A 43,164-nucleotide genomic window follows, 5' to 3' on the forward strand; every position below is an offset into this window, starting at 1 on the left:
CCGAGGAGTCGACCCATCGGGGTACGAGCTCCCGCAACAATCACAGTGGTCGTGTTCAACGCGTTCTCCAGTCTTTTGCGACGGTCTCGGGGGTCGATTGCCGAGACCGCGTCGGTGAAATGGCCTGTTATCGGATGTTGTCGTGCGTCTGTTCAGGCAGTGAGGATGTAGAACACTGCGGTCATCGCCAGCACCACAGCGGCAGCGGATGCCATCGCCGCGGTCAGGGAGGGAAGGGGCGGATTCATCGGATCATTCGCCGTCAACGGCCGCGCTGTCATGGGCGGTAGCGGGATTCGTAGGCCTGCTTTTCCTCGTCCATTTTCTTTTTCTCGTGCACGTCGAGGAGCGCGGGGCTCAATCCGTGGCTGACCAGACGGTGCCGCAGGTAGATCTTTTTCAAGGCGAGAAGGAAATAGACGAAGGGCAGGAAGAGCAGGAGCACCATGCTGATCCGGATGATCCAGGGGCCGGGGATCAGCAACAGCCCCAGCAGGATCGGCAGCAAGGGGACGATGCACCGTGTCGCGTAGCGGCGGGCGGCGCCGGGGCCGGTGATGTCCTCGATCACCCACGGAATGAACTCGTCCGGCAGGGTGCGTCCGGCGAGGTACTTGAGGTGCTGGGCGAAGGTGGGATGTGCGATGGTTCCGTTCTGGGACATGGTGTTTCATTCCTCGATGTTCATCGATAGGTACTGGTTCCTCGGAAGCACCAGCATGCGGGCGTATTCGATGGCGCGTGGTGTGTCGGAGAAGATGTGTCGGCGTTCGCTGTCGGAGGTGGTGAAGACACCGAGGGCTTTCAGTGGCCGGAGGTGGTCCGGTTTCATACCGGAAATCAAGACGGTGATATGGCGGTGTTCGAGTTTGTCGATGGCGTCCTTGAGGACGATGGCGCCGGTGGCATCGATCGCGGTCACCCGTGACATGCGCAAGATGACGACCTTGACGTCGGAGACGTCCGCCAATTCGAGCAGGAAGCGGTGAGCGGCGGCGAAGAACAAGGCGCCGTCGATGCGGTAGGCGACGATGTGTTCACGGAGCAGTTCGTGTTCTTCGCTCTGGTGCCCGTCGTCATCGAGTGGGACTTGTTCGATCTTGGCCGATTTCGCCACTGCGCGCAGTGCCAGGATCGCGGCGAATGCGACACCGACCGCGACCGCGGTGACGAGGTCGAGTGCGACGGTGACCAGGAACGTTGCGCCCATGACCGCGGTGTCGGCTCGGGTGGCGCGCGCGATGGCGATGATCGAGGCTGTTTCGACCATGCGCACGGTGGTGGCCAGCAGTACCCCGGCGAGAGCGGCCAGGGGTATCTCGGCGACCATGGTCGATGCCAGGTAGACGATCGCGGCCAAGATGACGGCATGGGTGAGTGCGGCGAGGCGACTGCGCGCGCCGGAGCGAACGTTGACGGCCGTGCGAGCGATGGCGCCGGTGGCCGGGACGCCGCCGAACAGGGGTGCGGCGATGTTCGCCAACCCCTGTCCGAACAATTCCCGGTCGGGATTGTGGCGGGTCCCGACTCCCATCGAATCCGCCGCGGTCGCCGACAGAAGTGATTCGAGGGCGGCCAGCGCGGCCACTGCCAGGGCCGGGGCCACCAGCGAGGTCAGATCCCCTAGATGCAGAAAGTTCAGTGTGGGTGCGGCGATGCCGGAGGGGATTTCACCGATGCGGGCGATGTCGAGGTGCAGCAGTTGCGCGGCCAACGTCGCGACAGCCACGGCGACGAGCGAGAACGGAACCTTGGGGAAGTAGCGTCCGCCGACGAGGATGGCGACGGCCACCGCGAGCGCTGTTGCCGGGGTGAGAATCGAGGGGTGCGCGACGAATTTGGCGACCGCGTCCGCTGCGCTGCGCCACACCTTGTCCCCTTCGGCGTCGGTGATACCCAGAGCGGCCGGGATCTGTTGGAGGGCGATGACCACGGCGATACCAGCGGTGAACCCTTCGATGACCGGTGCCGGCATGAAACGCACGGCCCGCCCCACTCCGGCGAACGCCAACACCACCAGCACGATGCCGGCGATCAACCCGACCGCCAGGACACCGGATCCGCCGTATTCGTGAACGATGGGAACCAGGACCACGGTCATGGCCCCGGTCGGCCCGGACACCTGGAACCGGGAGCCGCCGAAGACAGCGGCGACGGCGCCGGCGACGACAGCTGTGGTCAGCCCGGCCGCCGCCCCGAGCCCGGTGGAGATGCCGAATCCCAAGGCCAGCGGAAGAGCGACCAGTGCCACGATCAGGCCGGCCAGCAGATCCGCGCCGGGTGCGCGCAGCGACGAACTCCATTCGCTCCATCGCGGCAACAGGTCCCGTACGGCCTGGGCAGCGCGGCCGAGCGAGTTCTGCGGGGACGGAGTGGAATTCGGTGCGGGCGTAGCGGTCATAAGGTTCCTCGGTACTGCGAGAAGAAAGTGGAAGCCTGTCTGGTTACTTGCTAATATTAGCAAGTAACCAGATGAAGGGAGCGGTGATGCGTGTAACACCACTGCGCGGACTGCTGAGCGCGCCGTTGCTGCAGTGCCGCGAATGTGCCAGGTTGTGCCGTCGGTCCGCGGTGACGCCGGGCGGAAACGTGTGCCCATGGTGTGGGGAGCGGGCGTTGTCGACGGCTGTCCTGGGCTCCCCGCTGCGCTCGTCGAGTTGACGGCGCTCTGGGTGGGAGATCACCACGTTCGGTCTCACGTCAGAAGATCCCGATCCGGGAGGTTGAGGGGCAACTTGACCGGATCGGGACCTTCGGTGAGGGCCTCCAGCGCGAGAGACTCGACGTGAGATGCGCTGGCAGCCCTGCTCGGGGGTCAGCAGTCGTCGGCGCGGGTGCGCACACGCCGGAAATGCGTGTCGCGGGACGGGGCCTCGTCGGTGAGTTCGTAATCGAATGTCGACAGTCGTTGACGCAAGGCACGCAACTCTTCACGCAGCGCGTCGGGGAGTCTGTTGCCGCCGATCGTGGCGTACCACTGATCGATGAGGGGAAGTTCGGCCGCCCACTCCGCCGGGTCGACCTTCAACGCAGCGGCAATGGTGGGGCGATGAAGGTCGAGTCCGGTCAGATCCAAGGCATCGAGGGTCGGAACGTGACCGATCGGGGTCGCCTCGGAGTCACCGGTTCCGTCGACGCGTTCGAGCGCCCACTTGAGAATCCGCGAGTTTTCTCCGAAGCCGGGCCACAGGAACTCGTCGTGGTCGCCGCGGCGAAACCAGTTCACGTAGAAGATCTTCGGCAACTTCGAGGAATCGGTGCGCGCGCCGATATCGAGCCAGTGCTGGAAATAGTCCCCGACGTGGTAGCCCAGGAACGGCAACATTGCCATCGGGTCGCGGCGTACCACCCCGACGGCGCCGGCTGCGGCGGCCGTGGTCTCCGAGGAGAGTGTCGAACCGAGGAAGACGCCGTGCTGCCAGTCGAAGGATTCGGTGATCAACGGCATGGTGGTGGCGCGCCGGCCTCCGAAGAAGATCGCCGAGATCGGAACCCCTGCCGGGTCGTTCCATTCCGGCGCCACTGTCGGGCACTGTGCGATCGGGGTGCAATAACGTGAATTCGGGTGTGCGGCCGGTGTTCCCGATTTCGGAGTCCACTCGCGCTGTTGCCAATCGAGGAGATGCGCCGGGGGCTGTTTGGTCATCCCTTCCCACCACACGTCGCCGTCGTCGGTCAGGGCGACGTTGGTGAAGATGGAGTTCCCTTTCTCGATCGTCGCCATGGCATGTGGGTTCGTCGCGGTGCTGGTACCGGGGGCGACACCGAAGAAACCGGCTTCGGGATTGACGGCGTAGAGTCGGCCGTCGTCACCGAACCGCATCCAGGCGATGTCGTCACCGATCGTTTCCGCGGTCCACCCCTCGAGCGTGGGATCGAGCATCGCCATGTTCGTCTTACCGCACGAGGACGGGAATGCCGCGGCGATGTAGTGCACCACCTCGTCCGGGGAGGTGAGCTTGAGGATGAGCATGTGCTCTGCCAGCCAACCCTCGTCTTTGGCCATTTTCGACGCGATCCGCAAGGAGTAGCACTTTTTCCCCAGCAGCGCGTTGCCACCGTAGCCCGAACCGTAGCTCCAGATGATGCGTTCTTCGGGGAAGTGGGAAATGTACTTGGTGTGATCGCACGGCCACGGGACGTCGACCTGCCCGTCGTAGAGGGGTGCGCCGACCGAGTGCAGGCATTTGACGTACTCGACATCTGCGGCCAGCGCTTCCCAGGCCGGTGTCCCGGATCGGGTCATGATCTGCATCGACACGGCGACGTATTCGGAGTCCGTGATCTGGATCCCGAATTTCGGTTCCGGGGCATCGAGGGGCCCCATACAGAACGCGATGACATACATCGTGCGCCCCGACATCGCGCCGCGGTAGTGCTCGGTCATGACCGTTTTCATGTCGAGCGGGTCCATCCAATTGTTCGTCGGACCGGCAGCCTCGCGTGACTGGGAACAGATGAACGTCCTGTCCTCGACCCGGGCGACGTCCTCGGGATCGGAGACACACCGGAACGAGTTCGGCTTGCGGTCCAGGCGCACGAACGTGCCTTTGTCGACGAGCAGATCGGTCAGGCGATCCCATTCGGCGCCGGACCCGTCACACCAGACCACCTCTCGCGGTGAGGTCAGGTCCTCGACCTCGGCCACCCAGGCCGCGATGTCGGCACGAAGCGCGCCGAGACGAATCGGGTCGGAGTCGATATGGGTTGTCACTGTGTTCTCCTGACATGTGTTCGGTGCGCGGTACGCACCTGTCCGAGCGGGATAGACGGGAAATACGATCAGTGCAGGTGGGTGCTGTATGGAGGGGCGTGGCCGAGAGATTTGGTGACCTGCCTGGCGATGGAGGAGAGCAGCATCCGCTCGTCCGCGGACGGGAGAGTGCACCCCACAGGGGTGATCAACGCCAGTGAGCGCGCGCAGGCAGCGATCATCTCGGCGGTCAGAACCGTGACGCCATGGCCGCAGAGGACACCGAGCAATCCGGGAAGAACGACCGCGCCGTGATCGAAAGTGTCACCAGGCATGCTCACCACTTGCCGCGCGGGCACCGAATCGCCCACGCAGCCATCGAGATCGACGAGAACATCGTTGTGTTCCATCAGTCGGCGCAGCGGAAACTGGTGCGCATCACTCGCACGCCAGCTGCTGATACCGGCGACACCGGACATCAACAACGTCGGCCCGAGCATCGGAGCTCGATGGGCCCCGGTGATCATCACTTGCCCTACCCGCGGCCCCACGACGAGGTTCCGCAGCGCCGAAATCGTCATCGCGGTCAATGTTGCTGTCACGACGTCGATCTCGGTGACGACCAGCGGGCCGCCACGCTCGGCGACCCCGTGCTGCACGGCTGTGGCAGCATTCGCGTCCAGTCCGCCGACGAAGGCAGCGGAGATCCGCGGTCGCAGGCTCAGTACACGGGCGATCACGGTGTTGACGTCCGCCGTCGCCAAGGGCAACCGAACTGCGTGCAGTGCAGTCCGGTCGCAGATCATGGCGGCGTAGTCCTCCATCGCCTCCCACGGTGACCGCGTCCTGACCGCGGCGCGATGCGATCGGGCCGCCGCAACTCCCACCACCGCGACATCGCCGCGGCTCAAGACTGCACTGTTCGGATGGACGTCGTTGGTCGTCACCGCACGCCACCTCTTTCGAATCGATCAACCGGTCGTCCGGTTACCAGTTCTACAATGTACGTACTTTAGCAATTTCGCAACTGGTGGATAAGTGCAGGAACTAGTCCTGCATGATGTGCGCCCTACCGTGCCTTACCGGCCAGAGCGGGCGGCTCCGGAATCTCCTCGACCAGCATTTCGGCCTGGCCGGCGACCATCCCGGTCAAGATGGCGCGCGCCGTGGTCAACAAATCGGCGACACGCGGCGACGTCAGAGCGTATGAGACGGACAACCCTTCCCGCCGCGCAGTCACCAGACCTGCTCGACGCAGAATGGACAGTTGCTGCGACAGATTGGCCGGCTCGATCCCTACCTCGGGAAGCATCTCCGAGACGGCATGCTCACGCTCGCTCAAGAGCTCGAGGACGCGAATACGTGCGGGGTGTCCCAGCGTCTTGAAGAAATCGGCCTTCATCTGATAAAGCGGCTGGCGCGAGTTCACAACCACGACGCCTCCTGTCACTCGAGTCGGATCGGCGGCATGCGCGTAGGTGTGGCGCGCCGCTGTCCTGCCCCTGCGAATCGAGCGCAGAAGCTCCCACCGGTTGTGGTACTTGCGAATCTTAGCAATTTGCGTGGGTATTCGTCGGCGCAGAGCGGGAAGTGTCGGCCATGGCGAAGACTCAAAGCACAACATGTTTCAGAAAAGGGGCGTCAGTGATTTGAAACATGTTGTGGTATAGCTTTATTCGTCGCCCTGAAAAGGACAAACACGTTCTAATAATTTTTGCTACTCGAGGAGGTACGACAACACATGGGAAATCCTGTGATCGTGGAAGCGGTACGCACTCCCATCGGAAAGCGCGGAGGATGGCTCTCGGGTCTGCACGCCGCCGAACTGCTGGGAGCCGCTCAACGAGGGCTACTCGATCGTGCGGGACTCGATCCGATGCTCGTCGAACAAGTCATCGGGGGGTGCGTCACGCAGGCTGGCGAACAGTCCAACAACGTGACGCGGACCGCATGGCTGCATGCCGGTCTTCCCTGGCAGACCGGGTGTACCACCATCGACTGCCAATGCGGTTCCGCCCAACAGTCGACCCATCTGATCGCCGGTCTGATCGCCACCGATGCGCTCGACGTCGGGATCGGCTGTGGCGTCGAAGCGATGAGCCGGGTGCCCCTCGGCGCCAATGTCGGTGTGCATGCCGGACCTCGTCGTCCTGCCTCCTGGAACATCGACATGCCCGATCAATTCGAGGCCGCCGAACGCATCGCCCGTCGTCGCAATCTGACCCGGGCCGACATCGAAGCCTTCGGTGTGCACTCGCAGGTGAAAGCGCACCGCGCGTGGGCGGAGCACCGTTTCGACACCGAAGTGCTGCCTGTTGGATTCGAGTTTTTTAGGCCTTTCGCTAAACGGGCTTCTGCGAGTGATTTGCGTAGCCGGTCTTGGCGTTCTCATGGGAGTCGAAGGTGAGCTGATCGGTCGACCGATACAGGTGATGTCTGCGCCCTATCGAGCAGTGCCGAGATGCTCGGAAATATCCGAACCCAGCGATGACGAATCGATTTGCACTTGGGGGGTTCGCTGGGTTGAGTTTCGAAAAGTATTTGGCCACTGCATGTGTGGGGGATCACTGCATGTGTGGGTAATGACGCTAAGGGTGCATGCAGGGGAGTCGACCGCACAAGGTCCTGGAGGGATTCAGGACCTTTCGGCCTAGGGACTGGTGCTACCAACTAGAGTGTTCTTTACTCCGAGCTTCTCTGCGAAGAGGTGTCGCTGGACGATCCATCCGGCGACGCTGAGCGCGATCCACGCGGCCGTGGCGAAGATCTGTTGCCAGCCTGGCTGTGGGCTTCGGAGGAATTCGAGCGCGTCCGTGGTCCGTCCCAGCCCGTTGAGGATCATGCTTGCACCTCCGATGGAGGTGAGCCACAGTAGTGCTCGGGCGCGGTATTTGTCTGCCAGGAAGGCTGCGGCGACCGCGACGGCGAGTATGACGATCGCACTCAAAGCCCAGTCGTTGTCTCCGGGTTGAAGCACGTCGGCGGTGCGGGCGCCGGCCATCGCGCCGGCGAGCCCGCCGATGAAGTAGGCGGAGAACTTGAAGACGAGAGTGGTCACGATCCAGGCGCTGACAGCGCCGATGAGTCCGAACAGCAGCAGCGCAGTCAGTGAGGCGTGGAAGAGGTCCGCCATCATCCAGCCGAGCCCGAAACCGATGGCCAACACACCCAGGTGCAGGGAGCGGATGCCGTAGAAGCAGAGCAGGAGCCCGACCAGTAGGACCGCGATTCCGTTCATGTTCACTCCTTGATCGGTGCAGGTCTGCGGATGGTGGCGACAGGACCGGGTCAGACCAAGTTCAGCGAGGTGACCGGTGTCGATTGGTCATTCACGAACCCCTCGCCCGGGAGTCTTCGCCGTTACGCAGAATCCCGGGTGAGGAGTGCGGGTTAGCTCGGCCGTTCCGGGGTGACGATCGCGAAGTTCTTGTCACCTGGTTCGAGCACCGCTGCCAGGCGGCCGAGAACAGAGGCGTCGCCGCTGATTTCGATGCCCGCGTCCGCGAGTCCATCGGCAGAGAGTCCTCCGAGTGCCAAGGCAGGTAGGGCTCGTTTGGTCGTGGTCAGTGTGGCGTCGGCGGAGCCCTTCTGATTGTGAGCGGTGTAGGTGAGCACGCCGTTGGCAAGTCGTAGTCGGTAGCGTTCGTCCACGTCGGTGAGCACGATGTCGATGGATAGTCGCTCGTCCCACGCCTCGGGGCCGTTGACTTGAATGGCGATGGCGTCGAAGAGCATCGCCGGGGTCAGTTGGCCGACGACGTCGGGCGCGGCGGTTTCGGTCGGGGTGCCGAACTGGCCGTCACGCAGTTCTGTGGTACCGGAGAGATACCAGTTGCGCCAGGTACCGTTTTCGGCACCGTAGCCGAGTTGCTCGTAGGCGTCGGCCAGCAGCGCTTTTGCTCCGGCGTGGTCAGGTTCCGCGAACACAACGTGATTGAGTACCTGTGCGACCCAACGGTAATCGCCGGCGTCGAACGAGTCGCGGGCTTTCGTGACGACCGCGTCGACACCACCCATGAATTCGACGTATCGAATGGATTGTTCGACCGGTGTGTGTTCCCACAGACTGGCCGGATTACCGTCGAACCAGCCGATGTAGCGCTGATAGATCGCTTTGACGTTATGGCTGATCGAACCGTAGTAACCTTTTGCGCTCCAGGCATTCTCGAGCGAGGGTGGCAACTGGATCCGCTCGGCGATTTCAGGTCCGGTGAGGCCCTGGTTGATCATGCGCAGCGTCTGATCGTGCACATAGGCGTACAGATCGCGCTGGGTAGACAGGAAGTCGACGACACGTTCCTTGCCCCAGGTCGGCCAGTGGTGCGAGGCGAAGACGACTTCGACGTCGTCACCGAACATGTCGATGGTTTCAGTGAGGTACTGCGACCAGCCGTGGGGATCACGCACGACGGCGCCTCTCAAGGTCAGCAGATTGTGGAAGGTGTGGGTCGCGTCTTCGGCGGCGCACAGCGCCTTGAAATCGGGGAGGTAGATCAACATCTCCGAGGGCGCTTCGGTATCCGGCGCCATTTGGTAGACGAGGCGCACGCCGTCGATGGTGTCCTCGTGTCCGGTGGTGGTGACGATGTCGGTGGGAGCGATGAGCGTGACGGTTCCGATGGACACGGTCTGTCCCAATCCGCCGCCAACCTGTCCCTGTGGGCCGCGGGCCAGTGCAGCGCCGTACATGTAGCCGGCGCGTCGCCCCATCGCGGTTCCCGCGTAGACGTTCTCGGAGACGGCGTGTTCGACGAATCCTTCCGGTGCAATGATTTTCACCGCCCCGGAGTCAACTTCCTCTTGCGAGACGAAACCTTTGACACCCCCGAAATGGTCGACGTGCGAGTGGGTGTAGATGATCGCTTTGATCGGCCGGTCGCCGCGATGTTCTCGATAGAGTTCGAGGGCAGCTTTACCTGTTTCGGCGCAGAGCAAGGTGTCGATGACGATGACCCCCTCGTCACCTTCGATGAAGGAGGTATTCGACAAGTCCATTCCGCGGACCTGATAGATGCCCGGGACTACTTCGAACAATCCGGCGATGGCAACGAGTTGGGATTGCCGCCACAGACTCGGATTGACGGTGTCGGGTGCGTCGCCTTGCAGGAACGAATAGGTGTCGTTGTCCCAGAGGACGGTTCCGTCCTCGGCGGTGACCGCGTTCGGTTGGCGGCGGCCGACAAGGCCGCGGTGTGCGTCGTCGAAATCCTGCGTATCGGAGAACGGCAGACTCTCGAGGAGTGCCTTCTGCTGGCGGATGATTGACTCGGATGCCGCATTCGATGTCGTAGCCATACCGACAGTGTGGAGCGCGGTGGGCATGTTTCACTTCACCTGTTAGGGGTGATTGACGGCCGACGAAGTCTCGAACGGTGAAGTCGTGCAACAGCGTGACGCGCCCGTGCGCCGGCACGGCGCGGGTGTATCGGCGGATAGATCAAGCTCAGGGTCGACCTCAAGGTGAAGTAGCTACGCAGTAGTCGAAAGCACAGGTAGCCAGGCACGTATTTCACCGAGCTCGGTTGCCAGATCAAGCAATCCGTCCGGGGTAGGTTCCGGCGGCCTCGTCGACGGCGGCGATGGTGTCGCCGCCATCGTGCGGTCGAGTCGGCGACACTCGATGAGTTGGCCGTTGAGCTGAACATCGAGGATCCAGGTGAGATCGTCCGGGGGCGAGGGAATCTGCATGACGACCCGAATCGATTGCGGAATACAGTGACCTTGGCAGATCAGCGAGGGAGTATCCGATCCGCCAGCGATGCTGTCGGTGATCTGCACGGGCCGTGGTGTCGGCGCCGAGCGAGTCCACGGGAACTTCGTTGCCGACGGCAGGTACCGTGCGTAGCGCCTGTGGGTCGCTGCGATCGGAATCGGACGTGGACACCACCGGTCTGGTCAGAAACCGGAGATGAGATCACCGTTTGGTTGGGTGATCGTCACAACCGGCGAGCCCTCGAATCTTCCGAGGGCTATGGCCTCGTCCGGGCCTTCGGGTGCGGACCATCCGAGCCCGGTCACCGCATCGCCGGGACCGACGATCACGGTATTCTCTGCGCCGGCGTCCGGCAGGACATTCGAGTACGTCACCAGATAGCCCGCTCGCGTCAGTGCGCCATTCGTCTCCCGCGTCGGCGAGCACGATGGTCAGGTGTTACTACCCCTGAGTTTTACATTGCGAGGTCGACGTTGAAGAAAGGTGACGGTCTCGTCTGGTCTCCTGCATCGGTTCCAGGAGGCGAGTATGTCAGCGCGGACATGGCGCAGACGGGCGTGGAATGCCGAAACAGTCAGTCACGTAAAGCAATATGGGCGGAGGGCGGCGATAGGCCCGCCATCCCGATAGAAGTCACGAACTCCGGGCTCGGCGGTCGTAAACACTAGTGAGACGGAAGTCGTCGAGCGCAGCGAGTGTCGTGTGGTGTGGGCGATTCGCCGGCTGCTGGTGGTGGCAGCCGACGAATCGGGTGTATCCCTTGCTCGCGTGTGGGGATGCCGCAGGCCGTTTTCCGGTTGGTGCTCACCTGGGGAAGGCCCTGGTCGGCGACTCGTTGCGTGTGCAGCTCTCCGCCGTGAAGTTGGCTACCCGTCGAGGGTTGCGGTGAAACGGAACTGTCAGCTTGCACCCTTGGGCGTAGCCGGAGCAGGCGGACAGTGAGCGGCTAGCTGAGTTGCCTCGCCGCGTGCTGCGCGAGGGTGTGACGTGAAGCCGGGGCGCGCGCGGTCAGTGGGGCTCGGCCGAGGTGGCTCCGACGAGGCTGAGCAGTGGTCGTAGCGGGTGACGTTGCTCAGCACTGCTGGTGCAGGTTGTTCGGTGGTCGTGATGGATGTGGTGGCGCCGCTGGGGTGGGATCCAGGGTCCTTCGTAGACGAGGTTGCCACAGTGGCGGCATTGTGTGCGGAAGTATCCCTTGTCCATCGACGGTTATGGGCCTTTCGGTGATGTGCATCTGAATCGAATCGTATTGTACTGCAGGCTGTCCCGCATTTTATGCGCTTGGCGGGTGGTGTAAATCCAATTTGATGCTTCGAGGAAGCGGGTGTCGGTTCGGTAACCTGTCGTCATCAGGGGGGAGGTGATCATCGCACGCAGCTTGAAGAGGAGTAGGGCGCTCACTGTTTCGATGGGGTGAGAAGGACTGCGAGGAGGTCAGGTGCTGGTTGCGCAGCGAGAACGTCACCAGGTCGGTGGTCGGTCAGATCGGCGGGCGAGGTGTAGAAGCTGTCGGACAACGCGGCCGGGTAGAGATCGGCGACGCACTCGCTGGCGGGTCGACGGCAACGACCGCAGCGGTGCCTGCCGCACAAGCGGCCAGGAGCGCAGCGATAGTTTCCGGCGTGTGATCTCGATGGTGTGAGGCGCATTCCTCAGTTTTCGTCAAAGTCCGAGCGCAGCGCATCGCTCACGAAGTCGCACTCGCCGCTACGACGAGCATCACCCAGTTTCTGTCCGTTCGAGCAAGTACAGATCCAATGCCCGCATCACCAGGAAATTCAGCGGAACCACCCGCGAGTTCCGCGGTTTCGCCCACACCGCCATTGGAATTCTCTCGACGCACCCACACGCACCACGTTTCCGGCCGTGATGCACCGCATTGTCCGGCAGTAGATGCAGATCACTTGATTTTGCATGAGGATCGCAGCCGGGGTGCGCACGTGCAGCAAACCAGTAGCCGCCTCGAAACTCGCCGACATGACCGAAATCGCGGCTATCGGCTTCACCGGCCGTGTGCACATGCGCAACGGAGACAGGCATAGGTTAGGGAATGCTCCAATCATGAACGTCGATGGCTCCGAGTTCTTCTGTAGCGGAATCGAAGTCGCTGTAGATCTGGTGTTCCTCGAAACTTTCTTGGATGGCGATCTGTGCACTCTCAGGCAGGGTGTGCATGATCTGGCGGACACGTTCCTGACGGCGACCGACGGCCTGACGCTCCGGGTTACCGGGCGTTGCCTTCATCTGCGGAACGATGCCCTCGACATCGTCGACACCACCGGCGTGGTGACCGGCGTCGACGAGCGCCTGCTCGTGCGCCATCTGAGCCTCGTCCTTCTCCTCCGACATACCGATCGGACCGATCATGGTGCCGTTGAGGAACTGTTTGACGACGGGCTCGTCCGACGTGAGGAGTACCTCACGCGGGCCGAACATGACAAGTTGGCGACGGAAAAGCATGCCGATGTTGTCCGGCACGGTTCGTGCGAGGTTGATGTTGTGCGACACGATTAGAATCGTGGCGTCGCTCTGCGCGTTGATGTCGATGAGCGTCTGGCTGATGTAGGTGGTGCGAACCGGGTCGAGGCCGGAGTCCGGCTCGTCGACGAGGATGATTTCGGGATCGAGAACGAGCGCCCGCGCCAAACCTGCACGTTTACGCATACCACCGGAGATCTCGCCGGGGAGCTTTTCCTCGGCGCCGACGAGACCCGTCAGATCGAGCTTCTCCATCACGATCTTGCGGATGTCCGACTCGGACTTCTTGGTGTGTTCGCGCAATGGGAAAGCGATGTTGTCGTACAAGTTCATGGAACCGAAAAGTGCGCCGTCCTGGAAGAGCACACCGAACAACTTGCGAATCTCATAGAGTTCCTTGGACGAGCACTGGAGGATGTCCGTGCCGTCGATCAGGATGGAGCCCTGTTCCGGGCGGAGTAGTCCGATCAGGGACTTCAAAAATACCGACTTACCGGTGCCCGACGGTCCCAGAAGAGCACTGACCTCTCCGGCAGGGAGCGTCAACGACACATCCTGCCAAATCCTTTGCGAGCCGAAAGACTTGGTCAGGTCGCTGACTGAAACTTCGACACCCATCGCGTGACTTCCTTACATCGATTCGTGAACGGGGGAATTCGGGTAGTTGATGCCGGGGCTCAGATCGGGGTCATTTCGGTGATCTGCCAACCGTTGTCGTCGAGGTGCAGCGAAACCTGGATACGGCTGCCGTCCAGCTTGGGGGCGGGACTGTCAGTGCTGGTGGTCGACTGGTTGACGAACATCAGCACGGTGGCGGCATCGGTGTCGGACGAGACTACAGAAGATTCCACGACAGTGGCCGAGGTGACTACCTGTCGCTTCTTCGCGGACGGGATGATGATGTCTTTGCTTACGCTCTCGAACTGAGTGCGGAAGTCGCCCCCGAGATGCGCGAGTGCGCTGGTGAAGTGGTCGTCGACGGTGTTGAAGTCGTAGGACAGGATGTCGGGGACCATTTGCGTGGCCTGCGTGAGGGCTTGCTGCCGGGTGTCTTCCTGGCTGCGGCCTTCGTAGGCGAGGATTGTCAGCGTCGCACTGGCGATTGTCACCGCGACCGTCAGGACGCCGAGGCCGGCGACCACCAGGGTGCGTTTGCGGCTGCTCCACGTGTTGAGGAACGAGGTGATGCGAGAGATGTAGGTAATCATGCGACGAACTCCACGTTGGATACCAGCCAGCGACCGTCGACCTGGTCGAGTGTCATTTTCATGCGGTAGACCCGCAGCTCACCGTCGGGTGCCTCGGTGTTCTTGACCGTCGATGTGACTGCCGCGAGGACGGTGGCGTGATCGTCTGTCGCGTCGATGATTCCGACGGACTTCACTTCCCCGGTGGACTCGACCTGTCCCTCGTTCAGCACATCACCGAAACCACCTGAGGAGGTGGTGAACTGGTCGTGGAATGTTCCGGTAGTGCCGTCGGAGACCCTCTGGATATCCTCCTTGAGGCTCTGGTGGCGGAGGGTTACCAGATTGGTGGCCATCTGTGTGGCGGTATCGAGGATGGTGATGTCGCGGGATGCGGCTGTTTCCGTAGTCCGCCAGTCGTTCCACGAGTTTATCCCCAAAACAGTGCCCGCCAGCACGAGAGCACCGGCGAACACGATTGCAGCGAGGGTAATACGGCCGGTCTGTCGGCTTGCGGAGTCGCCGGAATCGGTGGTGTGAGTGTGTGTTTCGGGTTGGTCGAGGACGTTTTCGTCGTCGATCGTCTCGGTGGCTAACGCAGTAGCAGACTTTGCCATGTCAGTTCCTCCTTGGACCGGGTGGGGGTTGTGGCGTCGATGGAGTACAGGGTGCCGTCTGGGGCTCGGAACGTGCCGGTGATCGGGTCGTAGGGTGAAGTGGTGATCGCCGGCGTTTTGCTGATGTCCCAGGAGGCTGGGGTTGCCGTGACGGGCGTCGGCTGAGAGCTGTCGGACTGTTCGGGCGTCGTGGGCGGTTCCCCCGGCGCCGGGGTGTAGGGCTGCCCTGGCCGAGCCAGCATCTGCGGCCAGTTCGACGGCAGGCCGCCTGGGCATTCCCCGACCTCGGCCGTGCGCACAGCAGGGTCGGTGGCGCAGGGGAGGTTGCGAGCACCACGGACCACACGGGGCTCGTTCGGGGGCAACTTGCAGTACGGGTCGATGGCCGGTTCGGCAGGGGACAGATCGCCGGGGTCCCGGCGCTGGGTCTGTCCGTATCCTTCGGTGCAGGGCAGGGGATTAGCGGTGTTGCCCAGCTTGATATCGAGAGGTCCCTGGCCGTAGGTGCGGTCTGCGCCCTGCACGCCCAGATGTGAGTAGTTGATCGCGGCCGACAACGCCGGATAGACCACCAAAATCTGGCGCAGACCGGGTAAGTTGACCCGCAACACTTCACCTGTGCTCTGCAGGTTCGCCAACAGCAGCGGCAGCGACGGTTGGAGATCGGTCATAGTTCCGCCGAATGCGTCGAAGAATGCGGGGCCGCTGTCCAATGCTCCGCGAATCTGTGTGTCATTCATGGTCAGCTGCTCGGTGAACGAGGCCAGATCGGTGGCGAAGCTGGTGATGTCCGAGCCGGCCTCGTTGGCTGCAGCGAGGACAGGCTCGGCGTCGTCGATCAAGGTGGTGGTCGGTGTCAGGTTCGCTTGCGCGAGCGCGATGAGTGGGCGGGTGGAGTCGATCAGCTGGGACAGGGCGGTGCCGGCACCATCGAAAGCAATGTACGCCTCGTCGACGGTGGTCTTCAGGTCCTCCTTGGGCAGTCCTTCCAGGAGGGTGTTCACCTCGTCGACCACTTTCGCGGCTGGCACGGGCAGGGTGGTGCGGGATCGATCGATGACGTCGCCGTCGCCCAGGAATGGTCCCTCGGAGGTAGTCGGCATCAGATCGACGTACTGCTCACCGATCGCTGACACGCTGCGTACGTATGCATCGGTCGCCTGGGGAATCTTGTGGTCTGAGTCCAGCTGCATATGCACGGTCACGTGGTCGGGGTTCACGTCGAGGGATTCGACGACGCCGACGTCGACGCCGCGGTAGGTGACGAGCGCGTTCGGGTAGAGTCCGCCAGCTCGTTCGAGTTCGACATCCACCGAGTACATTCCGATACCTGAAAATCGCTTCAACCCCATGTAGCTGTAGACGGAGTTACCGACGGCGACGATTGCGACAACGGTGAAAATGACGAGTTGGGTGCGGACAAGTTTCGTGCGCATCAACGCTGACCTCCCTGCTGTTGGGGTGTCCCGACGGCAGGAAGTGCGGCCGGGTGCGACTCGGTGGGTGCCAGCAGCGGGTTGGCGGCTTGTCTGGCCGGGTTGAGGCCGGCCAGCTCGGAAAACGGAATGCTGCCGAGCACCTTTCCGCCCACTGTCTCGGCGCTCACATCGAGGGTGAGGAACAGGTTCACGTAGTCACCACGCGCCGCGCGCTCGGTGGTTTCGATCGGGAACGGCATGGTCGCGGCGATCTTGAGCGCCTCGGGGATCGAATCCCCGACGGAGGCGAGTTGACTCAATGTGGGCTGCAACGCGGTGAGATTGGCGTGCAGATTCGCCCGGCTGCTGTCGAGCACCTCAGTGGCGACTTGGCCGAACTCACCGACGCTGGTCAGCATCGTCGTCAGTTGCTTTTGCTGGTCGTTGAGCACTTGTATGGCCGGGGTGATGGTCTCGATGCCTCGGTCGAGTGTTCCGTTCTGCGCTGCCAACTCGCCGCCGAGCCGGTCGAGCCCGTCGATAGCGCGCACGATGTCGGCTCGCTGCTGATCGAGTCCGCCCATAAAGGTCTCCAAGTTCCCGAAGAGCTCATGCAGATTCTGCTCCCGACCGTCCAGGACACGAACGAGTTCGGAGGTCACCGTGCGGACCTGCTGTAGCCCACTGCCGTTGAGAACCAGGGACAGGGCGGACAGAACTTCTTCAGTGGAGGCGTACTGACTGGTACGGGACAGGGGGATGATGGCTCCGTCCTGCAGGGTTCCCGTTGGCTCTTCTGCGGCTGGAACCGTCAGTTCCAGATACTGCGAGCCGAGCACACTGTTCTGTGTCAGCTTCGCAGTGACGTTCGCTGGGATCGCGGCGTCGTCGCGCAGCTCGAGTGTCAGGTGAGCGATCCAATCCTCTCCACCGATGCGAGCGATATTCCCGACGATGACGTTGTCCGCCTTGACCGGCGAGTTGCCAACCAGATTCTGGATGTCAGCGAGCTCGACTGTGACTTCGTAGGTCTCGCCGCCGACGGCGTTTCCTGGTAGCGGGATGGAATTGATGCCGTCGAATCGACATCCGGTGGCTGTCACCGCGATCCCGAGTGCCAAGGCCGAGCAGGTGGCGAGCTGTTTGATCGAAATCATCGGGTTCCTCCACTCGGAGCTGGTGCGCCAGCGCCTTGGACCAGGCCGTTGGCGAGTGTTCCTGTGGCCTTGATGCATTCGTCGGCCGGAGCGTCGACTGTGGTGAGAAGGGCACAGATCAATGACCGTGGGTCGGGGGTATCGGAAACGGCTATCGCGGCTGTCAGCGAGTTCGAGTCGGGGTCGTAGATGTTGTAGAAATTCGTCAGCGAGGTTGGAGCGGAGTGCAGTATCGAGGCGAGCGCGTCCTCGCGGTCGACTAGCTGGCGGGTGATGTCGGTGAGCTTACCCACGTCGGTGGTCAGTGCTCCGCGATTGTTTTGGAGGAACTGGGTGACCTCGTTGAAGGTTGTGAGCATGCTGTTGAGCAGGGCATCGAGTTCGGTGCGGTTGTCGTTGAGTACCGACGACGTGGTGGCGAGTTCCCTACTGAAGGCCGTGATTTGCTGCTCGTTGGCGGCCAGTGCGCTGGTGAACGACTGCAGATTCCGGACGGAGGCGAACAGGTCCTCCCCGCCCTTGCTGAGCGTGGTGGTCGCGTCGGCGAGCTGGACGAGGGAATCGTGCAGGGTCTGGCCGTTGCCGCGCAGGGTGTCTGCGGTGTTCGCCACGAAGTCGTTTAGTGATCCGTCTGGGTTCTCAGGCGTGCGGCCGACGTCCTGCGCGAGTTTGACGACTTGCTCCTTGACCTCGTCGAACTCCATTGGTATCGCGGTGCGTTCGACGGGGATCATCTGTCCGTCCTGCATCTTCTCGCCCTCGGTGTAGGCCGGCGCGAGCTGGATGTATCGGCCGGTGACCAGGACCGGTGCCACGATCACTGCCTGTGCGTCAACCGGGACGTCGTAGTCGCCGTCGTATTCGAACTCGACCCGGACGCGATCACCTTCCGGAATGATCTCGTTGACCCGGCCGACAGGGACGCCGAGGATCATGACGCGGTCGCCGACATATAGTCCTGTCGTGCTCCGAAAGTAAGCGGAGACCTGGTGGGTGGCGTTGGTAGCGACCCAGGTCCCAGTTCCGGCCACGACGGCGACCACGACCACGATGAGCAGCAGAACTTTCGCCGGCATACGAGTGGGCTTGCGTGTCCCCTTCATCGAGGACCTCCGAGACTGCCGGGAAGCTGACCTGCAAGATTCGCGGGCAGAATGTTCTGCAGAAGCGCCCCGAAAAATGGCCCGCTGCCCACGACGTCACCGATTTGCTTGGAATAGCGTTCGAGACCGGTTAGGGAGGCGTTGATGTTGTCGTAGTTGTTGTTCAAGGTGGTCACCAGGATGTCCACCTGCGAGAGGGTGGGTGTGAGGGTGCCTTCGTTGTCCCGCTTCAACGCGGTGAGTTCGTCGGCGATCTGCCGGGCCTGCACGAGGATGTTGTGGATAGAGTCGGCCCGCTGATTGAGCGTGGAGAACAGGGACTGACCCTGGCCGAGCAGTTGGGCGACACGCTGACTGCGGTCGGAGAGGACGTTGCTGACGCCTGCGGTGTTGGTCAGCAGGTGACGCAGTTCGGCATCGCGACTGGCCACCGTCTCGGACAACCGGGACAGTCCAGTCAGTGACGACTGCAGGTCGGGGGGGAGAGCCTGTTCGACCTGCGAGAGCTGATCGAGAGCGCCGGACAGATCGACGGTGTCCGTCTTGGAAACCTTGTCGGTCACTTCTTCGAGCGATCGTGTCAGGTCATATCCGGACGTGGTGTTGGCGAGCGGAATCGTGCCGCCTCGACCGAGCTCCCCGCCGCCTCCCGGCGCGAGTTCGAGATACCGGCGTCCGAGCACAGTCTCGACCTTGATAGTGGCATGGGTGTCGTCACCGAGGCGTATATCGCCGCTGTCGGCATCGAATTCGACGTCGACCTTGTCTCCGTCCAGCGAGATCTTCCGCACCTCGCCGACCTTGACACCGGCGATCTGGGTGGTGTCACCCACCGCCAGACCGCTCGCGTCGCCGAACTCGGCGTGATACGTCTTCGCAGCGATACCGGGCATCGTGTCGAAGTTGAGGGCGAGGGCGATTGCACCGACGAGGATGAGGGTGCCTACGACGCCGATACGGATCGGGTTCCGTTCGAGGAATGACTTAGTCATCATTATTTACACCTTTCGGCGGGCGCGGTGAACATCGGCGTGACTCCGCCTGGTCCCTGCGCGTACTTGACCGCCAGCCCGCACACGAACAGGTTCATATAGCTTCCGTATCCACCGGCCCGACCAGTCAGGCGGTAGTTCTCGGGCAGCTTGGCCAAGATCATGTTTAGGGTGTCGGTCTTGGCATTGAGTCGACCGGCCAGGTCGCCGAGGGCCGATACGTCCTGCGCGATGGCGGGACGGTTCTCGGTAAGAACCTCGGCCAATGTCTTGGATGCGTCGTCGATCTGTCCCAAGGAGCGGCTGATCAGTCCCCGGTCGTCGTTGAGACCTGCGACTAGGTGCTGCAGCTGATCGACGAGCGCCCCGAACTGGTCGTGCCGGCTATTTACGGTGCCGAGAACGGTGTTGAAGTTGGTGATCACCTGACCGATGGCCTGATCGCGGTCAGCGAGGGTGTTAGTGAGGGTGTCGACTTGGGTGATCAGCGTGCTGATACTCGATTCCTGACCGTTGAGGACCTGGACCAGAGAGGTGGACAATTGGTTGGTCTGGTCCGGGTCCAGGCCCTGGAGAAGGGGACGGAAACCGTTGACGACCTGGTCAAGATCCAGAGCGGAGGTCGTCTGCGCGAGTGGGATGGGGCCGTCGAGCGGACGCGGATCGAATGCACCCTGGGACAGGTCGACATATCGGTCCCCGATCAGGTTCTTGTACTTGATCTTCGCTTCGGTGGCAGAGGTCAGCGGCCGCTCGGTGGACAGAGAGAAGGTGACCACGGCCGTGCTGTCCGAGTTGAGAGCGACATCGGTGACCTTGCCCATTGGCACTCCCGCCACCCGGACGTCTGCACCGCTCCCGATTCCGGAAGCGCTGGAGAAGACTGCACTGTAAGTGTGTGTGCTGCCGAACCGAAGATTGCCGACCAGTGTGGCGACACCGAACCCGGTCAGCATGGTCACCAACACGAAGATCAGCAACTTGAATACCGGTGTGCTTTTGGTCATCGCAGACCTCCCAGGAAGAACTGCGCGAAGGGGTTCCCGATCAGATCCGTCGGGGTCCGTGCGGGACGATATGCGTTACTGCCGTCATCAAAGTTGGTGTGCCCCTGCGGCTGTGTCCAGTCGTAGCAGGCAACGGGACCGTCCGCCTGCACCACTGGTAGGTTGGCCGGGTTCGTATACGGCGGGTCGCCCATCAACAGGGTGCCGAGGATGTTCAACCCCGGCATATCGCTTCCCCCGAGCGTCCGTTCGAGGTAGGTATTGGACTGCTTCAGGCTTTCGACGAAGCAGGGAAGGGCTGGCGCGCGCTCGGCGAGCAGGTCCGTGGTCGGCGCCAACGATGACAGGGATTCTTTCAGCGGTGCGCCGGCGGCGTCGAGCAAGGAATGACCGCTGTTGCCGAAGCCGGTAAAGCTGAGGATGAACGCGTTGAGTTGGTCTTGGCGTTCGGTGATCGTCGTCGCGGTGGTGCTGGCGTGATCGACAGTTGCCATGAGGTCAGGAGTCGCGGCTGCGAGGATGTCGGTGGTCTGTGCGCCTTGCGCAAGGTCACGTTGCAGTGTGGGGATGCTGTCGTTGAAACTCGACAGATAGGTGTCGAGGTCGACCAAGGTGTCGCCGAGTTTGTCGCCGCGGCCGTGGAGCGACGTCGCCAACGCATTCAAGGTCCCGTTGACCTTCTCCGGTTCAACGGTGCGTAACACCGTAACCAATGATTCGAGCAGATCGTTGATTTCCGTCGCAACCTGCCCGGTCGACAGCACAGTTCCCGCCGAGATCGACTCGGGGGAGGGAGATTCGGGTTGCATGAGGGTTACGAACTTGCGGCCGAACAGGGTCGTGGGATCTACTGCCGCAGAGACGTTCGCTGCGATCGAGGACGCACGGTTTTTGTCGATGTCCATCGATATCTCGGCGTGTCCGTCGACCAGTTTCACGTCGATGACGCGGCCGACGACGACCTCGCGCATCTTTACGTCGGATCCGGGTTCGAGCGACAATCCGGCGCGGGTCGCATACAGCTTGACGGGGATGGCCGAGGTGAAGCTTCCCCGGTAGACGGCGATCGAGGTCGCCGTCGCGAGCGCTCCTACCACGATCAGGACCAGGCCGAGTGTGACGTAGGCCTTGCGGCTGTGTTCTGTCAGATGTCCACTCATGTCAGCCCGACACCCGCACAGCCCCGGCGGTGCCGCCGTACACGGCGATACCGATAAGTAGGTCGATGATCATGATGGAAATCAGCGAGGTCCGCACTGCTCGACCGACCGCGACCCCCACACCGGCTGGACCTCCGACGGCATTATAGCCGTGGTAGCAGTGCACGCACATCACCACGACGGCCATCGCCAGCACCTTGACCGCGGACCAGATCACATCGCTGGGTACGAGGAAGACGTTGAAGTAGTGCGAGAACGTGCCTTCGGCTTCCCCAACTATATAGACTGTGACCAGCTGGGTGGCGGCGAAGCCGATGAACAAGGCCACCGAATACAGTGGGATCACTGCGATCACGCCGGCTAGCACCCTTGTGGTGACGAGGTACGGCAGTGACGGAATCGACATGGTTTCCATTGCGTCGATCTCCTCGCTCACGCGCATGGCCCCGAGCTGTGCGGTGAAACCGGCGCCGACTGTCGCTGTCAGTGCGATGCCGGCTATCACCGGGATCGCTTCGCGGGTGTTGAAGAAGGCAGAGATGAAACCGGACAGGGCGCCGAGGCCGATGTGGCCGAGCGAGGTTGAACCCTGCTGGCCGACCTCGTATCCCACGGCGGCGGTGAGCATGGCGATGACCACGAGGGTGCCGCCGATTACGGCGAGGGCTCCGGTGCCCATGCTCACTTCGGCGAGGAGGCGGACGGTCTCAGCGCGGTAGCGCCGAAGGGTCCGCGGAATCGACGCGATGGTGTGGTTGTAGAAGGAGAGTTGTCGGCCCATCTCCTCGAGATGGCTGACCGGCGCATCAATCAACTTGATCGCGGCGGCTCCGGTTCCCCGGAGAACCGTAGGTTTGTTGGCTATCGACACGAGATTCCCGTCATTCTTGTCGTTCGGTTTCTGTCAGTTGTCCAAACGTGTTCAGTGCAAGGCCAAAGTCGTGATCACCGAGTTCGCCAGGAACAGCAGCAGGAAGCTGAAGACCACTGTCTGGTTGACGGCGTCACCGACGCCCTTCGGTCCTCCTCGTACGTTCAAGCCGAGGTGGCATGCGACCAGTCCGGCGAGCATCCCGAACACCGCGGCCTTGATTTCGGCGACGAAGAAGTCCCCGAGACCGGTCAGAATGGAGATCGAGGTGACGTACTGACCGGGCGACGCGCCCTGCATGTACACGGTGGCGATATAACCTCCCACCAGACCGACGGACGAGACCAGGCCGTTGAGGAACATCGCGATGACCATGGAGGCCAACACTCGCGGAACACAAAGCCGGTGAATGGGATCAATCCCGAGGACCTTCATCGCATCGATTTCCTCGCGGATCGTCCGAGAGCCGAGATCCGCGCAGATCGCGGTCGATCCGGCGCCCGCGACGACCAGGACTGTGACGATTGGCCCGATTTCGCGAACGATGGCTACACCGGCACCCGCACCGCTGAGGTCCACGGCACCGATCTCTGCCAGCAGGATGTTGATCTGATAGACGAACATCATGCAGAAGGGGATCGCCATCAACAGAGTCGGCATGATCGACACACTGGCGATGAACCACGCCTGCAGGAGAAATTCGCGCAGATGAAAGGGGCGACGAAACATGAAGCGAAACGTCTCAAGGGACGTGGCGTAGAAAGCACCGACCGCACGGGGTGCCACGCGTAAGGCGGCCAAAGCCTTCGCGCCACTCTCGCCCGCCGATCGGGATCTGTCCAGCAGTTGCACGTAGTCCTCCGCGATGATGAGTGCCTGTGTATGAGTGTGTCGACGGATGCCGCAGCGTTCGATTCGCGTCGACAGAGACGCCTCCGGCCGGGTTTGACTGGGATGGGCCCCTTTTCGGCGCTCGGTACCAGTGGGGTGCGGTCCACACCGACGGTGAAGAGGGGCTGTGCCGGGGTTCCCGCGACTGTGGGAACCCCGGCACAGCCCGGTGACCCAATGAAAGCCGTCACCACTTGTGACGGTCCGATCGTGCTATCCGAGGGATCCCTGCCGGAGGCTCCGAGTACCGTCGGCGTTGGGTGAATCATGACTGAGCTGCGCTGTGCGGGTCGAGAGTTGCTCTTCCATGTCACCTCGGGCGTACAGCGCGCGCAGCGCCTTTTTGTCGAACTTTCCGACGCTGGTTTTGGGCACCGCCTCGAGAAATGCCCAGCGTTCGGGAATCCACCACCGTGCGACCTGTGCGTTCAGGAATGTGCGCAGTTCATCGGTGCCGATCGTCGAGCCCGGGGTGCGCACAACGCAGCCAAGCGGCCGCTCTTCCCACTTGGCGTCGGGTACGGCGATAACGGCTGCTTCGAAGACCTCCGGATGTCCCATCAGGGCGTTTTCGAGGTCGACCGAACTGATCCACTCGCCGCCGGACTTGATGACGTCCTTCGTTCGGTCGGTGATCTGGATGTATCCGCGGGGGTCAATATGGGCGACGTCGCCGGTGCGCAGCCATCCGTCCGCGAACTTGTCGGCTGCGTCGACTCCGTAGTATGCCGCGGTAATCCATGGCCCTCGCACCTGGATCTCGCCGATCGACTTTCCGTCCCAGGGCGCCTCGTTGCCGGAGTCGTCTACCAGACGCGCTTCAACGCCCGCGGTCACTCGGCCAGTCTTGGATCGCCAGTACATTTCGTCTTCCGGCGCGCTTCCCTTCGGTGGCAGAGCTATCGCTGCGAGCGGGCTGGTCTCGGTCATTCCCCAGGCCTGAATGATGCGGACACCGAAATCGGAGTCGTAGCCCTCGATGAGAGAGCGTGGAACCGCGGATCCTCCACACGCGACGAGTCGTAGACTGCTCAGATCTGTGCTGTGTGTTCGGGCGTAGCTGAGGAGATCGTTCCAGATTGTCGGTACGGCGCCGGCGAGGGTGGGTCGCTCGGACTCGATCATCTTTGCCAGGTGATCGGCCTGGAGATAGCGGCCAGGTAAGAGCATATCGGACCCGGAAAGCCATGATGTGTAGGCCAATCCCCACGCATTCGCATGGAACATCGGTACTACTGGAAGCACGATGTCGTGCTCGGTGAGACCGAAGACGTTCCCTGCGGCAGATGCCATGGAGTGTAGGTACGTCGAGCGGTGACTGTAGACGACACCCTTCGGGTCGCCCGTCGTGCCGCTTGTATAACACATTGCCGCGGCCTGCGATTCATCCAGATCCGGCCACACGTATGGTGCGCGGGACACTGTCAGGAGGTCCTCGTAGTGAAAGTATCGGTTGTTGGGTAGCTGGTCGGTGTCGCCGACGACGATTACATGCTCGACGGTCGTGAGCTGGTCGAGTACTCGGGCCAGTAGCGGAAGAGTAGTCCTGTCGGCGATGATGACTTTGTCTTGAGCATGGTTAATCACGAACGACAACTGCTCTGGGGTCAGTCGCAGGTTGAGGGTGTGGAGGACGGCACCCATCGAGGGGATCGCGAGGTAGCACTCAAGATGTTCCTGCGTATTCCACAGAAGCGTGGCGACCCGGTCGCCTGGAGAAACTCCGATTTCGGTCAGCCCGCTGGCGAGGCGTTCGGCACGGCGGGCTACTTCGTCAAATGTGGTGCGACGGCAGGAATCCGGCTCGTAGGTCACGACAGTGGAGTTCCCGTATATGCGCTGCCCGTGTAGCAGTATCTCGCGGACCAGCAGTGGGGAGTTTTGCATCGTACTAAGCACGGGGTCTCCAGGTTTCAGAAAAAAGGGGGACTTGTCGACGGGAGCGCGGCGCGGTGAAATTGACGCACCACGCTCCCATACACGGCTAGGCGTTCAGCAGATCAGTCCGCTCGTCGACGGCAAGCATGTTTCGGTACGGGGTAAACAGTGTCTTCGCTGTAGGGATGATCTTGAGAAGCTTCGGCACTGGCCCCTTGGCACGCACCGTGCCCTTCGCCATGGCGACGGGGAGATTGAGGTTGCCGAGCCAGAACTTGTTTCCGCTGTCGGCCGACATGAACAGTTCGACGTTCGGGTCGGGCCCGACATCCACTCCGGTGTAAACTTTACCGTTTGGAAAGTCGACCGTGATCACCGAATCAGGGTCGGTGTACGTAATCCGAAGAGTCACACCCGACTCCGCAAACTTCGGTCCCAATTCGGGATCCGAAACTCCCTGATTGAATACACCGCCGACATACTTGTACACATCGTCGGCGTTCTTGAAGATGCCCATTTGTGTTTCTCCTTAGTCGAGATTTATCCAGACCGACTTGGTCTGGGTATTGCCGAGAAGCGCTTCCTCGCCGAGGTCACGTCCATACCCGGAATTTTTGAAGCCACCGAAAGGCGAGGTTGGGTCCAGCATGTTGTACATGTTGACCCACACCGTCCCTGCGTCGAGTGCGTGCGCAACCCGGTGTGCGCGTGAGACATCACGGGTCCACACGCCGGCTGCGAGTCCGTATTCACTCGAGTTCGCCCGGGCGATTGCCTCGGCTTCGTCATCGAATGCAAGGACCGACAGAACCGGGCCGAACACTTCCTCGCGGGCGATACGCATGTGGTCGGTCACGCCGGTGAAGATCGTGGGCTCGAGGAAGTAGCCGGCGGAGTCCGAGCAGCGGTTGCCGCCGGTTTGCAGGACCGCTCCTTCCGCGAGTGCGGCCTGAACAAAACCTTCGACCCGGTCGAGCTGATTTGCCGAGATCAATGGTCCCATCTGCGTGCCATCGTCGAGGCCGTGACCGGTCACGATTCTCTGTGTCGCCTCTACCAGTCTGGCAACCACCTCGTCATGAATGCTGCGGTGCACGAACAGGCGGCTACCAGCGCAACAGACCTGTCCTTGATTTACGAAGATGGCAGTCAGGACACCCTCGACCACTGCATCGAGGTCTGCGTCCGCGAAGACGATGTTGGCGGACTTGCCACCGAGTTCGAGCGTCACCTTCGCAAGGTTGCGGGCACTGGCGGCAACGATGCGCCGACCCGTCTCAGTCGACCCGGTGAACGTAATCTTGTTTACACCGGGATGTTCTACGAGTGCTTGTCCCGCTTCGTGACCCAAGCCGGTTACGACGTTGAACAAGCCAGGAGGTAGCCCTGCCTCGATCGCCAATTCTGCGAGCCGCACCGTCGTCAACGAGGTCATCTCGCTCGGCTTGACGACGACGGCATTACCAGCGGCCAGAGCGGGCGCAATCTTCCAGCTGGCGATAAGGAGCGGGAAGTTCCACGGGACGATGGCCGCGACGACACCGAGTGGTTGCCGCCGAGTATACGTCAGGGCCTCGCCCACCAGTGGCGACACCGGCAAAACATCGCCGGTCAACCGGGATGGACTACCCGAGTAGTAACGCCAGACTTCCGTTGCGATGCTCAGGTCAAGGAAGAGGGACTCTGTGAGGGGCTTACCGTTGTCGAGGGTTTCGAGTGTGGCAAGCTCCTCAGCGTTTTGCTCGACGAGGTGCGCAAGCTCCGCAAGCGCACGACTACGTGCAGTGGGCTTAAGCGCACCCCATTCGGTCTGGGCGGAATGGGCCGAGCGCACAGCGGCGTCGACATCATCGCCGGTGCCCAGCGCGATCCGGGTCAGGACCTTCCCGTTTCCTGGGTCGACAGTATCCAAAGTGTTGCCGCTCAACGCTGGGCGGCGCTGTCCCGCTATGAAGATACTCTCCTCGGCACCATCCAAGGACGGTGCCGTGCCTTCAGGGATGATCGTGGTCATCGAATCTCCTGCTTATGGACGCCGGACTTCGGCGCACTAGGGGTCAAGTCTGGTGATCCAGGTCACGTCTTTGCGCGGGTCATACGGGCCATGGATGGCCCGAGCGGGCCGTCGGCGGCCGCGATGAAAGGCCCGAAGCTTCCGACGAGCGGGTAGTTGGCGGACGGGCGGGAGGTGCCCATAATGCACGAGAGGACTACCGCTGCGGATCCCGTCACTGCGGGCAATCCGGGGCCGGTGCGAGGCTTGAGAAAAGTGCGTTGCAAAGGGGCTGGTTTTGGTGCATCGGGATGAAATATCCGCAGTGACAGGCTTTCTGGTCGCGGGGTGGTGCCAGCTTTCACGGGCAAAGCTATATGTGACCAGGACCCGGATTGACGGCATCGACTGGGCAGAAGCTCTCCGTAAGGTGGTGAGCGGTGCAGGCAGGCGAGTCAGGCAGGCCGGTGCTGTTTGACCAGTTGGAATCGTGGCTTGAGACTGGGACCGTTTCCTGCACTTACGGCGTGCGGGAGTCGCGTCAGCGTGGGTCGACGCGTGCTGAGATCTCCGGAGGGCTGTCCAGTGGGATGACGACTCGGGCGATCAGTCCTCCCCCCGGGCGCGGTACCAAGACAAAGGTACCGCCCATCGCGCTCGATATTTCCGCGACGATCCACAAACCGAGCCCCGCCGTGCCTCTGCGCTCGCCGAGGCTAACGAACTTGCGGGTAACCAGGGTGGCCTCGTCATCGGTCAAACCCGGTCCGCGGTCGCCGATTTCGACCTTCAGGGACGATGGGGTGCAGATCAGGGACAGTTCCACGGGATGGTCCGCACCGTATCGTCGCGCATTCTCGAGAAGATTCGTCATGACACGTTGTAGTCGGTGGGCATCGCAGTGGACCACGGCACCGGGCGGTGTGATGGTGATTTTGCTGTTCGCGCGCGAGATGCCAGCCGCTGCGAGCGACCCGTGGGCAAGCTCGTCCAATGCGATGCGCCGCACGCGGGCGACGCCGGTGGGATCGCCCGTACTCAACGCCACATCGGCCAAACTGTCGAGCATGTCGGTGAGGTGCCGGCTATGTGCTGCAATCAGACTGATGGCCCTTTCCTGGGCCTGGGTGTCAAACCGGCCCGGGGTGGCGAGGGAGTTAGCCAACGAACTCAATGACGATATCGGCGTGCGGAATTCGTGCAGTACGATCCTCAGCCCATCATCTCGCATCGCTTGGGCTTCGAGCAGTCTGGCTCGGAGATCGCGTTCCTCGACAATTGTCAGATGCTCCGAGAGCGCCTCGGCCCTCGCCTGGACCGCTCGGTCATGTTCACGATCGAGGAGGCTCCGTAGGGTGCCGGTCAAGACTGCGAACATAATTAGGTAACCGCACCACCACCATGCCGTCTCTATGCGGTACGCCATCGACGCACTAGGCAGCGGTATGGCGAGTGCAACCACGGCAAATAGTGCACCCACGCACGCGGCGCCGGCAATGGCGTGCCGAATCCCCTGGCGTATCGCGATCGCGACGATCGCCAAAGGCAGAACTGCGACAAGGTGGCTCATTGCTCCACCAGTTGCGGCCGCCAATGTCACCGACGCCACCCCGTCGAGGGCCGCGACCACATCCTGGGGTAGTTGGCGCAGGCCCTGCAGATCGGCAATCAAAATGTAACTGGCATACGTGAAGGCGAACCCGAGACCGAGCACCGCTATCGGCAGGTATGTACGGTTTATCGGTGTTCCGAAAGCTACGACCACGGTGATGCTGCCGATGACGAGAACTCGCAGCACCGCGATTACTCGCTCGGGTTCCTTCCAATGAACAGGCTTTATCGCAGCTCCCGCGATAGGGTCATACCCTCTGAACATGATCGTTGCTCCTCAAGGCTGCGCTGAGTCGATCCCTTCAGATTCTCTAGGTGAGAGCCCGCATAGCATCGCGTACTTGTCGGGCATGTCACACTACAATCTATGTCTGGTACCCCACTCGTCGTAGTTATCGTGGACGACCATGCGCTCTTCACTCAGGGGCTCGAACTGTTGTTAGGTGTCAGGGCTGACCACCTTTTCGATGTTGCTGGCACCACGACGAACGGCGATGAGGCAGTCGCACTGGTCGGGAAGAACCGAGCGGACATCGTGACGATTGACCTGACTCTGCCACCACGAGGCGGATTGGAGGCCATCGCAGCAGTCCGTGCCGCCTATCCTACGACGCGGATCTTGGCACTTTCGGGCACTGAGGACCTCGCCTTGGCCGAACGTGCATTGCGGAGCGGTGCGGACGGGTTCATGGCGAAGTCGTCCGACGCGGACGCGCTCGTGGCCCCGCTACTCGCCCTTGCGGCCGGAATGAAAGTCGTCGAGGCGGGCGTGCTTGAGAAAATACTCAGAAGTAGTCGCAAGCCCGAGAATGATCTCCTAGACAAGCTCGGTCCACAACAAGTGAAACTGTGGAGCCTGCTCGCTCATGGTCTGGAGACAACGGAAATCGCTGAGCGAGTGCATGTCAGCGAAAGAACAGCCAAGAGGATGGTCGCATCACTTATTCAACGGGTAGGGGCGCGAAATCGTATCGAAGCAGCGGCCATGGCGGGTCGCTATGGGCTACTCGACGCCGATTCCTGGATGCACCGAGGTAATGATTCGTCGTTGTGAATTATCTTGCGCGCCATCGGGTGAGCTGTGAGCGTGGTCGATCAGCCGACCTCAGCTGTCGGGTCGTCCTACTGGATCTTCACAACGTGGGCGCGCAAGAGTCGGACCCGGTCAGGCGATGATCGGGGCGGTAGAACATGCTCTCGAACAACGTTGTCCACGGTTTCTCCCACGGCCAGCCCGGCGGGAGGTGCAAGGTCAGTTTTTGGACGGAGTTAGGCGATCCGTTGGGGGACCGAGATCACCGTCCGGCGGATGGCGCCGGCGCTCGCTTTTCGCCAGTGCGGAGTCACCGGTTAGTGTCGCTGCAGTGTGCGTGCGGTTGAAGGCCATTCCAGCGCAGACGAGCCAGTCGGCATTCGCGCAAAACGCACTGTGGGCTTTGTGTGCGAGCACGGAGTTCTCCAGATCCGCATGCACTTGCTCGATGATCGTATGCCGGCGATGGATTCCATCGGCCGCAACAAGTGTCGATGTCTGCGAGGTCGGTGGGGGTGAAGAATGCGTGGAGCGCCACACGTTGAACCGTTGGGGTTAGCGACGGATTGGGATTGACCGTCTCCGATGCTAGGAGGGTGATATCAGTGGAGGATTGGGCAGAAATTCGTCGTCTGCAGCGCGGCGAAGAAACACCGATCAAGGAAATCGCACGACGGATGGGCATCGCCTGGGACGCCGGGCGCACTGCGTTACGCGCGCAGGGCCAGAGCCGGGTCGGGGGACGCGGCTCACTCGCCGATGGAGTCGAGCCACAGATCAGGCAACTGCTGTCCGAGTATCCGCGGATGCCCGCGACGGTGATCGCCGAACGGATCGGCTGGGAACATTCGCTGACCACACTCAATGATCGGGTGGGACAGATCCGGCCGGAGTACCAGGGAATCGACTCCGCCGACCGAATCACTTAGGAGCCTGGTCAACTCACCCAATACGATCTCTGGTTCCCAGAGACGAGAATCCCGGTCGCAGCCGGGCAAGAACGAATCCTGCCTTGTGCGGGTGATGACATTTGCGTTCTCACGGTTCACGACCGCATCGATGATTCCTTCGAGGCAGGGCGGGGGTATTCTCTCGGGAATGTGGACCTCGGTCGCGAAGATCGGTCGAGTGACCAAAACACTGCTGTGGGATAGAGATTCGGCGATCGGTGGCACTGGAAGGGTGATCACTCCAGCGGTGGCGTTCGCGGGAACATTGGCCACGCAGATCAAACTCGCTCCACCGCGGGACCCCGAGTACAAGGGCTTAGTCGAACGGCACAACGGCTACCTCGAGACCTCGTTTCCGCCTGGCCGCCGGTTCGCTTCCCCCGAGGACTTCAACGACTAACTCGGCGACTGGTTCCTACGCGCCAACTCTCGGATGGTTCGCTCGATCGGGGGCCGCGCGATCGACCTGCTCGACACGGACTATTCGGCGATGCTTCCACCGCCGCCGGTGAACCCGCCGATCGGACTGCACCACCGAATCCAGTTGGCCCGTGACTATTACATCAGGATGGATGCAGTAGACTACTCCGTCGACCCACGAGTGATCGGCAGGTTCGTCGACGTCGCCGCATCACCCGAACGAGGTGGTGGTCACCTGCGAGGGACAGGTCGTCGGCTCTTACCGACGATCCTGGGCGAACATGCCGTGGTTACCGATCCGGCTCACGTCCAGGCGGCCGCGCAGTTGCGGCAACAGTTCACCGCCGACCAGCGACGTCACCATGACGCCGACCGCCACCATCTCGACGGGCACCGGGCCGCCTTGCGTGCTCTGCCTGACTATGACGCCCTTTTCAGGGTCGATTTCTGCATTCCCACAACGAAAGCGAGAACGTAAGTGGCTACCTTTACCAGTTCGAAGACCACAACGCCAACGAAGCCGGCAGGATCATCCGATGGGTTGCCGTCGATGATCGCCCACCTCACCCGGGTACTGAAAACGCGGACGACCGGAGCAACCTGGGAAGATCTCGCAGCCCAGGGGCGGGATGAGAACTGGTCCCACACGAGGAATACCTTGCAGCGCTGTTTTTAACAGCAGGTCGCTGAGCGCGAATCCAAGGGTGCCATCATGCGGATCCGCACTGCGCACTTTCCGGCGGTGAAAACACTCGAGGACTTCAACCTCGACCGCCTGCCATCGCTACGTCGTGAGGTGTTGGCGCCCTTGGCCACCGAAACATTCGTGGCGAAGGCAGAGAACGTGATCCTGCTCGGCCCGCCCGGCATCGGCAAAACACACATAGCAATCGGACTCGGCGCAAAAGCGGCCCACGCCGGCTACTCCGTCCTCTTCGACACGGCATCGAACTGGATTGCTCGTCTCGGTGCCGTACACCATGCAGGCCGGATCGAAGCGGAACTGAAGAAGATTCGCCGCTACAAACTGATCATCGACGAGGTCTTGTCTCAAGAGTTTGATGCTGTGTTGGTCAGCTGAAGGATTCGAGGGCGGTGGCGACGTCGTCGTTGAGTTCTTCGGCTCGTCGTAGTGCCTTGCGGAGTCATTCTACTTCGAGTTCGCGGGCAGCGATTCGTCCGGCGGGTTCACCGATGGCTCGTGCCTTGTTCTGCGGAATCCGGGCGGATGTGATGAACGGTCATGTCGGCTGAACGAAACGGCCGAGCACCAATGCCCGCCCCTCCGAGACGGTGCACCGTTCCTCGGCTATCAGCCACCACTGCTGCAACGAAATACCCTCTTGCGCAGGAGTGTTCGTAAGTATCGCCGCCGTATCCGATATGACGTGCTGTCGGCGCCGCGGTCCGCAGTCCCAGGTGCGCACCATTTCCCTGACGGCAGCCATCACCCGATCGGGTTCGAATGGCTCTTTGCGCAGGTCCCGATCGATCTGAAGGCTGACCGCGTTCACCGGCACCCTCCCAGATCGTCCAATGCCGCAATTGTCTCCGGGGCGTAGTCGCGCATACCGACGTCCGGATTCCTTCCACAACAGTCAGGTGCGCGCTCCGCTGACGGCGAGCGACTTTCCACGAGCGCCTTCAACATAGCTTTCTCATCGACATAGGCATACACATCGGCAGTGGTGGACACATTCCGATGTCCGAGGATTTGTTGTGCCACATGCAGTCCCGCCGTGTCGACCAGCAACTGAGCCACCGTATGCCGAAACATGTGCGATGTCGCATGAACACCGAGCCGAGTCGCAGTGGCCCGAAACGACGCCTCGAAAGCTGGGTAGCGCAACGGACGACCCTTTGCCTGACGTCGCCCGACCCACAAAGCCGACGTATCGGCTTGGCCTCGTTCGAGCGAACCGATGCAAGTTCGGCAGATCATCAGCCGAAACGGCCGACATCCACAGGTTCAATTGTTTGCCAAGGCGTCCGGTGAGCATCCCTGCAAACGACTTGACATGGCCTGCAGTTGCTTCGAGGTGCCGGCAGCTGGCGAGAACCTGCTTGAGCCTGATCTGCCCATCGTCGGTGAGGTTGTCGGGATGCCGCGGCATCCACGAGGTGATCCGCCGCACTTTCGGCACCTTTCGGTGTGGACGGTGGAGCTGCCCCTATCCTGCGAAACGGGCGAAGGTAATCCAGAACGGAGCTGTATAGCTGCCGCGATATCCCAATTCTTGAAGTTCTTCGTAAAGTGCAGCAGCGTAGGCATGGCCGTCGTTGAAACGCTCGTGAAGATATTCGGCGAACTCGTCCAACATAGTTGGCAGGCCGGCTCGCGATGCCCCAACAACTCATCGACACTGTTCGCGTAGTAGAAACGACGAACGGTCTCCCGTGCCAGTTCGAGTTGCCGTGCGATAGTTCGGATTCCCATGCCTTCGTTCTTGAGAGTCTCGACCGCCTGGAAACGATTCTTCGTGCGGATGACGAGCATTGAACTCTCCGGACGGGTGGTGTGTACCTGCTCGGCGACCTGCTTCAGTTGTTTCGACGCGGTGCGTTCGATCGAAGGTTCAGGCTCGAACTCAGGATTCTTCAGGCAATTATGATGGGCTGCAACGGTTTTCCTCACAGCTTCGGCGAGGTTGTGCCATAGGTGCCGGCGGTCGGCGACTTCGATCGCCTCGGGCGCTCCGGCACGGGCGGCTTCGGCATACGCGCCAGCGCTATCACGACAGATCACCTGTGTTCCCGGATGTTCGGTGAGCCATTTTGGTGACTGTTTCGGCTTTCCGGTTGGTAAGAGAACATCGACGGGCCGGTGAGTGTCCATATCGATCAGAACTGTGCCGTACCGATGTCGCCTTCCCAGCTTGAAATCATCGACACCGAGCACTTCGACAGTGGTCGTGGGCGGATCAGGTAGCGCTCGGACCAGGCGCAACAGGGTAGAGCGTCCGACATATATGCCCAGCGCAGATGCCAAATGCGATCTTCTCGAGGGTTCCGCGTAGCAGCGGAGTGGTCCGTGCGTAAGCCTTGGTCAGTCCGTCGATCTGCTCGACAAATGTGCGTCGGTCACAGCCGGTGTTCGAGCACATAGGTCGACGTACCTGCAAGACAACGTAACTCGATCGGCCAGCTATAGCCGTATCGGCGAGCATTCGTTCGTACCGACTGTGCACTCGTTTCGAGGAAACACCGCACGTCGGGCAGCTCGCCAACGTCGACAACGGTGACGCCCGAATACGGACTCCGCCTGCGGTCACATCGACCGAATCGATGTCGACACCCGCCAGATGCGGAAGAAATGCACGCAGGTCACACCAGTTCTCAGGACATCAGAACGATCATCTCCCACACGGTCCACGTCATATCGGAACGACACGCGGCGTGAAGGTGGAGCCGTCACGGAAAGTGGGCCAGAACCAATTCCAACCCGTCGTTGACAGAGCCTCCCCGAACTGCCGCACCGATAGTGGGATATCCGGAAAACGCGGAGTTTGCGCGTAATGGCTTCGATATCCTTTGGGGATCAGCGCCATTGTCGGCGATCCTTCGGGCCGTTTCTCGGGAGGAACCGCACGAACCTTTCCTCAGCCGTCTGTCTGACAATCGTTGGCGCGGTGTGGGCGTCCTTGTTGAACTGTGGCCGTGGACTTCGATGATCGAGTCGTTGATGTCGATTAGCACCCGACCGCCGTCGCCGGCAGTCAGGGCGATTTCAGCGAGTCCGCAGAGAAACCGTGACGCCACGGCGTCGAGTTGGCGCGCGTGCCCGAAGGCGAATTTGCGCAGGCACGAACCCGACGTCGAAGGTGCCTAAGGGTGGTCGAATAGCGATTTCATTGCTCCGTGGCGGAGGATCGCCATGGCAACATGCTAGCCTAGCTGTGCCGTCGACGTGAGCGCCGCCGAGTGATCAATCTTCGGCCGGCATTGGCGCCTGCATCAGTCGGTACGGACAGGTGAGCAGTCCGGGTCGCTCGGCCAACGCGACCACTGGGGCCCAGCCATACGGTGGAAACAAGATTCGGGTCGTCGAATCTGGAAGTTGCGATGGTCGGGGTTGAGATAGTTGCATCTGCGAGGTGCTCTTCGCTGCGTCCGAATGTGATCTTCAGGAAATCTTGTTCATTCACTACGGCAAGGCTTTTCGCATTACGACTTGCGTTCGGCCACTATTTGGATCGGTGTATCCAGGCTTAACGGGGCGGCGATTGAAGGGACTTGGGGGGCTGGTCGAGACCAGCCCCCCAAGGTCTAAATAGCCTAGCTGCCGACCAGTTTCTTGTCCTGTGCGATGGCGTCAGCGATTGCCTTCTGATCCTGGATATGGAAGCGTTCTTCCAAATCGGCGGGGGAGTAGTCGAGATCGATACCCGCGGGATCTAGACCGCGAGCACTCTCCATCGATTCGAGTCGACGGTTGACCTTGTCGAGTGCGTAGTCGGTCATCTCGTCGATCGTGATGCCGAACGGAATTCCGCGATCCTCGTACTCGCTGAAGAGATTGACGATTAGGTTCAACGCAGGATTGAGCAGTTCCTGCATGCGGTCACTGACAGCGTCCCAGTTACGATCGTCAGCTGCAATGTGACGGCGGCACGTGAATGTTCCCCACGCCATGTGCCTGCGCTCGTCGTCACCGATGTGTTTGACGAGCTTTTGCATACCGGGCAAGATCCCCCGTCGTTGACACATCTTGGCCCACGCAAAATAGCCTGTCAGAGCGATGCAACCCTCAACGACGTGGTTGTACGTCACGCTCGCCCGTATTTGGTTCGCCGGGGATGGGTCCTCGGTCAGGGTGTATAGAGCACTGGGCAATTCGTCCAAGAAAATCTGCTTGTACGCGTCGCTGTACTCGACGTACTGGTGCAGATCTGTATTCTCGTGGCCAATGGCATTGAAGAAGCGCCGGAAACCCTCGGTGTGCTTAGCTTCCTCGTAGATAAACTGTGTCAGGTACAGTTCGTCACCGAGGCGCCCCTCTGCAGCCATTGCCGCCGCGAACGGCTGCAGGTCCTGAGTCACCGATTCCTCGCCGCCGATGAATTGAGACGCCAGCACCATGGTCAATCGCTGTTCGTCCGCGCTCATTGCGGCAAAATCCACCGCATCCTGGGTGAAGTCGATGGCCGCCGGATTCCAGACCTTCCCATTACCCTTGGTGAAAAGTTTCATCGGGAAGTTGTCGAGTTTCAGGCCACCTGGGGTAAGGCTGCCGAAACCGGTCCGACCGTTGTGTGTGATCGAGCGCTCCATACTCTGCTCCTAACAGTTTTTTCGGTGATGTCGCCGCGCGTTCCGCGACGACTGATGCATATAGCGTGTCGGTGGCGTGACTCGCCGGGTTAGTCGTCTTTGACAAAGTTCTTGACGAATTCCGGATCCTCAAGTGCTTCCTCGACTGTGGTTGAGCCGCCGGGATTCCCAATGGTCTCGAAAATGTTGGCAGCCGCTTCTTTGAAGGGCTTCCACTTGTCGGCCAGACGTTGCATGGGTTTGATCGCCTCTACCGGGCACACGATTTCGCACGCGCCACAGTCGATGCACTCGGTTGGGTTGATGTACGCCATCCGCCCGCCCTCGTAGATGCAGTCGACCGGACATTCCTCCATGCAGGATTTGTCCATGATGTCAATACAATTTTCGCCGATGACGAAGCCCATGACGATGCTCCTTTCCGATCCGGGTTTCTAGCTGATGGCTGCGAATACCGGCGCATTGTCGCTGGAATGTCCGGGTGCAAGACCGACTTCGGGCTGAAGGATGGCCGCGGCGTTGTTCACCGCAGAGGCGACCTCCCCGAAACCGACCGCGATAAGTTTCACTTTTCCTGGATATGTGGCGATATCACCGGCAGCAAAGACGCGGTTTCGATTGGTCCTCATTGTGGTATCGACCAGGATCGACCGATTCTCAAGTTCGAGTCCCCAGTTCGCGAGCGGACCGAGTTGCATCGTGAATCCGAGGGCCGCGACGACCAGCGTGCAGGGAACCGTGACCGGCTCGGTAGAGGCTTTGACGTTGACGATGGCGGAGTCGACGCTGCCATTTCCGTTCAGTGAGATGATTTCGGCATCGACGAGCTGGCGGCATGACGATTCCTGCAACAGTTTGACGCTGTGTGCGTGGGCGCGGAATTGCTTGCGGCGATGCACCAGGGTTGTCGATCGGGCACGCTCAACAGAAGCCAGCGCCCAGTCAACCGCTGAGTCGCCGCCCCCGACCACGAGCACGTCTTGCCCTTCAAGCACGTCGAGCCGGGGGACGAAATATTGCACACCCTTGCCCACAAACTCTTCGCCGCAGGGCAGAGGTCGAGGCGACACGGACCCCACCCCGGCGGTAATGACAACAGCCGAAGCCAGAATCTGCAAGCCTGTACTGGTTGCAATCTTCCACCGGTCTCCAACTGGGTCGAGACTAACCGCCTGCTGCCCCAACAGATATGTCGATTGAAACGGTGCGCCCTGCTGAAGAAGTCCGTCGATCAGCTTTTGTCCCTTTACTGATGGGAATCCGGCGATGTCGAAGATCAGCTTCTCCGGGTACATCGCCGTGATCTGTCCACCCGGGTTGGGTAGTGCGTCGATGACGGCGACCGACAGTCCGCGGAAGCCTGCGTAGTAGGCGCCGTACAGACCTACCGGACCGGCGCCTACAATGAGCAGGTCGACATCGACTGAATATTCCGTGCTAGCCATTCTTCTGATCTCTCTGTCAGCCCAGGGTTTAGAAGCGGATTAGCCCGCGGATGTTGTGTCCTTGACGCATGTCTTCGTAGCCCTCATTGATGTCCTCGAGTGCATACTCCTTGGTAATGAGCTCGTCGAGTTTGAGTTGACCAAGGTTGTAGAGCTCAAGGAGGCGAGGAATATCCATCTGGGGGTTGGACGAGCCGAAGAGGGATCCCTTGATCGACTTCTCGTACAGGGTGAGTTCGAATAGTGACCCGGAAAACGATTCTTCGTCCGGATGGCCAATGGCAGTGACGACCACTCGGCCACGCTTTCCGACCAACGAAAGGGCAGGGAGAATGTAGGAACCTTCGGCTACACCAGTGGTGATGATGCATGCATCTGCCAGTTGCCCGCGGGTGAGGTCCGCGACCACCGGCCATGCCTCGTCAACGGTGGCGAAGGCATGCGTTGCACCGAACTCAAGTGCCTTCTCACGTTTGAATGCGACCGGATCGATAGCAATCACGTAGCGGCAACCGGCAATCCGCGCGCCCTGCACTGCGTTACTGCCGATCCCCCCCACTCCGATGACCACCGCGGTGTCGCCTGCGCGCAGCTCGCCAGTGCGAACCGCTGAACCGAAGCCCGTCGTCACGCCACAGCCGACTAAGGCAGCGCGGTCGAGGGGGAAGCCTTGATCGATCTTCACGACGCTGGCCACGGGGACCACGGTGTACTCGCTGAATGTGCCGAGCACACACATCTGCCCGATGTCTTCACCGCGTCCGTGGAATCGGTAAGTGCCGTCAAGCTGTGGCCCCAGAACGATGGAGGCGCCCATGTCGCACAAGTTCGTCATGCCTCGGGCGCAGTAGCTGCATCGTCCGCAAGCTGGCAGGAAGGAAAGGACGACGGGATCGCCCTCTTCGACTTCGGTGACGCCGGCTCCCACCTTGTGGATAATCCCTGCGCCCTCATGACCGCCGACGACGGGGAAGGGAATCGGAATATCGCCCGTGACCAGATGCTCGTCTGAGTGGCATAAGCCGCTGGCTGTGAGCTTGACCATCACCTCGCCTGGCTTGGGATCGTCGAGATCGAGTTCATCGACCTGCCATTTCTCGCCGAGTCCCCACAGGACCGCAGCCTTAGTTTTCATCCATATTCTCCATTCATCAGTAACCTCCGACACGTCTACTGTGCCGGTGTGGTGTACATCACCGCGCGGTCCTTGAGCGCCACCTTTGGCCCGAGCGCGCCACCCGGCATCACGGCAGAATTCGCCTCGACCGATCCTTTGGGGTGTGCTGGTGGGGTTTCGTCCGAGGTGGTTGTCCTTAGCGTGGGGCGTGCTAGCGGTCTATCAGTGCCACTAGGTTCGGCCCCACGAGGCCTTTGTGAGCAGGGCAAAAAGTCATTCGGTCTGTGCATCCTTATGTCTTCGGCGGGTTGGCATCGTCAATCGACGGGATTCACCGGGACAAGGGTCCGTACGTCATTTCGTGGTATCCTTCCCGTGCGTACGGCGGCGCTAGCACCGCGTGCCCGCGCGATGAACCAGATTCGGGCGAATTTGATGGATCACGGGCCTACTTACTACACGGTCCCGGGTGTTGAAAGAGGATACTTGCGCGGCCTCGAGACGTGTCGGCGAGGTGTGGCCGTACGCCCGACCGTGCCCTGACACGGTCTTGGAGAATGAAATCGCACGAAGGCCACTCCACCCTGCCGTCGGCTTACTGGACGGAGCGCTGGCACACGAGGTTCGACCCGCCTGCTCGTGCGCTCCTGCTGATGCTGGTTCACGGAACGAGTTCGAAGGTCGAGACTTATTTGCGGGCGAGACCTATTTGCCATACGAGAAAATCTCTCCGACACAGCCCTGTCCGGGGCTACGGTACATGCGGCAATCCGGCGTCGCGCTGGCTACGATACCGCCACCGTCGCCCAACTGGGCGGGCTTCACTGCGTGCCGGATTCGTCACCCAAGCCTTCCGTAACGGTGCAGACGTACGCGCCATCATGCACCAAACCGGGTACACCACAACCCGCAATGGTCGAAACATACGCTCACGAGAATGCGCCACTGGTCGGCAACGCCGTTACCGAGCTCGGCCTATGACCAGGCACCCGACCGAGCCCGTGACCGGCGACGGGACGACCGGGGCAGATGCTGACCACGACGACCGCCCTTGTCCGATACGACCAGCGGACATCACGAACACGTCGATACCGAGGCGGGATCGGCACACGTGGTCACTGTTCGAGGACTGGTGCACCGCCCATGGCGAACCCTCACTGGCGGCCTCTCCGGAGTCACTTGCTCGGTTCCTTCACGCGCACCCCGCCGCGCCGACGACCCAACGCCGTCGGATCGCGGTGATCGACACCGCTCATCATCGGCATCTATTACCTCCTCCCGGGCGCGCTGAGACCGTCCGGGCTGCGCTGGATGGTGCCCGCACGTCGCGCCTGCAAGAGGTGGCAGCCGTGATCGGCGGAATCATCGCGCGGCTTCCCGAATACGGTTGGCCGTCAGCGTTGTTCGCACGCAGAGACGCACTGATCCTCACGCTCGCTACGACAGGTCTGCCGTACACGCACATCGCGGCCCTGCGGGCGTGCGATGTCACCGCCGATGCGGGTCTCGACGCCCTTCGCGTCGAGACAGGCCGCGGCGTTCATACCCTCACCTCCCTCGCGCTGGCGGGGACGGGCATCTCGCCGCGGATGGTGTACCAGCGCTGGTGTGAGGTGCTCGGCCATCGGACCCGGTATCCGAGCACTCGAATGATCGCCGACGCTCTCGATGCCGTGGACGGCGGCGCCGGGCTCGGCGGATACGACCGGTATTTCGACCCGGCCGGGAAACAGCCGCTGTCGACTCCTATCGACCGGTGGGGCCACACCCCGTTGGCTGCGACCCCGCTGACCGCCCGTGCGGTCGCGGGCATCGTGCGAATGCACCTGGACGGACGGGCACCCACCCACCTGCAGCCCACTGCGCGGTCACAACAGCCGGAGCAGATCGCGGCACCGGATCCAGTACCGCGGGTCCTACTCGACCCCGGCTACTGCGAACGCGGAACGCTTGCGCGTAGACACGCCCACGGTCTTCTCGACGACGTGGACTCCGTTCTGGCCGATGTCGAAACGCGCGCGGACAGCCTGTTGGAAGCACTCGTCGACTTTCTCGAATCGGAGACCACACGCGTACCGGCCGACACCGTCGAGTGACAAGTGGTTCGTACTCGGGTTTGCACAAACTCTTCTTCTCACGGCAGGGTGGCGGTGACGTCTCCGAAATCTCCGCGATGAAGATCGACCAGGCCGCGAACGGAGGCATCGATCTGACCCCGTCTGTGTGGTCTACGTCGAATCCGGGTCGTCCGAGAGTCGTGGGTTTCGGAAGTCTTTCGGAGAGCGCCCGGTCCAGCGTTTGAAGGCATGAGAGAAGTTGGCGAGGTCGCTGTATCCGAGTTCAGAAGCGATCTCGCTGACCGAAACCGAGCGGTCGAGGAGCCGTAGCATCGCGCGTTCGTACAGCAGCGATTGGCGCAACTTGCTATAAGTGGTCCCTTCTTCGGCAAGCCGCCGCTTCAACGTGCTGCTGGACATCGACAAAGCTTGTGCAACATCATGGTTGGTTCGCTGTCCGAGGTCCTTTTCCAACAGTTGCCTCACCTTCTCGGCGGATGGCATGGACCCACTCCGATGGGCGAGTGTTCGCTGCAGATCAGCGATAGCGAGTCGATATGCGAGAGGGTCCGAGAACCGACAAGCCTTGTTTAGTGTGTCCTCGGGTACGTGGACGAAGGAAATCGGAGCGTCGAAGAACCGGCGATTCGCCCCCGGACCTTTGTCGTGGCTCACCTCGGTCGGCTCCGGCCAGCTCAGATGGAGTGTCACCGGCGATATGTCACCGGCGAGCATGTCCAGCAGTCGTAATAACGCCGACCCACCGTAGGTGATGACCAAGCAGTCCAGTGCGGAATCGCCTGTGTGCGCAGTGAGCCCGACGATCAGACCGTAGTCGCCAGTGTGGAACTGCGATTTCAACGCCGTGGAGATCAATGGCAGGTATGTTAGGAGATCGACGATCTCGGCGACCGAACCAGCGCTGATCAAAGGTGAACTCAGGGGCCCGAACGATGTCAACTGGGCCTGCTCGGCAAACGCAAATCCGAGTCGAGTGGCCTGGGCGATATCGAGTTCGGGATAGACCTCCCGAAACCACCGTATCGGTGCCTGGACGTCATGCTGAATGAGCGTCGCTTCACTGGTTCCTTCGCGGTGCATGATCGCGCGAAGGCGCGCGGCGGCGCCAGGGTCGAGTGCGCGGCGTTCGAGCAGCTGCACGAACGCAAGCGGTGGCAAACCCTCATCGCTCAGCTTCACGGTGATTCCTTTGACCCGAATTCACAAGTTTATGACTCCACCGAACATAGCCGTCACCCACGTTTGCGACGACACTTTCGTCGATCACGCCAGGAACTGAGGTGGTGGCAAGCTGGACGGATTCTTGTCCGGAAGTTCGTTTCTCTTGAGAATGGGAATATTGCGTGACACCGACGCTAGCGGCGCTACACCGCTGTCGCTACGGTCGACCGAATCGAGTCGTCTTGCTCAACTCTGGATTGGCTTGAAAATCTTGGAACCCCTCGATGTACGGAGCGAGTAGGTCTGCGATATCGGTGGCGGTCTGGGCTGCGTCAGTCGGGGGCCGTGAGACATACGCCAAGGCCATCTGAACGATGGACGTGCTCAGGATATCGGCTTGGCGTTTCGGGGCTTGCACCCAGCATCGCTGAAATGTGGCAGAGAGGTGATCTGCGGCTCGCTCGACAAGCTGGGTGCTGTGAACAGTAATGAGCCGCAGGAGGTCTGCGGATGCGTCTTCTTCTCGTAGCGATCTGACCAATGGGTCACGTTCGGAGACGGCGAAAAACGCAGCCAAACCTCGGCCGAGCGCCAATCTGATATCACCAACGCAAGTGTAGAGTCCATCGTCCACCACACTGACCAGCTGATCGGTCAGTCGTATCGCGTAGCTCTCCGCCACACCGCGCCGGGACCCGAACTCGTTATAGATGGTCTGTCGAGACAAACCGGCTTCCTTCGCGACCTCGGACATGGTCACGGACTTCCAGCTCTGCCGCAGCAGGAGAGCGCTCAATGCGTCTAACGCGGTCGCACGAAGGAGAGTGCTTGCCGCTGTCCGGTAGCCACCATCAGGGCGCGCAGTGAGCAATGATCAGAACCTGTGGATGGTTCTCGGCGAGGCGGCGTGAGTGGGCGCA

The 43,164-nt window shown here is 61.4% G+C and carries 40 protein-coding genes and 5 pseudogenes; 8 read left to right on the forward strand and 37 right to left on the reverse strand.

Translation table 11 applies throughout. The features are described 5' to 3' along the window. Nucleotides 1-152: 152 nt before the first annotated feature. The 3 genes from ACKAMS_RS31190 to ACKAMS_RS31200 are packed head-to-tail and all read right to left on the reverse strand — an operon-like array spanning nt 153 to nt 2,401. Nucleotides 153-281 carry a hypothetical protein gene (locus ACKAMS_RS31190; protein WP_257784574.1) on the reverse strand — a complete coding sequence of 43 codons (129 nt, stop codon included), beginning with the start codon at nt 279-281 and terminating at the stop codon, nt 153-155. Beyond that, nucleotides 278-664, reverse strand: a complete 387-nt coding sequence (locus tag ACKAMS_RS31195) for a DUF5313 family protein (protein WP_042920144.1) — start codon at nt 662-664, stop codon at nt 278-280. Before ACKAMS_RS31195 ends, ACKAMS_RS31190 begins: the two co-directional genes overlap by 4 nt. A gap of 6 nt (nt 665-670) precedes the next feature. Further along, complete coding sequence (locus tag ACKAMS_RS31200) at nt 671-2,401, reverse strand: SulP family inorganic anion transporter (protein ID WP_042920142.1); 1,731 nt, start codon at nt 2,399-2,401, stop codon at nt 671-673. An 86-nt stretch (nt 2,402-2,487) separates the two neighbouring features. Between ACKAMS_RS31200 and ACKAMS_RS31205 the strand changes: the two genes are divergently transcribed. Beyond that, nucleotides 2,488-2,661 carry a hypothetical protein gene (locus ACKAMS_RS31205; RefSeq protein WP_154606736.1) on the forward strand — a complete coding sequence of 58 codons (174 nt, stop codon included), beginning with the start codon at nt 2,488-2,490 and terminating at the stop codon, nt 2,659-2,661. Between the two features lie 154 nt (nt 2,662-2,815). On the opposite strand, the gene ACKAMS_RS31210 is transcribed toward ACKAMS_RS31205, so the two are convergent. The 3 genes from ACKAMS_RS31210 to ACKAMS_RS31220 form a co-directional block, all read right to left on the reverse strand. Beyond that, nucleotides 2,816-4,714, reverse strand: coding sequence for a phosphoenolpyruvate carboxykinase (GTP) (locus ACKAMS_RS31210; RefSeq protein ID WP_042920139.1), 1,899 nt, complete (start codon nt 4,712-4,714; stop codon nt 2,816-2,818). A gap of 68 nt (nt 4,715-4,782) precedes the next feature. Then, complete coding sequence (locus ACKAMS_RS31215; protein ID WP_042920135.1) at nt 4,783-5,640, reverse strand: hypothetical protein; 858 nt, start codon at nt 5,638-5,640, stop codon at nt 4,783-4,785. Between the two features lie 122 nt (nt 5,641-5,762). Further along, nucleotides 5,763-6,128, reverse strand: coding sequence for a helix-turn-helix transcriptional regulator (locus ACKAMS_RS31220; RefSeq protein ID WP_019747233.1), 366 nt, complete (start codon nt 6,126-6,128; stop codon nt 5,763-5,765). A 306-nt stretch (nt 6,129-6,434) separates the two neighbouring features. On the opposite strand from ACKAMS_RS31220, the pseudogene ACKAMS_RS31225 reads away from it, so the two are divergent. Further along, nucleotides 6,435-7,010 (forward strand): annotated as a pseudogene (locus ACKAMS_RS31225) (steroid 3-ketoacyl-CoA thiolase); the annotation flags it as partial. A 333-nt stretch (nt 7,011-7,343) separates the two neighbouring features. On the opposite strand, the gene ACKAMS_RS31230 reads toward ACKAMS_RS31225, so the two are convergent. The 4 genes from ACKAMS_RS31230 to ACKAMS_RS31245 form a co-directional block, all read right to left on the reverse strand. Next, a complete protein-coding gene (locus ACKAMS_RS31230) occupies nt 7,344-7,931 on the reverse strand; it encodes a DUF4203 domain-containing protein (RefSeq protein ID WP_058228374.1) in 588 nt (195 codons plus the stop codon). A gap of 152 nt (nt 7,932-8,083) precedes the next feature. Further along, complete coding sequence (locus ACKAMS_RS31235; RefSeq protein WP_042920323.1) at nt 8,084-9,988, reverse strand: alkyl/aryl-sulfatase; 1,905 nt, start codon at nt 9,986-9,988, stop codon at nt 8,084-8,086. A 174-nt stretch (nt 9,989-10,162) separates the two neighbouring features. Beyond that, entirely contained in the window at nt 10,163-10,471 is a 309-nt protein-coding gene (locus tag ACKAMS_RS31240; protein WP_058228373.1) for a hypothetical protein, read from the reverse strand. 117 nt (nt 10,472-10,588) lie between these two features. Next, nucleotides 10,589-10,780 (reverse strand): hypothetical protein, encoded by a 192-nt coding sequence (locus tag ACKAMS_RS31245; protein WP_042920127.1) that lies wholly within the window; start codon nt 10,778-10,780, stop codon nt 10,589-10,591. A 1,071-nt stretch (nt 10,781-11,851) separates the two neighbouring features. Here ACKAMS_RS31245 and ACKAMS_RS31250 point away from each other — a divergent pair. Continuing rightward, nucleotides 11,852-12,034 (forward strand): hypothetical protein, encoded by a 183-nt coding sequence (locus ACKAMS_RS31250; RefSeq protein WP_128637843.1) that lies wholly within the window; start codon nt 11,852-11,854, stop codon nt 12,032-12,034. A gap of 415 nt (nt 12,035-12,449) precedes the next feature. On the opposite strand, the gene ACKAMS_RS31255 is transcribed toward ACKAMS_RS31250, so the two are convergent. The 16 genes from ACKAMS_RS31255 to ACKAMS_RS31330 form a co-directional block, all read right to left on the reverse strand. Further along, nucleotides 12,450-13,502, reverse strand: a complete 1,053-nt coding sequence (locus ACKAMS_RS31255; RefSeq protein WP_042920120.1) for an ABC transporter ATP-binding protein — start codon at nt 13,500-13,502, stop codon at nt 12,450-12,452. A gap of 59 nt (nt 13,503-13,561) precedes the next feature. Continuing rightward, a complete protein-coding gene (locus ACKAMS_RS31260) occupies nt 13,562-14,092 on the reverse strand; it encodes a hypothetical protein (protein WP_042920118.1) in 531 nt (176 codons plus the stop codon). Next, entirely contained in the window at nt 14,089-14,688 is a 600-nt protein-coding gene (locus ACKAMS_RS31265; protein ID WP_042920115.1) for a hypothetical protein, read from the reverse strand. The genes ACKAMS_RS31260 and ACKAMS_RS31265 overlap by 4 nt, the downstream gene beginning before the upstream one ends. Further along, entirely contained in the window at nt 14,664-16,124 is a 1,461-nt protein-coding gene (locus ACKAMS_RS31270) for an MCE family protein (RefSeq protein ID WP_042920112.1), read from the reverse strand. Before ACKAMS_RS31270 ends, ACKAMS_RS31265 begins: the two co-directional genes overlap by 25 nt. Beyond that, complete coding sequence (locus tag ACKAMS_RS31275) at nt 16,124-17,263, reverse strand: MCE family protein (protein ID WP_042920109.1); 1,140 nt, start codon at nt 17,261-17,263, stop codon at nt 16,124-16,126. Before ACKAMS_RS31275 ends, ACKAMS_RS31270 begins: the two co-directional genes overlap by 1 nt. Further along, nucleotides 17,260-18,366: an MCE family protein gene (locus ACKAMS_RS31280; RefSeq protein ID WP_042920106.1), complete on the reverse strand. Its 1,107-nt coding sequence runs from the start codon at nt 18,364-18,366 to the stop codon at nt 17,260-17,262. Before ACKAMS_RS31280 ends, ACKAMS_RS31275 begins: the two co-directional genes overlap by 4 nt. Then, complete coding sequence (locus tag ACKAMS_RS31285; RefSeq protein ID WP_042920103.1) at nt 18,363-19,361, reverse strand: MCE family protein; 999 nt, start codon at nt 19,359-19,361, stop codon at nt 18,363-18,365. Before ACKAMS_RS31285 ends, ACKAMS_RS31280 begins: the two co-directional genes overlap by 4 nt. Continuing rightward, complete coding sequence (locus ACKAMS_RS31290; RefSeq protein ID WP_042920102.1) at nt 19,361-20,365, reverse strand: MCE family protein; 1,005 nt, start codon at nt 20,363-20,365, stop codon at nt 19,361-19,363. Before ACKAMS_RS31290 ends, ACKAMS_RS31285 begins: the two co-directional genes overlap by 1 nt. Further along, nucleotides 20,362-21,525, reverse strand: coding sequence for an MCE family protein (locus ACKAMS_RS31295; protein ID WP_058228372.1), 1,164 nt, complete (start codon nt 21,523-21,525; stop codon nt 20,362-20,364). Before ACKAMS_RS31295 ends, ACKAMS_RS31290 begins: the two co-directional genes overlap by 4 nt. A 1-nt stretch (nt 21,526) precedes the next feature. Then, nucleotides 21,527-22,306: an ABC transporter permease gene (locus ACKAMS_RS31300; RefSeq protein ID WP_081559622.1), complete on the reverse strand. Its 780-nt coding sequence runs from the start codon at nt 22,304-22,306 to the stop codon at nt 21,527-21,529. A 141-nt stretch (nt 22,307-22,447) separates the two neighbouring features. Continuing rightward, nucleotides 22,448-23,125, reverse strand: a complete 678-nt coding sequence (locus ACKAMS_RS31305; RefSeq protein WP_231915856.1) for an ABC transporter permease — start codon at nt 23,123-23,125, stop codon at nt 22,448-22,450. Nucleotides 23,126-23,500: 375 nt separating this feature from the next. Next, nucleotides 23,501-25,174, reverse strand: coding sequence for a long-chain fatty acid--CoA ligase (locus ACKAMS_RS31310; protein ID WP_064113462.1), 1,674 nt, complete (start codon nt 25,172-25,174; stop codon nt 23,501-23,503). Nucleotides 25,175-25,271: 97 nt separating this feature from the next. Next, nucleotides 25,272-25,682: a sterol carrier protein gene (locus tag ACKAMS_RS31315; RefSeq protein ID WP_042920096.1), complete on the reverse strand. Its 411-nt coding sequence runs from the start codon at nt 25,680-25,682 to the stop codon at nt 25,272-25,274. A gap of 12 nt (nt 25,683-25,694) precedes the next feature. Continuing rightward, nucleotides 25,695-27,179: an aldehyde dehydrogenase gene (locus tag ACKAMS_RS31320; RefSeq protein ID WP_042920093.1), complete on the reverse strand. Its 1,485-nt coding sequence runs from the start codon at nt 27,177-27,179 to the stop codon at nt 25,695-25,697. A 62-nt stretch (nt 27,180-27,241) separates the two neighbouring features. Continuing rightward, entirely contained in the window at nt 27,242-27,397 is a 156-nt protein-coding gene (locus tag ACKAMS_RS31325) for a hypothetical protein (protein WP_156519336.1), read from the reverse strand. A gap of 302 nt (nt 27,398-27,699) precedes the next feature. Beyond that, nucleotides 27,700-29,034, reverse strand: coding sequence for a sensor histidine kinase KdpD (locus ACKAMS_RS31330; protein ID WP_051649478.1), 1,335 nt, complete (start codon nt 29,032-29,034; stop codon nt 27,700-27,702). A 102-nt stretch (nt 29,035-29,136) separates the two neighbouring features. Between ACKAMS_RS31330 and ACKAMS_RS31335 the strand changes: the two genes are divergently transcribed. Further along, entirely contained in the window at nt 29,137-29,823 is a 687-nt protein-coding gene (locus ACKAMS_RS31335) for a response regulator transcription factor (RefSeq protein WP_058228370.1), read from the forward strand. A gap of 79 nt (nt 29,824-29,902) precedes the next feature. Here ACKAMS_RS31335 and ACKAMS_RS31340 read toward each other — a convergent pair. Further along, a pseudogene (locus tag ACKAMS_RS31340) lies at nt 29,903-30,331 on the reverse strand (IS1380 family transposase); the annotation flags it as partial. A gap of 67 nt (nt 30,332-30,398) precedes the next feature. Between ACKAMS_RS31340 and ACKAMS_RS31345 the strand changes: the two are divergent. Both ACKAMS_RS31345 and ACKAMS_RS31350 read left to right on the forward strand, forming a co-directional pair. Next, a pseudogene (locus ACKAMS_RS31345) lies at nt 30,399-31,650 on the forward strand (Mu transposase domain-containing protein). A 216-nt stretch (nt 31,651-31,866) separates the two neighbouring features. Beyond that, nucleotides 31,867-32,253, forward strand: a pseudogene (locus ACKAMS_RS31350) (ATP-binding protein); the annotation flags it as partial. 160 nt (nt 32,254-32,413) lie between these two features. On the opposite strand, the gene ACKAMS_RS31355 reads toward ACKAMS_RS31350, so the two are convergent. From ACKAMS_RS31355 to ACKAMS_RS31390, 8 genes are all read right to left on the reverse strand, one after another. Beyond that, entirely contained in the window at nt 32,414-32,686 is a 273-nt protein-coding gene (locus ACKAMS_RS31355; protein WP_058228369.1) for a hypothetical protein, read from the reverse strand. Beyond that, a complete protein-coding gene (locus ACKAMS_RS31360) occupies nt 32,683-33,114 on the reverse strand; it encodes a tyrosine-type recombinase/integrase (protein ID WP_051649477.1) in 432 nt (143 codons plus the stop codon). The genes ACKAMS_RS31355 and ACKAMS_RS31360 overlap by 4 nt, the downstream gene beginning before the upstream one ends. A gap of 27 nt (nt 33,115-33,141) precedes the next feature. After that, nucleotides 33,142-34,161 carry a transposase gene (locus ACKAMS_RS31365; RefSeq protein WP_081558937.1) on the reverse strand — a complete coding sequence of 340 codons (1,020 nt, stop codon included), beginning with the start codon at nt 34,159-34,161 and terminating at the stop codon, nt 33,142-33,144. Next, a complete protein-coding gene (locus ACKAMS_RS31370) occupies nt 34,094-34,444 on the reverse strand; it encodes a transposase family protein (RefSeq protein WP_074447157.1) in 351 nt (116 codons plus the stop codon). Before ACKAMS_RS31370 ends, ACKAMS_RS31365 begins: the two co-directional genes overlap by 68 nt. A gap of 1,003 nt (nt 34,445-35,447) precedes the next feature. Continuing rightward, nucleotides 35,448-36,443, reverse strand: a complete 996-nt coding sequence (locus ACKAMS_RS31375; RefSeq protein WP_042920084.1) for a R2-like ligand-binding oxidase — start codon at nt 36,441-36,443, stop codon at nt 35,448-35,450. An 89-nt stretch (nt 36,444-36,532) separates the two neighbouring features. Next, on the reverse strand, nt 36,533-36,850 hold the full coding sequence (gene fdxA / locus ACKAMS_RS31380) for a ferredoxin (RefSeq protein WP_042920082.1): 318 nt from the start codon (nt 36,848-36,850) through the stop codon (nt 36,533-36,535). 27 nt (nt 36,851-36,877) lie between these two features. Further along, nucleotides 36,878-37,888, reverse strand: a complete 1,011-nt coding sequence (locus ACKAMS_RS31385; RefSeq protein ID WP_042920079.1) for an NAD(P)/FAD-dependent oxidoreductase — start codon at nt 37,886-37,888, stop codon at nt 36,878-36,880. A 28-nt stretch (nt 37,889-37,916) separates the two neighbouring features. Beyond that, nucleotides 37,917-39,023, reverse strand: a complete 1,107-nt coding sequence (locus ACKAMS_RS31390) for an NDMA-dependent alcohol dehydrogenase (protein ID WP_042920077.1) — start codon at nt 39,021-39,023, stop codon at nt 37,917-37,919. 687 nt (nt 39,024-39,710) lie between these two features. Here ACKAMS_RS31390 and ACKAMS_RS31395 point away from each other — a divergent pair. After that, nucleotides 39,711-39,986, forward strand: a pseudogene (locus ACKAMS_RS31395) (tyrosine-type recombinase/integrase); the annotation flags it as partial. After that, nucleotides 39,983-41,101, forward strand: a complete 1,119-nt coding sequence (locus ACKAMS_RS31400) for a hypothetical protein (RefSeq protein WP_051649475.1) — start codon at nt 39,983-39,985, stop codon at nt 41,099-41,101. The pseudogene ACKAMS_RS31395 and the gene ACKAMS_RS31400, both read left to right, overlap by 4 nt. Nucleotides 41,102-41,233: 132 nt before the next feature. Here ACKAMS_RS31400 and ACKAMS_RS31405 read toward each other — a convergent pair whose 3' ends face one another. Further along, nucleotides 41,234-42,262 (reverse strand): AraC family transcriptional regulator, encoded by a 1,029-nt coding sequence (locus tag ACKAMS_RS31405; protein ID WP_051649474.1) that lies wholly within the window; start codon nt 42,260-42,262, stop codon nt 41,234-41,236. Nucleotides 42,263-42,461: 199 nt separating this feature from the next. Next, nucleotides 42,462-43,115: a TetR family transcriptional regulator gene (locus ACKAMS_RS31410; RefSeq protein ID WP_042920075.1), complete on the reverse strand. Its 654-nt coding sequence runs from the start codon at nt 43,113-43,115 to the stop codon at nt 42,462-42,464. Nucleotides 43,116-43,164 lie beyond the last annotated feature (49 nt).

Origin of the sequence: Rhodococcus sp. 5A-K4 (genome assembly GCF_046097995.1) — a bacterium.
GTDB lineage: Bacteria > Actinomycetota > Actinomycetes > Mycobacteriales > Mycobacteriaceae > Rhodococcus_F > Rhodococcus_F erythropolis.

Coding starts and splice junctions, on each gene's coding strand:
- ACKAMS_RS31190 (WP_257784574.1), bottom strand. CDS start 281: ATGACAGCGCGGCCGTTGACGGCGAATGATCCGATGAATCCGCCCCTT.
- ACKAMS_RS31195 (WP_042920144.1), bottom strand. CDS start 664: ATGTCCCAGAACGGAACCATCGCACATCCCACCTTCGCCCAGCACCTC.
- ACKAMS_RS31200 (WP_042920142.1), bottom strand. CDS start 2,401: ATGACCGCTACGCCCGCACCGAATTCCACTCCGTCCCCGCAGAACTCG.
- ACKAMS_RS31205 (WP_154606736.1), top strand. CDS start 2,488: ATGCGTGTAACACCACTGCGCGGACTGCTGAGCGCGCCGTTGCTGCAG.
- ACKAMS_RS31230 (WP_058228374.1), bottom strand. CDS start 7,931: ATGAACGGAATCGCGGTCCTACTGGTCGGGCTCCTGCTCTGCTTCTAC.
- ACKAMS_RS31235 (WP_042920323.1), bottom strand. CDS start 9,988: ATGGCTACGACATCGAATGCGGCATCCGAGTCAATCATCCGCCAGCAG.
- ACKAMS_RS31255 (WP_042920120.1), bottom strand. CDS start 13,502: ATGGGTGTCGAAGTTTCAGTCAGCGACCTGACCAAGTCTTTCGGCTCG.
- ACKAMS_RS31260 (WP_042920118.1), bottom strand. CDS start 14,092: ATGATTACCTACATCTCTCGCATCACCTCGTTCCTCAACACGTGGAGC.
- ACKAMS_RS31265 (WP_042920115.1), bottom strand. CDS start 14,688: ATGGCAAAGTCTGCTACTGCGTTAGCCACCGAGACGATCGACGACGAA.
- ACKAMS_RS31270 (WP_042920112.1), bottom strand. CDS start 16,124: ATGCGCACGAAACTTGTCCGCACCCAACTCGTCATTTTCACCGTTGTC.
- ACKAMS_RS31275 (WP_042920109.1), bottom strand. CDS start 17,263: ATGATTTCGATCAAACAGCTCGCCACCTGCTCGGCCTTGGCACTCGGG.
- ACKAMS_RS31280 (WP_042920106.1), bottom strand. CDS start 18,366: ATGAAGGGGACACGCAAGCCCACTCGTATGCCGGCGAAAGTTCTGCTG.
- ACKAMS_RS31285 (WP_042920103.1), bottom strand. CDS start 19,361: ATGATGACTAAGTCATTCCTCGAACGGAACCCGATCCGTATCGGCGTC.
- ACKAMS_RS31290 (WP_042920102.1), bottom strand. CDS start 20,365: ATGACCAAAAGCACACCGGTATTCAAGTTGCTGATCTTCGTGTTGGTG.
- ACKAMS_RS31295 (WP_058228372.1), bottom strand. CDS start 21,525: ATGAGTGGACATCTGACAGAACACAGCCGCAAGGCCTACGTCACACTC.
- ACKAMS_RS31300 (WP_081559622.1), bottom strand. CDS start 22,306: ATGGGCCGACAACTCTCCTTCTACAACCACACCATCGCGTCGATTCCG.
- ACKAMS_RS31305 (WP_231915856.1), bottom strand. CDS start 23,125: ATGTTTCGTCGCCCCTTTCATCTGCGCGAATTTCTCCTGCAGGCGTGG.
- ACKAMS_RS31310 (WP_064113462.1), bottom strand. CDS start 25,174: ATGCAAAACTCCCCACTGCTGGTCCGCGAGATACTGCTACACGGGCAG.
- ACKAMS_RS31315 (WP_042920096.1), bottom strand. CDS start 25,682: ATGGGCATCTTCAAGAACGCCGACGATGTGTACAAGTATGTCGGCGGT.
- ACKAMS_RS31320 (WP_042920093.1), bottom strand. CDS start 27,179: ATGACCACGATCATCCCTGAAGGCACGGCACCGTCCTTGGATGGTGCC.
- ACKAMS_RS31330 (WP_051649478.1), bottom strand. CDS start 29,034: ATGTTCAGAGGGTATGACCCTATCGCGGGAGCTGCGATAAAGCCTGTT.
- ACKAMS_RS31335 (WP_058228370.1), top strand. CDS start 29,137: ATGTCTGGTACCCCACTCGTCGTAGTTATCGTGGACGACCATGCGCTC.
- ACKAMS_RS31360 (WP_051649477.1), bottom strand. CDS start 33,114: ATGATCTGCCGAACTTGCATCGGTTCGCTCGAACGAGGCCAAGCCGAT.
- ACKAMS_RS31375 (WP_042920084.1), bottom strand. CDS start 36,443: ATGGAGCGCTCGATCACACACAACGGTCGGACCGGTTTCGGCAGCCTT.
- fdxA (WP_042920082.1), bottom strand. CDS start 36,850: ATGGGCTTCGTCATCGGCGAAAATTGTATTGACATCATGGACAAATCC.
- ACKAMS_RS31385 (WP_042920079.1), bottom strand. CDS start 37,888: ATGGCTAGCACGGAATATTCAGTCGATGTCGACCTGCTCATTGTAGGC.
- ACKAMS_RS31390 (WP_042920077.1), bottom strand. CDS start 39,023: ATGAAAACTAAGGCTGCGGTCCTGTGGGGACTCGGCGAGAAATGGCAG.
- ACKAMS_RS31400 (WP_051649475.1), top strand. CDS start 39,983: ATGACCAGGCACCCGACCGAGCCCGTGACCGGCGACGGGACGACCGGG.